This window comes from Arthrobacter sp. GAS37, from assembly GCF_044908325.1.
Classification (GTDB): Bacteria; Actinomycetota; Actinomycetes; order Actinomycetales; family Micrococcaceae; genus Arthrobacter; species Arthrobacter ramosus.
In genome coordinates this window covers 1-55,967 of record NZ_JBIYDB010000006.1, presented here as the reverse complement: position 1 = coordinate 55,967, position 55,967 = coordinate 1, and the positions used below count along the sequence as shown (strand labels likewise).

The following is a 55,967-nucleotide window of genomic DNA, read 5'->3' as shown; positions in this document are numbered from 1 at the left end:
ACCTGGGCGCGCACATAAAGGGCCAGGCGGTCCACCGGGTTCTGCAGTGCCGCGAGGGATTCGCGGAGATCGCCCAGGAATCGCTCGGTCTCGTCCAAGGCGTACGCGATGAGGAGCTGTTCCATGTCGGCGTAGTAGTTGTATACCGCCGTCCGGCCGACGCCAGCGTGCCGCGCGACGTCGGTCATGGTCAAGCCGGGCAGGCCGTGGGTGAAGAGCAGTTCGCCGAAAGCTGTCAGGACCCGGCGTCGGGTTTCAGCGCGTTGCGCCGCATTGGTGGCGGCCGTAATCCTAGGCATACAGACACTTTACAGGGATCTGTCAGTAAAGTTGGTTGGGTACGGCGCGAGCTGGCAGCAGATGACCACTCAGCGCGCTGTCGGGGTCATCTGCTGCCAGCTCGCGCAAAGGTTCTAGATCGCGCAGCCGTCGGGGCCGCAGGCTTCGGCGTCGGGGCTGCCGACGGCGACCAGCGGATTCGCTTCCTGCCATGCCTGTGTGAGGGCCTGGGTGAAGACCTCGGAGGGCTGCGCGCCGGAGAGCCCGTACTTGCGGTCGATGACAAAGAACGGCACGCCGGTGACGCCGAGCATCCGGGCTTCGGCGATGTCGCCGCGGACGTCCTCTGCGTACTTGTCGGTGCTGAACAACTCAGCGATTTCCGCTTCCGGCAGGCCCAAGTCGCTGCCGAGCCCGGTCAGGTATTCCTGGCTCCCGATGTCCTTGCCGTGTTCAAAATGGCCGCTCAGGAGCAACTCCTTGGCCTCGTCCTGCTTGCCGTGGGCGGCCGCGAGGTGGATGAGGCGGTGTGCCGTGAAGCTGTTGGCCACCACGACGTCGTCGAAACGGTAGTTGAGGCCCTCGCCCTTTGCCTGCAACGCCACGTGCTCGAACATCTGGCTGACCTGCGCGGGGTTCATGCCCTTGCGCTTGCTCAGGTAATCGAGCTCGGTTCCGTCGTAGTGTTCCGGGATGCCCGGGTCCAACTGGTAACTGCGCCACTGGATCTCGACCGAGTCGCGGTGTGGGAATTCGGCGAGGGCCGTTTCGAACCTGCGCTTTCCGATGTAGCACCACGGGCAAGCGACGTCTGACCAGATCTCAATCTTCATGACGGCGACAACCGGAAGTGGAGGCCCGGCATTCCCGGAATGGCCTGTTGGACTGGTCACAACCCGGCGTTCACGACACGCAAAATGGTGTGAGAGGCAGAAGCGGGCGGGCGCTACGCGTATCCGGGCGTCGTGGAACTGTTTGCGCGCCCTAGACCGCCCGCTCCATCACGAAATCGTGCTCCACGGCATTGCCCAGGCGGAACGACTTGGTGCCGACCTTCCTGAATCCACTCTTCTCGTAGAAGCGGATGGCCTTGGCGTTCTGGCTGTTGACGCCAAGCCACACCCCGGCAGCACCCGAGCCCGCAGCGCGGTCCAACGTGGCCTTCATGAGCTCCGCGGCAGCACCCAGGCCGTGGTGCTCGGGATGCACATAGCACTTGCTCAGTTCCGTGCAGGGGCTGAGCGTCAGGGCCGAAGCGACGTCGGAATCGCTCGTCGGTCGGGCCACGAGCATGCTGTAGCCGCGGAGTTCCCCGGCGGCGTCGATGGCCAGGATGGTGACGTCCGGATCGGCAAGGTATTCCGTGAACTTCTCCGCGCTGAGCGTCCTGCGCAGGTGCGCGGCGATGTCCTCGGGCGAGGAGTCCGGCGGGCAGGCGAGCGGAAAGGTGACGGCGGCAAGCTCCGCCAGCCGTCCGGCGTCGTCCGCTGTTGCTTCACGGATTGTCTGGCTCATGCGGTCCTCTCGGGAAATCGGGCACCGAAATGCCCCTCAAGACTGATCTTAAGGGGCATTTCAGGAAAGATTACGACGGCGGTGGCCCGCCGAAGCGTTCCGGTTCCGGGGCGCCGGGCTGCTTAGGCGCGGGCTTCCGCAAGGAGGCGAAGATCCTCGTCCGGCTCGGGATCCCGGCCTAAGGCGAGGCCGACGATGGTGACGACGGCCGTGGCGAGCAAGTATGCGGCGATCAGGAGCCAGCTTCCGGTGGCGGCGTAGAGGGCCGTGAAGATCAACGGTGCCACCGCTCCACCCACGACGCCCGCCACCGTGTACGCGAGGGAACTGCCGGCATAACGGAGCCTGGCCGGGAATTGTTCGGTGATGAAGGCCGCCTGCGGGCCGTACATGAAGGCGTGCAACCCGAGGCCGATCACGACGCCGACGGTCAGCACCAGGACGGAGCGGGACTGGATCATGAGGAAGAACAGCGGGATGTACACGGCTGTGGCCGCGGCGGTGATGCCATAGACCAGCCGGCGGTTGAACCGGTCCGTGACGGCTCCTGCGGCCGGGATCAGGAACAGCTGGAAGGCCGAGCCCACCAGGACTGCACCCAGGACGTTGCCCGTGGTCATCCCCAGTTCCTTGGTGGCGTAGACCGCGACAAAGACGGTGAACAAGGCGTACAAGACGTCGGGGCAAATCCGGCACAACGCGGCGGCGAGCAGGGGACGGAACTGGGTGGTGAGGACTTCCTTGATGGGAGCCTTGGGCCGTTCGCCGGTGGCCTCGATGGCCTTGAACACCGGGGTTTCCTCGAGCTTGAGCCGGATGACGAGCCCGAAGGCAACCAGGATGGCCGAGCTGAGGAAGGCCACGCGCCAACCCCAGGCGATGAAGGCATCGTTGCTCATGACGGCGGCGAGGACGGCCAGTGCGCCGTTTGCCATCAGGTTGCCTGCGGGCGGCCCGATCTGGGCTGCGGAAGACCAGAATCCGCGCTTGCTGGGATTGGCGTACTCGCTGGACAGCAACACGGCGCCGCCCCATTCGCCGCCTACGCCGATCCCCTGGGCCAGGCGAAGAAGGACCAGGATGATCGTGGCCCCAATGCCGATGGTGTGGTAATCCGGCAAGGCGCCGATGAGGACCGTGGCCGCGCCGATGAGGATGAGGGTGATGACCAGGACGTTCTTGCGTCCGATCTTGTCCCCGAGCCGGCCAAAGACAACGCCGCCGATAGGCCGGGCGAGGTAACCCACCGCGAAGGCCGAGAAGGACAACAGGAGACCGGTGGTTTCGTCGTTCGTGGGGAAGAAGATCTTGGGGAAGACGAGCGCGGAGGCGACCGAGTAGATGGCGAAGTCGTAGTACTCCAGGGAGGTTCCTGTGACGCTGGCAATGAAGGCTTTGACGGCGCCTGCCGAGGGTTTGCTGCGCCGTGTTGAACTTGGCGAAGTGGTCGCGGACATGGTTCCTCCATGGAACGTTGGGCGGGCTTTGTGATCCCGATCTCAATCGGGGCCTACACCCAATGATGCATCAACAGAAGGAATTGTTCAACAATTTTTTGGCGAGGGTTCTTGCTTAGGTGGTGAGATGTTGCCGGATCCCTTCGACAATGAGGTCATGATCCTCCTGCGATGAAAGGCCTGATGCCGTGACCGCGGCGACCACTCCAACGCCACGGACCCGCACGGGAAACGAGCCCCCTGTCACGGCATAGTCGGCGCCGAGCCACCCCGTGGCTATTGGATCGATACCGGCGGAGGACAGCCGGGCTTCGACAAGTGCGCTGCTTGCTTCCATCCGCAAGACGAGTGCGGATTTCCGCGCGATCCACGATTCCTGGTCCGGTGTGATTCCCGGCAACGCAGCGCGGAAAAGAATGAGCCCGGGGCGCCGGATGTCGATGCCGATCGCGTGACCGGCCTCCTGGGCCATGCTGGTCAACCGTGAGCCGAGCCTCCAGGCGTCCCCATGGTCGAAGGAGGTGAAAATCAGCTCCTCTTCCTGGCGTTTAAGCGTTTCCAATGCTTCAAGGGCGGCGATGTTAGCCATGGAGCCCCCTACCGTCCTTCCTGGCCGTAGGGTTCGAAATCGAACTCCTGGAAGTCGGACACTTCCTTCGCCCACCGGGTCTCCACGAATCCGACGTGGGCAGGATGGTCATTGTAGGAATTGAAGGCCTCCGCGCCGTCGAACTTCATTTCAAACTGAAAATTGAGCGGGCTCTTCTTTGAAACCTGGCGGGACACTCGGAAGTCCTGAACCACTGGTATTGCGGTCAACGCGGCGACTGCTGCGTCCAGGAATTCCCGCTCCCCGGAGGAACCGGGCTCGTGGAAGAGGGAGAATGTAACCGTGTGACGGATCATGGCATTCCAATCGAAGTGGGCAGCGTGGCTTCCGCAAAAGCCACTTTAGTTTTCCGGGTAGGCGACAAAAGCGAAACGGGTGGAGTCGGGTGACCAACTGTTGACGTTGAGGGTTCCCTGGCCGCCGAAGAGGGGCCACGTGTGGAGCGGGGTGGCCCAGTCGCTGGTGGAAACAAGTACGACGTCGACCCGCAAGTCCGCGGGGTGGCCGACGGTTCCGCTCGGAAAGCGGATGTAACTGGCGAGGCGTGCGTCTGGGGCGAGGTGCGGGAACCAATCGACGGTTTCGCTGTGGAGCAGCCGTTCAAAGCCCGTACCGTCAACCCGTGCCCGGGCAATCTGCGCATGCCCGGCCTGCGTGGTGAATGACTCGGTATTGAAGTAGAGCCATTTCCCGTCCGGAGAGTACTCGGGCCCGTCGCAGTGGCCAGGGCCGGTGTCCACGAGCGCCGGTGGGCCGCCGGCCGCGGGCATCGTCATGACTTGGCCCGGGTTGCTGAAATCGCCGCCGTCGATGCCTACGTAGGCGAGTTCAAGTCCGTCCGGACTGACGCCGTGCAGGAAATGGAAGGACCCGTCGTCGGAGGTGAGGCGGTCCGCCTCGCCGCCCCGAAGATCCGCGCGGTAGATGTGGCCGTCATTCGCCGAGAGGTAGATGGTGGAGCCGTCGGGCGCGAGGACGTGGTCGTTGTTGAGGTCCGGGACGCCGGTGATGGCTATCTTTTCGAGTCCTCCGGAAAGGTCCAGCCGCCAGAGAACACCGTCCCCGTTGAGGATGAGGGCCTGGCCATCGAGCGTCCAGTTCGGTGCCTCCAGCAGCAGCTCGTCCGTGGTGAAGGCCAGTTCGGAACTGCCGGTGGCGGAGGCGATCCAGACTTCGCAGCGCTGGCCTGGCCGAAGGGTTCGTATCACAGTGCGGGATGACCTTTCGTTGTGGGCGAATCGGGGCGCGAGTTGGCAGCAGATGCCCGCAAAATCGGATTTTGGGGTCATCTGTTGCCAACTCGCGCTAACCGGAGGGTTAGTCCTGGCTGAAGGCGGCGTCGAAGGAGGTTTGGGAGGGCGGGAAGTCGAACTTCTTGAGGGCGGCGAGGGCTTCGGGGGCGCCGTGGAGGCGGTCCATGCCGGCGTCTTCCCATTCCACGGAGATCGGACCGTTGTAGCCGATGGCGGTGAGTGCGCGGAAACTCGATTCCCAGGGCACGTCGCCGCGTCCGGCGGAGACGAAGTCCCAGCCCCGGCGGGGGTCGCCCCAGGGCAGGTGGGAGCCCAGGACGGTGTTCCGGCCGGTGGGGCGCAGCTTGGTGTCCTTGCAGTCCACGTGGTAGATCCGGTCCTTGAAGTCCCAGATGAAGGAGACGGGGTCGATGCCTTGCCACATGAAGTGGGAGGGGTCCCAGTTCAGCCCGAACGCTTCGCGGTGCCCGATCGCTTCGAGGGTCCGGACGGTGGTCCAGTAGTCGTAGGCGATTTCGGAGGGGTGGACTTCGTGGGCGAAGCGGACCCCGCAGTCGTCGAAGACGTCCAGGATGGGGTTCCAGCGGTCCGCGAAGTCCTGGTAGCCGGCCTCGATGACTTTTTCGGGGACGGGCGGGAACATGGCGACGTATTGCCAGATGGAGGAGCCGGTGAACCCGACGACGGTGTCCACGCCGAGCGCGCGGGCGAGGCGGGCGGTGTGTTTCATTTCCTCGGCTGCGCGGGCGCGGACGCCTTCGGGGTCGCCGTCGCCCCAGACCTTGGCCCCGACGATGGCTTGGTGGCGGAAGTCGATGGGGTCATCGCAGACGGCCTGGCCCTTGAGGTGGTTGGAAATGGCCCAGACCTTGAGGTTGTATTTGTCCAGGATGGCGAGTTTGGATTCGACGTAGCCGGGTTCGTCCCAGCGCCAGGCGTCCAGGTGGTCCCCGGACACGGCGATTTCCAGGCCGTCATAGCCCCAGCCGGAGGCGAGGCGGGCGACTTCCTCGAAGGGCAGGTCGGCCCACTGGCCGGTGAACAAGGTGTACGGGCGGGGCATTGGTTCTCCTTGGGAAAGATTGCGGGGGGAGGGGAAAACGGAAGGCCGGGGTGCTCAGTGGCCGGTTATGGTCGGTGGGCGGCGACCTGGATGATGGCGGACTTGGCGTCGGCGGATTCTTCGATGGCGGCCAGGACCTGCTGGACGGCGAGCCCGTCCTCGAAGGAGGGTGTGGGCGGGGTTCCGGTCGCCACAGCGGTCAGGAAGTCGCGGATTTCGTGGGTGAAGGTGTGCTCCCAGCCGATCACGTGGCCCTGGGGCCACCAGGCGTGCATGTAGGGGTGGTCGGGTTCGTTGACGAGGATTCGTCGGAAGCCCTGCTCCCTGACGGGCACCGTGGCGTCCATGAAACCCAGTTCGTTGATGGTTTCCAGGTCGAACAGGAGCGAGCCCTTGTCGCCGTAGATTTCCATCGTGAGCGAGTTCTTCTTGCCCGTGGCCATGCGGGAGACTTCCACCGAGGCGACCGCCCCGGAAGCAAGGGTCAGCGTGGCCCAGGCGGCGTCGTCGACCGTGACTTGTTCCGGACCGTCCGGCCCGGGACGGCTGTCCACGAAGGTGTGCAGCCGGCCGGAGACCTCGGTGACCGTGTCCCCGAGCAGGAAGAGGACCTGGTCGATCGCGTGCGAGGCGATGTCGCCCAGCGCACCGGATCCGGCGGTTTCCTTGTTCAGCCGCCAGGTCATGGGGGAGTCCGGGTCCACGAGCCAGTCCTGCAGGTAGGCGGCGCGGACGTGCCGGACCGTGCCCAGCCTGCCCTCGGCGATCAGCTCCTTCGCCAGGGCCAGGGCCGGCACCCGGCGGTAGTTGAAGCCGATCATGGACTGGACGCCGCGCGCCCGGGCGGCACGCGCGGCATCCGTCATGGTTTCGGCCTCGGCCAGGGTGTTCGCGAGGGGTTTCTCCACGAGCACGTGCTTGCCCGCCTCGAGCGCGGCGATGGCGATCTCGGCATGCATCCAGCCCGGGGCGCAGATATCCACGATATGGATGTCATCGCGCTCCAGGACCGAACGCCAGTCAGTGGCGGACTCGCTCCACCCGTACTTCGCCGCGGCCCGGGCAACCTGGTCCGTATCCCGGCCCACGAGCACTTTCTGCTCGAAGGCCGGAACGTCGAAGAAGCCGGCCACGTTCCGCCACGCGTTCGAATGGGCCTTGCCCATGAACGCGTAACCGATCGCGGCAACACCCAGGATTGTCTTACCCGCGCTGGGCCCCTCCGGGGAGGCGCCGTGGTGCGGGGTGGTGGGGGTGGGGGCGGAGCTGGTCATGAGTGATTCCTAGAGGGTGGCGGCCATCGGGTCCCAGTCCTCGGGGAGGGCCTGGGAGGTCACGGCGGAGCTGTCGACGCCTACAAAGGTGCCGGTTTCGGCGGACTCGGAAATGGAAACCAGGGTATCGACCACGTGGTAGGCGAGGGCTCCCTGGGCGCGGTGCGGGACACCGGCGCGCAGGGACCGGGCCATGTCCAGCACCCCCATGCCACGGCCGTTGGCCGGTCCCGTGGCGGGAATGATTTCCGCTTCTTCGGCTCCCGCGCGCCAGAGCTTGAGGTCGCCGTCGAAGTAGTTCGGATCAGGCAACTCCAGGGTGCCCTCGGTGCCGGTGATCTCCACGAAGCCCATCCGCAGGCGGGGGGATTCAAAGCTGAAGACGCTGTGCGAAGAGGCGCCGCCCTCGAACTGGAGCATCGCACTGACATGGGTGGGGACCTCGACGGGGAATTCCTCCCCGGCCTTGGGCCCGGAACCGACCACGCGGACGTCCTTGGCTTTGGAGCCGACGGCGGCGACCCTGCGGACCGAGCCGAAGGCCTGCACGAGCGCGGTGATGTAGTAAGGGCCCATGTCGAAGAGCGGACCCGCGCCGTGGGCGAAGAGGAACGCCGGGTTCGGGTGCCAGGACTCCGGGCCGGGGGTCTGGAACATGGTCAGGGCGGTCAGCGGGGTGCCGATGTCACCGCGTTCGATGATCCGGCGGGCAGTCTGCAGCCCCGCGCCCAGGAAGGTGTCAGGTGCGCAGCCCAGCCGGATGCCCGCGGCGTCGGCCGTCTTGAGCAGGGCCAGCCCGGATTCGCGGTCCAGGGAGAACGGCTTCTCGGTCCAGACGTGCTTGCCGGCGTTCACGGCGGCCGTGGCCACCTCGACGTGCGCTGCCGGGATGGTCAGGTTCACGATGATCTCGACGTCGGGATGGTTCAGCGCCGCGTCCACCCCGCCCCACCCGGGGACGCCGTATTCCTTGGCCCGCGCTTCCGCGGCGTCCTCGAACAGGTCGGCGATGACGTGGACCTTCAGGTCCGGGAAAACCGTCAGGTTGTCCAGGTAGGCCTTGCTGATGTTGCCCGCGCCGATCACCGCGACGCCCACGGGTCCCCGTCGGGTGGAAGGGGTGGTCTGGTGTGTTGCGGCGCTCATGCGTTCACTTCCTGTGCTGCGTTGAGGAAGGCGAGGCTTTCGGCGATGCCTTCGAAGATGTCGCCGGCGTAGTCGTCGAACTCAACGACGCCGACTTCGAGGGACTTTGCGGCAGCAACGACGTCGAGCACCGGAATGGTGCCCTGGCCCGCCGGAAGCTGGGCCTTGGTGTCCGTGGTGCCGGGGCCGTCCTTGATGTGGATGAACTTCACCCGGTCACCGAGGCGGGCGAGCAGTTCCACCGGGTTCTGGCCACCGACCGAGGCCCAGTAGGTGTCGACTTCCAGGACGAGTTCCGGGTCAAGGAGGCCTTCGAAGTACTCCAGGCCTGTCTGGCCCTCGATGGTGGACTCGAGTTCCCAGGCGTGGTTGTGGTAGCCGACGCGGATGCCGTATTCGGCGCCCTTCTTCGCGGCGGCGTTGAGCTTTTCCGCCGTGGCCTGGATGTCCTCGGCTGCCTGCCAGTGCTCGGCAGGCAGGTAGGGATCGATCACGGTCGCAATGCCCAGTTCCTTGGCGGCTGCGAAGATCTCATCCTGGTCCTGGCTCAGCAGCGGCGCGTGCCCGGACGGGGCGCTGAGCCCGTTCTCCTTCAATGCAGCGCCGAGCTCCTTCGCCGTGGCGACGAAGTTGTAGGGTTCAACTTGCGTGTAGCCGATCTCGGCAACCTTCTTGATGGTGCCCGGCAGGTCTTCCTGCATGGCATTGCGCAGGGTGTACAGCTGGATGGAGTAAGACATGGTTTTCCTTTGCGTTGTCAGTTGCGTGCGATGCGAGGCATATAGCGGCCGTTAGCGGCCGGCGAGGGATCCGCCGATGCCGCCGACGCTGAAGTATTTGTTCAGGGTGGCGAAGACGATGATCGGCGGGAGCATCATGATGACCGCGAGGGCCATGACGCCGGACCAGTCGGTCTGGTTTTGCTGGAAGAACGACTGGACGCCCATGGGGAGGGTGAAGATTTCGTTGGAGCGCAGGAACACGATGGCGACAAGGTAGTCGTTCCAGGCCAGGAGGAAGGCGAAGATGGCCGTGGACAGGATGCCGGGAAGGGAATTGCGCAGCACTACCTTCGTGAACGATCCGAACACTGAGCAGCCGTCGATCCACGAGGCCTCCTCGAGGCTGACCGGGATGGAATCGAAGTATGCCGCCATCATCCACGTGGCCACGGTCATTGTCGAGCCGACGTAGATGATGATCAGTCCCATGAGGTTGTCCACGAGTCCCAGGCCTGCGAACAGGATGAACAGCGGCACCACGGAGGTGATGATCGGCAGGGACTGCATGACGAACAGCAGCAGGGAGTAGCCGGAGACGGCCCTGGATCGGCCGCGGGAGAGGACATAGCCGGCGGGTGCGGCCACGGCGACGGCGACGATCACGGTGCTGACGGTGGTGATGAGACTGTTCTTGAGCCAGGTGGCGGCCAGGGTCTCGGAGAAGACGTTGCTGAGGTTCTCCAGGGTGAGGCCGGTCGCGGTGCTGTTGGGGCCCGGGGTGAGGGCCAGGACCACGGTGACCATGATGGGGACCAGGACGATGGCGGTGATGGCCAGGATCAGGACGAACCGCCACCAGCGTCCGCGCATGCCTGCTTCGGAGAGGACGCGGCGGGATTTTTCGGGTCCCGCGACACCGAGCGCGGGTCCGGATTCGGGGTGGGCGTGGAGTACTGCGCTCATTATTCGACGCTCGACTTTCGGATCTGGCGGTACAGGAAGACCGACACGACGACGAGGGTGAGGGTCATGAGGAAGGCGATGGCAACGCCGGGACCGGTCTGGAAGTCCTGGAAGACCGTGCGGTAGGCCAGGACGACGAGGGAGGTAGTGGCGTCAACGGGGCCGCCGCCGGTGAGGAGGTAGATGGTGGGGAAGTCGTTGACGCAGAAGATCGTCATCAGGATCCAGCTGATGTAGGTGGAGCGGGCGATCAGCGGGAGGGTGATCTGGGTGAACTGCTGCCATTTGCTGGCACCGTCCATGCTGGCGGCTTCATAGACGGTGGTGTCTACCGAGGCCAGTGCTGCCGAAATCATCATCATCATGAAGGGGAAGCTGACCCAGACCTTGAACACCATGACCATGACCGCGGCCAGATGGGGGTCCGCCAGGAACAGGGGCGTGCCCAGTCCGAGGTTCCGGAAGATGGAGGGGATGAGGCTGTCCGGGGTGGCGACGAGCCAGTTCCAGGCGGTCGAGGAGACCACGATCGGAACCACCCAGGGCAGGAGGAGGAGGACCTTGAAGGTCCCGCCCGCCGGGATTTTGGTGCGCAGCAGCAGGGCCAGGCCCAGGCCAACCAGCCAGGAGCCGAAGACGCCGACGATGGTGAACCACAGGGTGAACTGGGCGGCCTTCCAGAAAGCCGGGGATGTCAGGACATGGCCGAAGTTGTCGACTCCGACGAAGTTGCCCGTGTCGATCAGGGAGCCGTCGTGGGTGGCCTGGACGCCGGCGTAGACCAGCGGGTAGCCGTGGATCAGGACGAGCAGGATGACCGAGGGCAGCAGGAGCCAGAAGAACGTCCGCTTGGTCTGCCCCGAAAGTTTGCTCTTGCGGTTCAGGGACCCGCCGCCGGACCCGCCGGGAGCAAGCCCCCGACGGGCCCGGGCGAGGCCGGACTGTGTTGTGGTGGATGTCATGGCGACGGCTTTACTTCTTGATGACGGATTCGAGGCCGGTCTTGAAGGCCGTGAGTGCCGTCTTGGCGTCGGTCTTGCCGGTCAGGATGGTCTGGGTGAACTGGTTGAGTGCCTGACCGCCGTCGAGGACAGCGAGGTTGGCGTTGAGCGAGGTTCCCTGCGCGGCGAAGGTCTTCGCGATGGGCTGCCATTCCTTGACGATCTTGACGTTGTTGGCGTCGCTCGTGAATTCGGGCATCTCCGTGATGGATTTGAATACCGGCAGGGCGTTCATGAGCTTCTGGCGCCACAGCTCCTTGAGCTGTCCCATGTAGTAGGCCAGGAAGGCCTCGGAGGATTCCTGGGACGGGGTGTTCTTGTACATCATGATGTTGTTCGGGAACACCAATCCGTGCTTGTCGCCATGCGGGCCTGCAATCGGACTGGCCACCATGATGTCGCCGGAGGTGTCGCCGACGCGAGCCGGCACGCCCAGCACGTACGGGCCGAAGGCGGCTTTCTTGTCCTTCCACTGCGCGTTGAGGTTGTCCGTGGTGTAGCTGACTGCTGCGGGGTCGATGATGCCGTTGGAGACCAGTTCCAGGAGGTACTCCGTGGCTTCGACGTTCCGGTCGTTCATGACGTCCAACTGGCCGTCCTTGGTGAAGACGCCACCGCCGTTGTTGACCATCATCATGATCATCGAGTGGTTGCCGATGTTGTTGCCGGCGCCGGACCCGGTGGCGAAGCCGAAGGCGCCGATCTTCTTCAGCGCCTTGCCTGCGTCAAGCAGCGAGGCCCAGTCGGTGGGCAGTGCGACGCCGGCCTGGTCGAAGAGGGACTTGCGGTACCAGAAGACGCGCATGTCCAGCTGCCACGGAACGGCGACGTAGCCCTTGTCCGACTTGAACGGGTCCAGTACGCCGGGCAGGAAGTCGTCGAACTGGCCGTTCTTCTTCAGCGAGTCGATGACCTTGTCCGCGTAGGCGATCTGGCCCTGCTGGTCGAACTGGAACGCCTGGAAACCGCCACCAGTGGACACCGCAGGACCGGTCTTGGACGCAATGGCCGAGGAGAAGGTCTGGTAAAAGTTGTTCCACTGAATGATCTGGTAACCGGCCTTGCCGTTGCTGCCAGTCGGGGCGTAGGACTCGGTGATCTTCTTCGCGGCATCGTTATAGGCCGGGGTGGCCCACGGCATGTCCCAGAACTTGATGGCGCCGCCGGCGGAGCTCGAGCTGGAGCCGCCTCCGCAAGCCGCAACCAGAGGGACAGCCGCTGCTGCCGCCGTGAGGCCGAGGAAACCCCTGCGGGAGAAATTGCGGCTGGCTTCGGACTGAACATTCATGATGATTCCTTTCGGGACCGCTGCGTGGTCTGCGCTTTTGGTGCGGTCCGGCTCGTCGTCGAGAAGGCTAATGATTGCTTGGTGCTCTGTTTTGCTCGATGGTGCTGGTTGCGTAGTTGAGGAGCTCGGGTTCATGTCAGGTGCGCGATGGATTCCGTCAGCCGCGCAAAGCCGGCGAGGTCGGAGGGGAGAGTGCCGGCGTCGAGGTGTTCCTTGAGCCGGCGCCAGGTGGTGCGGTGCGCGGATTCGTAAAGCGTGGGCAGGAGGATTTCTCCTTGGGGTCCGGTGGCCCGGACCTCCGCCGGCCAGGCGGCAAGCGGTTCCGGGACCGCAATGCTGACACCGCCGTCGTCGGTGTAGAGGCGGAAGTCGACGCCGGCGGGCCGGGAGTTGCTCAGCACGCCTTGTAGTGAAACCGGAGCGCCGTTGGCGAGCCGCCCGGAAGCCGTGTAGCCGTGCGTGCCTCGGCGCAGGAGGCGAAGCGCGTCCAGTTGTCCGGTGACGCGCACGACGGCGGCGAGATGCTCGGTGAGCAGCCGTTCCGGATCCGTGCCTGCCGCGGCCGTCGCAACGGTGTCCAGCATGGCGGCACGTCCGGCTACCGAGCGGACAGCGTCTTCGGCTCCGGCGAGACCGGGGTTCGACGCCCAGCGCTGGTCCAGGACCACCGCGACGCCGGAGGCTGAAGCGGCGTTGAGCAGGGCGGCGGTGTTTTCCGGAACAGGATTGACGACGACGATGCCCGACGCTCCGCCGTCGATCGCTTTGATTGCCTCGGTGGTCCAGCCCGGGGCGCCGTCGAGGGCGGAAATCCGTGCGGCGTCTGCCGGCGTCTCGTCATTTCCGGGGCCGAAGCTCGCCGGAAGCGAAGCGACCGCGAGTGCCACGGCGCCGCTCTCTTCGGCCTGCGGGGTGGCGGTGACCGTGTACTGGGGGCTCATGAGCGGGCTCCTGCATGGCTGTTTGCGTGCTGGGTATGCTCGGCTGCCGCCTCATCGACTGTGGCGTCGGCAATGGCTATCGCGAACGTGAGGTCATTGATGAGGCTTTCGGCGGACGGCGGTTGCTTGGCTCCGAGGGCCAGTTGGGCGAGTTCGCGCCATTCGCCTTCATAGCCGTTGTGCTCGAACGGTCCGTACGTTGTGCTCGTGGTGCCGCGGGTGATGGTTGCGACGGCGGAACCCGCCTGCACGTAGGAAGGGGTGAAGTCCACGCGAAGGGCCGCGTCGTCAGAGATCGCTTCGAAGGCCCATTCGGGCTTCCACGTCTTGTTCATGGCTGCCCTGAGCTCGATAATCCGGTCACCTGCACCCTGTTTTCCGGAACGAAGGGAAATCACGTAACCGAAGGGGCGCACGTGGCGTGCCTGCAGCACTTCCAGGTCTTCGAAATCCGGGGTAAAGCGGCGCACGAGCGGAAGGTCGTGGATGGCGAGTCCCATGATTCCGCCGCGGAGGGCGTTCTTGATGACCTCGACGTCGCTGTAGTCAGTGGTGCCGCCTGCGGGCCGGGTGATGATTTCGGTGGCGAAGTCTTCGAAGCGGGCATTGGGCGGAAGGACGATGGAAGAGCGGATGGTGTGGACGTTCTCGGGGAGATCGCCCCAGTTGGCTTCGGCTGCGAGCCAGCCGGGATCGAACGTGTGCATGGCGCCTACGATGATCGGCACGCCGGTTTCCTCGCTGACCGCGGAAATCCGGGCCGCTTCCTCGCCGCTCATGGCGAAGGGCTTTTCGCAGAGGACGGCTTTCTTTCCTGCACGGCATGCGGCGATGACCTGGTCCGCGTGGAATTGGTGGGGGCTGCAGATGGCCACAATGTCGACGTCGGGATCGCCCAGGAGCGCGTCCATGCTGGTGCTGTAGTTGGCGCCAACGCGGGCTGCGACCGATTCGGCAACCGCTGCGTCGACGTCCATGATGTGGCGGACTTCCAGGATGTTCCGGAGCCGGGCGAGGGAAGGAAGGTGGATTGCTTGGGTGACCGGGCCGGCGCCAAGGATGCCGACGCCGAGGGGCTGTGGTGATCCTAAAGGTGCTGCCTGTGACTGGCTGGACAAGATCAGTTACCTCTTCGTAAACGGAGTCTCTGAGTGTCAGCGTGGCTTTGCGGGCTACGTGACCCTTCTCACAAACAACCTACGACGACTTTTGACGATGAGCAAGCAAAAGTTGAAAATCAGTCGACAATCTTTTGCTGCGTGACACGCATAAGCAATCGTGCTATCACTGATGCATGACCTCAGCACCCGGAAAAGAGCCCGGCAAGGACGGCTCCGTACAGGACGCCGGAAGCCTTTCGCGTGCGGGAGATCTGTTTCAGCTTCTTCGCGACGGCCAGGCACGAACCCGGGCCGAACTCGCCCTCACCACCGGGCTGGCCCGCTCCACGGTCGCCTCGCGCATCGACGCCCTCATGAACTCCGGACTCGTGGGCCCTGCCGGTGAGGCGAGCTCCAGTGGCGGCAGGCCGCCGTCGCGCTTTGCCTTCAACCCTGCGGCCCGCGTTGTCTTGGCGGTCGACGTCGGAGCGACGCACGTGATCGTCGCGGTCACCGATCTCGGTGGAACAGTCCTGGCCGAGCGCCGCCTCGCGCAGGAAGTCGCTGACGGTCCCGATGTGGTGCTCGGCAGGGTGGTGGCGGCAGGGCGGGAGCTTCTCGCCGAAGCCGGCCGCAACCTTGAGGACCTTGCCGGGATCGGCATCGGACTGCCCGGCCCCGTGGAACACGACACCGGCAGGCCCGTCAAACCGCCGATCATGCCCGGCTGGGACGGATTCGACGTGGTCCGTTACATGCAGCGCTCGCTGCCGGTCCCGGTCCTGGTGGACAACGACGTCAACATCATGGCCCTGGGCGAACGCACGGCGTATTGGCCGGACCACGACAATCTGCTCTTCATCAAAATCGCCACGGGCATCGGCGCCGGCATCATCAGCAGCGGTGAGCTGCAGCGCGGCGCCAACGGCACGGCCGGGGACCTCGGCCATGTCCGGGTTCCCCGCGGCGACGACGTCCTGTGCCGTTGCGGGAACTATGGCTGCCTTGAAGCACTCGCCTCCGGACCCGCCATCGCGCGCCAGCTGCAAGCCCAAGGCCTGGCGGCTACCAACGGCGGCGACGTGCTGCGACTCGTAGCCCAGGGAAACCTCCAGGCTATCCAGGCGCTTAGGCAGGCCGGACGCGACGTCGGCGACGTCCTGGCAACGGTAGTGAATCTGCTTAACCCTTCGATAATCGTCATCGGCGGCAGCGTGGGGGAGGCCGGCGAGCACCTCGTGGCCGGAATCCGCGAAGTTGTCTACCGGCGCTCCCTTCCCTTGGCCACCTCGCACCTGCGCATCGGCATCTCGATGGCTGGCGACCAGGCCGCGATCCTCGGTGCGAGCCAGATGGTCACCCAGCACGTTTTGTCTCCGGCCGTGATTGAAGCCACGCTCCAAGCCACGGGCTGACGGGGGACTTTTGGCGTTCCGGCGCGGCATGCCGTGATAGCAATGAAGGTGATGCCTACTTTCCCCGCCCTTCAGTGCGCCACATGACCGGCCAATTCCTCGCCAAGGTCCCACGCGGCTGGCTGATCCTCGCGTGCATCGGCCTCATCGCCCTCAACATGCGGGGACCCTTCGTCGCGGTGGCGCCAGTGGTGGATTCCCTGAAACGGGATCTTGGATTCTCGCCCGTGGAACTCGGGCTGCTGACGGGCATTCCCGTGCTCTGCTTCTCCCTCGCCGCGCCGCTGGCCTCAATGGCCGGACGCAGGTTCGGCGCCGAATTCGCGGTGATGCTCACGCTTGTGGGTGTGCTGGCCGGCGTCGTGATCCGCTCCAGCGGCGGCGGTGTTCCGGTCATGGTGGGCACCGTCCTCATCGGCCTCGCCATCACTATCGGCAACATCGCAGTGCCGCTCATCATCCGCCGGGACTTCGCGCCGCGACGCCAGGCAACCGCGATGGGTGTGTACACGGCGGCACTGAATATCGGGTCCTTCCTGACTTCGGTGGCCACTGCCCCGCTCGCCGAACTCGTGGGCTGGCGGCTTGCCCTCGCGGCAAGTGCCCTCCTGGCCCTGGCGGCCATCCTGTTCTGGATTCCCACCGTCGGCGCCCGCAGCGCGTTCGTTCCGGCTGCGGTGCCGGCCGTCGAGGGGTCGCGGGGCGGCAAGGCTTCCGGTGTTGGCTGGCTGACCGTTGGCCTGACGCTCGGCTTCGCCGGTCAGGCGTTTTCGTACTACGGCGTGACCGCGTGGCTCCCGAGCTTCCTGGCCGACGAGCTGGGCATGGGCACCGCACAAGCCGGCGCGGGATCGTCGCTCTTCCAGATTTTCGCGATTGTGGGTGGCCTCGGGGTGCCGCTTCTCGCCCGTTTCGCCAGTACGACGGCGGTGGCGGCCACCTTGGGTGCCTTGTGGCTCACTGTGCCCCTGGGTTTGTTGCTGGCCCCGGGCTGGTGGTGGCTCTGGTCGTCCCTGGGCGGAGTCGCACAGGGTGGTGGCATCACGGTCATCTTCATCGCCATCATCAAGTTCGCCCGCGACCAAGCTTCGGCAGGCAAGATGTCCGCCGTCGTGCAAGGGGTGGGTTACTGCTTCGCGGCCTTGGCTCCCACCATCATCGGCTACGTGCACAGCATCTCCGGCAGTTGGACCGTGCCGCTCCTGGTGATCCTCGGCTCAGTCGCCGCGTTCTGCGTCTGCACCACCCTCTCGGTGCGCTGGGTGGCCCGGCAACGCTAGGTGCGCGCCGCCGTCGTCGCACACCCAACTGACTCGCAGTTGTTGTCGTTACGAGGCTTCAAAACGACAACAACTGCGAGTCAGTTGGGTGGGGAGGGGATCCGTCGCTGGGCTGCCTCCCCGGCCATCGGGGTCACTTGTTGCGAAGAGTGCAGACAGCCCAGCGACGAGCCGGTGGGTGGGCCCACGCCGGCGAGGGACCCGAGCCGAGCGGAGCGAGGTTCGGGAGCCGGTGGGGACTAAGCGGCTACGAGTTCTTCCTTGGTCGCTTCTTCGCGGGCTTCGGTGAGGTAGCGGGCGTAGGCCGGGATGGTCAGGAAGGTGGGGAACTCCTCGGCGAGGGTGACTTCCTCGAAGATGCTGCGGGCATCGTTGAAGCGGTCGTCGTCGAACCGTTCCAGGCGTGCGAACTCTTCGTCCAGCAACTCGGTGACCCATTCGCGGCTGATGAGCTCGCCGGTGTCGGTGATGGCGTGGGAGTAGATCCATTGCCACAGCTGTGAACGGGAGATCTCCGCCGTTGCCGCGTCTTCCATCAGGTTGTGGATGGCCACAGCGCCGTTGCCGCGCAGCCAGGACTCGATGTAGCGGATGCCCACCTCGATGTTGTTTCGGATGCCGGTCTCGGTGATGGTGCCCTCGGTGGAGGCGATGTCGATCAGGGCACGGTCGTCCGGGGTGACATCCTCGCGCGAGCGGTCCAGTTGGTTCGGACGGTCGCCGAGTACGCCGTCGAACACTTCACGGCACACCGGAACCAGGTCCGGGTGCGCGACCCAGGAACCGTCGAAGCCGTCGCCGGCCTCGCGGGTCTTGTCGGCGCGGACCTTCTCGAACGCTGCCGTGTTGGCGGCCTCGTCCTTGCGGTTGGGAACGGCAGCGGCCATGCCGCCGATCGCCATGGCGCCGCGGCGGTGGCAGGCCCGGACCAGCTGCTCGGTGTAGGAGCGCATGAACGGCTGGGTCATGGAGACCTGGGCGCGGTCCGGCAACACGAAGCGGGGGCCGCGGGTGCGGAAGTTCTTGATCACGGAGAAGATGTAGTCCCAGCGGCCGGCGTTCAGGCCCGAGGCGTGATCGCGCAGCTCGTACAGGATCTCCTCCATCTCGAACGCCGCGGTGATGGTCTCGATCAGCACCGTGGCGCGGATGGTGCCCTGCGGGATGCCGAGCAGGTCCTGGGCGAGGATGAAGATGTCGTTCCAGAGCCGGGCCTCGAGGCGGTTCTCGATCTTGGGCAGGTAGAAGTACGGGCCCTTGCCCTGGGCGAGCAGGCGGCGTGCGTTGTGGAAGAAGAACAAGCCGAAGTCAACCACGCCGCCGGCAACGGGCTTCCCGTCGATGAGCATGTGCTTCTCCGGAAGGTGCCAGCCGCGGGGCCGGACCACGATGGTCGGCAGATCCTCGGCGGCACGGAGCTTGTACTCTTTGCCCTCCGGGGAGGTGAAGTCGATCCGGCGTTCCAGGGCATCGGTGAGGTTCAACTGGCCTTGGATGACGTTGCGCCAGGTGGGGGTGGAGGAGTCTTCCATGTCGGCCAGCCACACCTTGGCGCCGGAGTTCAGCGCATTGATGGTCATCTTCCGGTCAACCGGTCCGGTGATTTCCACGCGGCGGTCTTCCAGGCCGGGTGCCGGGGGAGCGACGCGCCAGTTCGGATCGTTGCGGATTTCTGCTGTCTCCGGAAGGAACCGCGGATCCTGTCCGCTGGCGATCTGGCCGCGGCGGGTGTGCCGCGCCTGCATCAGCTCCTGGCGGCGCTCCGCCGTCGCGCGGTGCAGGGTTGCCACGAACTCGAGGGCATCCGGGGTAAGAACCTCGTTCTGCCGGTGGATGGGCTGGGCGGTCAGCGTGATGCCGTTGATCGTGTAATTGTCAGTGAAGCTGTTCATTTCAATCTCTCCTCAGAGAAGCAAATGTTCGACGGCGGGTGCTGGGTTCGGTGCGTGGCTTTGGCTGGGTTCGGTGCGTGGCTTTGGCTGGGTGCTTGCGGTGGTTGCGTCCGGCCCTTCGGACCGGCACCGCTCTGCCTGCTATTCCCCACGTCCCCGTTTCGACCTCGCTGAGCGAGGACGGACCGGGACGCAGGGCCCCTTTTACGCAGGCTGCCGCGATACCGGCTCCTCCGGCCTGGTACGCCAGTCGCCGAGCGCAGAACGGCCGGGAAAGGTGATCCGGAAGCGTGCGTAAAAGGGGCCCTGTCTCCGTCCTCGGCCGAGCTTTGCGAGGCCATAGGACGGGGACGGGGAATAGCACGCGGAGGATTGCCTTTTTCGGCCCCCAACCGCTGGCTGCGCGGGTGCCGGTCCGTGAGCCGGACGGTTCGTAACGAATGCCCGCCCGCCGTCGGAATGGGCTAGTGGAACTGGCCTTCTTCGGTGGATCCCACCAGGGCCAGGGTGGATGCGTTCGGGTTGAGCGCGGTTGCAATGTCGTCGAAGTAGCCGGTGCCGACTTCGCGCTGGTGCTTGGTTGCGGTGTAGCCGCGGGACTCGGAGGCGAATTCCTTTTCCTGGAGTTCGACGTAGGCGCTCATGCCTTCACGGGCGTAGCCGTGGGCGAGGTCGAACATCGAGTAGTTCAGGGCGTGGAAGCCGGCCAGGGTGATGAACTGGAACGTGAAGCCCATGGCACCGAGTTCACGCTGGAACTTGGCGATCGTGGCGTCGTCCAGGTGCTTGCGCCAGTTGAACGACGGCGAGCAGTTGTAGGAGAGCATCTGGTCCGGGAACTCGGCCTTGACGGACTCGGCGAACTTGCGGGCCAGCTCGAGGTCCGGGGTGCCCGTTTCCATCCAGATGAGGTCCGAATACGGGGCGTAGGCCTTGGCGCGGGCGATGCAGGGTTCGATGCCGTTGCGGACCTTGTAGAAGCCCTCCGGGGTACGTTCGCCTGTGACGAATTCCTGGTCGCGCTCGTCGACGTCGGAGGTGATCAGGGTGGCTGCCTCGGCGTCGGTGCGGGCGATGATCACCGAAGGGGTGCCCGCGACGTCGGCCGCGAGACGGGCGGCGTTCAGGGTCCGGACGTGCTGCTGGGTGGGGATGAGCACCTTTCCGCCGAGGTGACCGCATTTCTTTTCGGAGGCGAGCTGGTCCTCCCAGTGCACGCCCGAGGCGCCGGCCTGGATCATGGATTTCATGAGTTCGTAGGCGTTCAGCGGGCCGCCGAAACCGGCTTCGGCGTCGGCGACGATCGGGACGAGCCAGTCCTCGACGGTCTGGATGCCTTCGGAGAATTCGATCTGGTCGGCGCGGAGCAGGGCGTTGTTGATGCGGCGGACCACGGTGGGGACCGAGTTGGCCGGGTAGAGCGACTGGTCCGGGTAGGTGTGGCCCGAGTTGTTGGCATCGGCGGCGACCTGCCAGCCGGACAGGTAGATGGCCCGCAGGCCGGCCTTGACCTGCTGCACGGCCTGGTTGCCGGTCAGCGCACCGAGGGCGTTGGTGTACTTGCCTTCCTTGTGCTCCTCGCTGAGCTGCTTCCACAGCTTCTCGGAGCCGCGCCTGGCCAGGGTGTGTTCTTCGGAGACGCGGCCACGGAGGCGGACGACGTCGGTGGCCGAGTAATCGCGGGTGACGCCTTCCCAACGCGGGTTGGCAGCCCATTCGAGCTCCAGTGCGGCGGCCTGCTGAGCGGAGGTGGGCTGCTCTGGTTCAAATGCTGCGGTCATTGTCTGTCTCCTTTGACGCTACTTTGGCGTGTTGCTGTGTATGTAGCCCCGGCCGATCTTCGCTGCGCCTTTGCAGTTCCGGTCGGCCGGGGTTTCCGTAGTTCTTACTTTTCAGTACTTCCAAGGGACTTGCTAGATAAAAAGCATGGAAAGAAATGCACTTCTTCGCGTATGCTCAAGAAATGTCACCTGTGAGCTGGAACCGCGAAGTACCGCCGTCGTCGTCGCCCGCCCCTGACGCCGAACTGGACGTCATCAGCCTCGGCCGCCGCGTGCGGTATCTGCGCAAGCAGGCCGGGCTGACCCTCGACGACGTGAGCGCCGCCGTCGGGACCGCCCCCAGCCAGCTGAGCCTCATTGAGAACGGCAAGCGGGAACCCAAACTGGGCTTGCTGAAGCAGCTCGCTGCGGCCCTGAATGTCGGCATCGACCAGTTGCTCGGAGCGGAACCGCCCAGCCGACGGGCCGCCCTGGAAATCGAGCTGGAACGGTACCAGCGAGGGCCCCTCTACGAGTCGCTGAACTTGCCGAAAATCCGCGTCAGCGCGCGGCTTCCGCTCGATGTTCTGGAGTCGCAGATAGGTCTCCTGCAGGAGCTTGAGCGCAGGCTCAATGAGCAAATCGCGACGCCGGAAGAGGCCCGCCGCGCGAACGGTGAACTACGTGCCATGATGCGCGAGCGCGGCAACTATTTTCCGGAGTACGAGGCCGAGGCGCAGAAGGTGCTCAAAGGCGTCGGGTACACCTCCGGTCCCTTGAGCCAGCACGTCATTGCGGACATCGCGGACCACCTCGGTTTCACGCTTCACCACGTGGGCGACCTGCCCCATTCCACCCGTTCGGTGACCGATCTTAAGAATCACCGAATTTATCTCACGCAGAGCCAACGGCAGGACCACGATCCCCGCTCGGTCCTCCTGCAGGCCCTGGGCCACTACGTCCTGGGCCACGAGACTCCCAAGAACTACGGCGATTTCCTGGCGCAGCGCGTCGCCACCAACTACTTCGCCGCGGCGCTCCTCCTGCCCGAACACGCCACCCTGGAGTTCCTGCAGAAGGCGAAGGCCGCCAAGGAGATCGCGGTCGAGGATATCCGGGACGCCTTTGCCGTCTCTTACGAAACCGCGGCTCACCGCTTTACCAACCTGGCCACGAAGCACCTGGGCATCACCACCCACTTCCAGAAGACCCACCAGAGCGGCATCATCTACAAGGCTTACGAGAACGACGGCGTGGCCTTCCCTCAGGACCATACCGGCGCCATCGAGGGCCAACCGGCGTGCAAGGCGTGGACTTCGCGGGCCGTGTTCGATGTTCCGGACAAGTTCAGCGCCTACAGCCAATACACCGACACCGTCTCCGGTACCTATTGGTGCACGGCCCGAACCGAGCGCTCGGCGGCGGGGGAGTTTTCGCTGAGTATCGGCGTGCCGTACCAGCACGTGAAGTGGTTCCGCGGGAGGGAGACGACGGCGCGGGCTACTTCGACGTGTCCGGACCCGAACTGCTGCAAGCGGCCGCCGGCGTCGTTGGCTTCATCCTGGGCAGGCAACGCCTGGCCGTCCGCCCGCGCCCACTCGCACCTGCTGGCCGCCATGCCGCCAGGTGCCTTCCCCGGCGTCGACGAGACCGAGGTGTACGCGTTCCTGGAGGCGCACTCGGGGTAATTTTTGCGCGGGGGCTTGGTGGGCGCGCCACGCCACGCAACTTTTTGGATTCCCGGAGGGTGAACCACCCCGGAATTCCGCGGCTTGGCTAATGATGCGGACCCAAAAACCTGTCCAGCGTGACGCCGACATCGCCAGGTGGCTAAGAGTTGAGGACCGGATAGCTCAAGTGAGTGACGCCCACGCCCTCGACGACGGTCGGGTTGCCCAAAGTGACCGGCGCGTTCTCAACGCGATCGAACAGCCGGATACCGGATCCGAGCAGCAGCGGAACCAGGTCGACGCGGATCTCGTCGAGCAGGCCGGCGTCGAGGCACTGCCGAATGGTGTCCGGCCGGTGCATGCCGACGATCTTGTTGCCGGCCGCTGCCTTTGCCTGCGCCACAGCGCTTTCCAGCCCGTCGGTGACGAAATGCACCGCGGAGTCGGAGCGGGGCCACCCCTCGGGCATCCGATGCGTCACGACGTACGCGGGCACGCCGAACGGGTGCTGGCCGCCCCAAGCGTCGGCGCGGTCTGAGGTCCGTCGCCCGGTGAGCATCGCACCTACCTCGCCCATCAAGGCACGTAGATGTTCGGCGCTGGCTTGGGAAACATGGAATGTGAAGCCCGGGTTGAAGGTCGGGACGTCGACGTCGCCCGCGAAGTACCAGTCGAAGACTTCGTCGACTCCGTCCGCGAAATCCGCCACGTATCCGTCCAGGGACATCGACATGAACGCCACTACCTTGGTCATTACCTTGCTCCTTCGCGTCAAACGGACATGGCCCAGGACAAAGCCGCATCCCGGCGAGGCTCGGATGGGTCGATCAGCCGGATTCTGTCCACGAGCCGGACGCGGTCGATGAGGGATGACTCGATGAGTGCCAGAACGAACGCATGGTCCTTGGGGCGTGCCGCAATGAGCTTCGCCGCGCAGAGATCGTAGGGATCCAGGCAAAGCCCGGTGCTGTTCCGGGTCCGCTCATTGCGCACACCGATAAGGCGGTACTCCCAGTCCTCCGGGAGCACCGCAGTCTCCCTTTCGGCCGCCTGGACAAAGAACCCGAACTCCTTGTGGAACGGCGACCACTCACCAAGCGCGGAATCGATGCTGTCCGCAAGCGTGCCGGCGTCGTCGTCGGAAAAAGGGGCTATGTCGACGGCATCCGACATGGTGATCGCCGCAGGTAGCTGGTCCTCCGTGAAGGATCCCAGAATTGACTGGCTGCCGATCACGATCACCCGGTCGCCGTGAATGATATCCGTAGCGGCCCGGATGGCGTGCTCAAGCTCATCGCGGCGCATGGCTGTACCGTACCCCCGAGCAGCCCGATTGTCAGTACCGGCCCCTTTCCCGCTCGCGTTCGGCCAGCAGCGTCGTCACTTTTTCGATGAGTTCGTAAGGCATCGGCTTCCCCAGAGGGAATTTCAACGTGCCCTTGGCCGCCCGGAAAGGAGCGATTTCCCGCTCGAAGTCCTCGTCGCCGTCGGGCACTGGGTAGACGGAAATATGGTGCTTCCAGGCCGCGAAGTACACCACGTAGTGGCCGTTGAGAGTGATCGTGGGGATGCCGTAACTGATCCGGTCCTCGGCTCCGGGCACCGCTGCCAGTGCCCGCCGTCGGATCTCCTGAAGAATGGGTTGCACCTCGTCTGGCTGCGACGCGATGTACTCGTCCACCGTGTCAAAGTGCCCCACCATGCGCTCTCCTCACTCCGTTCCGTGTCCCGCCGCGCAGCCGGTCCTGGACCAAGCTTGCCTTAGCCCGCGCCGCCTTGCCAGAGGGGGTCGAGCGGGTTCGGGGCGACTCCGACGCCCGCTCACTTATGTAGGGTTTTGGCGGGACGCCCGCTCACTTGACGTGATGGAGCGTTGTAGGCCGTGGCGAGTTTCCGGACAATTCTGGATTCCTCGATGCGAGAATGGGGGAGGCTCCGCGGTTTTGCAAGCGGGTCCACCACCAGTGCTAATACAGCGGGGCGCCGTGCTAACTCCGGCCGCCTGCGCGAACCACTACGAACGGACAAGCGATGACGTCAGCATCAGAATCCCAGACCCTGAGTAAACCCGCGCCGCGCTTCGCGTCAATAGGCTCCCCGTACTTTGGCATCATGCTGGCATGCATGGCTGTCGTGCTGATCCTGTCCAACATCGGCGCTGCCAAAGGGGTCGTCTTCGGTCCGATCATCACTGATGGCGGATTCTTCCTCTTCCCGCTTGCCTACATTCTTGGCGATGTGATGAGCGAGATCTATGGATTCAAGGTTGCCCGCAAAGCGATCATCACCTCGTTCGCATTGTCAGCATTCGCATCGCTCTGCTACTGGATCATCATCGCGCTTCCCGGCTTCAATGACGACTACGGTACTGCCAAGCAGGCAGCCATTGAGGGAGCGCTGGGGCCAGTTCCCCAAATCGTCCTTGCTTCACTCCTTGCTTTCCTGGCCGGCCAGACCATCAACTCCCTGATCCTGGTCAAGATGAAAGCCCGTTCGGGTGAGAGAACCCTCTGGGCTCGGCTCATGGGTTCATCCGGGGTGGGCGAATTCGTGGACACGCTCATCTTCTGCAGCATCGCGGCCTCGGTCATTGGCATCACGGACTTCGGCAGCTTCGTCAATTACGTGCTCGTTGGCTTTGTGTACAAGGTCGGTGTCCAATACATCCTCGTGCCCGTAACGTCCTTGGTCATTGGCTGGATCAAGAAGCGCGAGCCTAGCTACTGGGTGTGAGCGGGCGTCGGCCCGGGATGCCATATAAGTGAGCGGGCGTCGGCCCGGGATGCCATATATGTGAGCGGGCGTCGCGCCGAAACGCCATATAAGTGAGCGGGCGTCGGCCCGAGATGCCATATAAGTGAGCGCGCGTTGTCGGCTCAGGGGAACCGCCGGGAAGTCCGGTAGTTTCAGAGGATGAAGCTGGGAAATGCCGTGCTCACGGCCGAGAATCTTGTTGCAGGCTATGGCGACCATGCAGTGTGCGGGCCGCTCGACGTCGACGTTTTCTCCGGGCAGGTGCTCGGGATGGTGGGCGAAAACGGTGCCGGCAAATCCACTCTGCTGCGCACCATGATTGGCGCCCAGGCCGCCATTGAGGGGGATGCCCACGTTCTTGGCTTGATGCCGGACGACCGCTCGGCACTCTTTCGCAGCAAGGTTTCGGTGCTGCTGGATGAGGATGCCTACTTCGATTCACTCACGGTCCGCGAGCACCTTTCCTTGGTGGCCCGGGGGCATGGCCTCGCCAACCCCGAGGCTGCTGTGGAGGGAGAGATCGATTTCTTCGAACTCCAAACGGTGGCCGATGCCTTTCCCGATCAGCTTTCCTCGGGACAGCGCCGCAAGCTCCTCCTGGCCTCGGCGTTCATCCGACCCTTCGAATTGCTGGTCCTCGACGAACCCGAGCAGCGGCTCGATACCCGCATGCGCGGCCTGCTCGCGCAGCGGATCGCCCGGACTGCCAAGAAGAGTGCCGCCGTCGTCATGGTCACGCACGACGCGGACGTCGCCCAAGCAGCGTGTACGCGGGCGGTAATAGTCGACGACGGCGGTGCGCGCGTGGTTAGTACCGACGAGGCCGTGGCGAGGATTCGCCGGTGAGCATGTCCACTGCTGCCGTAGTGCATCCGGAGTTCGTGGACTTCGACCCCGAGCGTGCCACACGCAGGGTCATTCGCCCGCGCGGCCAGTCCTTGCTCTCCAGGCTCAACGAGCTGTACATCCAGTTCCTGACGTTCGGCGTCGGCCTGATCTACGCGACGGGCCTCCTCAACGGGCTCACAGCCGCAGCGGAGCATGGCTTCGGCGGCCACCTGATTTCGGCCGGCTACGGTGTCGTCCCGGTTGAATACGGTCTGGTGGCCGGGTTCGGGCTCCTGGGCCTCGCGGCCTATTGGGTGTCGGGCAGGCTCGGGCCACTGGCTATCACAGCGAATCAGCGGCACTGGTGGTACTCGCTTGCTATCGACCGCGAACCGCTCCTAGCCCGAGGCTTGCGGCGCGCAGTCTGGGCTGCCGCCGTCGTCGGGGCCCTCACCACCATTCCTGTGGCAGTCATCAGCGGCTCGAACGCGGTGGTGTTTGCGGGGCGGGTCCTGGCAGGGGCCTTGACCGGCGCGGCTATCCTCGTGCTGGCCGCGTTCGCCCAGACGCGCTTGGCAGCGCCGGGCCTGCCGCAGACGCCCGCCCGGCAGCAAGGCCGGGCAACCTCCTGGCTGTTGGCGACTGCATCGGCGGCACTCGGCGCGATGCTGTTCGGGACGCTGCAAGGCAACTGGATCTTCGCCGTCGCCCCTGCTTTCGCCGTGGTTGCCGCGGCGCTTGGCATGCGCAACAAGCTCTCCAGCGTCCGCACGACATCGCTGCTCAAGGCGGGGTCCGCGAGGGGACATGTCCAGGCTGCGCTGACGCTCATGGACACCGGGGAGCTCAGTGCCTCGCTTTCCAGCGGCGGCAAGCGGAGCCGGATCAAGCTCCCGGGCACGCCCCGCACCGCAGCGGGCGCGCTCTTCCACGCGGAAGCAACCGTGCTCGCCCGACAACCCGGCCGGCTGTGGCGCTGGGGGCTGGGTCTCGCCGTCGTCCCCTTGACCGGGCTGGTCCGGACGTTCGATTCACCGATCATCCTGCTTCCCGTCCTGCTGGCCGCCGCGATCTTCTCTTCCACAGCGGCTGCCGGGCCTCTTTGGCAATTACGCATGGCTCCCAGCCTCGACGCCCTCCTCCCGATTTCCAGGACGGCCTCGCGTTGGGTCCACGTCGCGCTGCCGGTCATGCTGATGGGGTTGTGGACGACGGCGGCTGCCGGATTCTTCGTGCTGGCGGGCGGTTTCCGGGTGGAGCTCCTCGTCCTGGGCGCGGCGGCGGGCGGCGGTTTGGGCGCGGGGATGCTGCGGCGAGCCTTCCGCCAGCAGGAAGACCTGACCAAATTGGTGTACCTGATGCAGCTTGGACGTAGCGGACCCGCCATGCTGGGAACCAGGATCCGGGGCTACGTACTGTGCCTCTTCGCCCTGGTGCCTTTGGCTTTGGGCATGCTGTTCAACGCCCCAGAAGTGCTGGTGGTGCCCGCCGTCGTGCTCAATGTGGTTCTCCTTGTGATCGGCGTGACGACGGCGGACCGCCCCTGAGGAGGCTCCGCGGCGTGAGCTCGCCGGAACGGTGCCGGCTCGCGGGAGAGTTCCGGCGACCTCGACGGCGGCGGGTTGGTTTGGCGGGGGCTAACGACGGAGGGCGCTCAGTATCCGGTTCTTGAATTCCTGCTCGCGAAACAGGTGCTTCCATTCCACGCGGACGAAACGCCAGCCGTCTTCGCTAAGGGCCTTCTCCCGGCGCCGCTCTTGGAAAATCACCTCGGCTGTTGGCTTGAAATCGAAGTACTTGACCTCGCCATCGAATTCCAATGCGACCTTGTCCTCCCGCCAGGCAAAGTCGAGCCGATGCCGCCCTGCCCGGCTCTGCACCTCAACCTGCGGTTCGGGCATCGGCAACTTCAGCCGCGAGATCAGTTCGCGGCACAACGTTTCGCCCGCCGACTCGGATCGTGGATCAGCGTTGAGCAGGGCCTTTCGAAGGTTCCTGACCCCGCGTCGGCCATCCAACGGATCGGCCATTGCCTGCAATTGGGCACGATCTGCGCCGAGCCTGAGTGCATGGTCCATGATCACCAGCGCCTGCTTGTAGCTAAGTAGCATGGCGCAATCCACCACTGTCCGCTCCAAAGACGTGACTCGCAAGTTCCCGATTGTCACAACGTCCGTCTCGTCGAAAGGCCGGGTGTGACCGCGGACGTCCTTGCCAAGGCGCTCGCTGGACGGCCGGACCCTCAGCAGGATGTGGATGAGGTCGTCGACATTCCAAAGGAAGAGGCGGTGCAGTCGCGCCGCCGAAGTGTGGCTATATACGAAGTCTCCCGCCGACGTCGTGAGCGTTCCATGCGCATGCGCGTAGATCAGTTGCGTGCTTCGGAGCCAAGCGGATTGCTTCTGCCAGAGCGCGGCCCGGATGTAGCATCCGTACCGTAGCCGGACAAGCTTGCCGTGACGCACCAGGACCTGGATTGCGCGGGAATTAAACCCATGTGCGTGGAGTTGATCGGTGCGCCAAAGGTTCCCCCTTTCCGGGAGCAAAGGCGGCTGAGAAGGCGTCATTGATCCAGCCTCGCTGGCCGTCTGGGCGCACGGAAGCCGCTTGGTCGGCTATGTGGAAAACGCCGGGTCGCCGGAACGGTGCCGGTTCGCCCGACCGCTCCGGCGACCCGGCACCGTTCCGGCGAGCCCGGCGATCTCGACGGGAGACGGCGGGAGACCTACGAGTAGTACCGGCCCAAGGTCTCGGCCTTGAACTCGAAGAAGTCCCCGGATTCGATGGCCAAGCGGGCGTCGTCCACCATCTTCACCACGAAGCGTTCGTTGTGGATGGAGATGAGCGTGGCCGAAACCATCTCGTGGGCCTTGTACAGGTGGTGGATGTACGCCCGCGAATAGTTGGCGCACGTGTAGCAATCGCAACCATCCTGCAGGGGTCCGAAATCCGATTTGTAGCGTGCCCCGGAGAGGTTGTACCGACCGGACGGAGTGTAAAAGGCCGAGTTGCGGGCCACTCGGGTGGGGGAGACGCAATCGAAGGTGTCGGCGCCGTTCTCGATGGCTGTGAAGATGTCGTCCGGCTCGGAGATGCCCAGGAGGTGGCGTGGCTTGTTCTCGGGAAGTTCCTCGTTGCACCAACGCACGATGGTGCCGAGGTTCTCCTTCTCCAAGGCGCCGCCGAGGCCGAAACCGTCAAACGGCATGCCGCCAAGGTCCCGGCAGGCCTTGCGGCGAAGGTCCTCGTACTGCGCCCCCTGGATGACGCCGAACAGGGCTTGGTAGGGTTTGCCCACCCGGGAAGCTGTCAACCGCTCATGCTCGACGACGCAGCGCTCGGCCCAGCGACGCGTGCGCTCCAAGGATTCCTCTTGGTAGCCACGGGAGTTCTGCAGGGTGGTCAGCTCGTCGAAGGCGAACATGATGTCGGCGCCGATCTGGTGCTGCACCCGCATGGAGATCTCCGGGGAGAAACGGTGCCGGTCCCCGTTCAGGTGCGACTTGAACCAGACGCCGTCCTCGTCAACATGGGCCAGCCGCTCCTTGCCCGGGGCCACGGCGTCGTCAGGCCCGGACGCATCCACGGAGGTCATGTCGATGACCTTCTTGAACCCCGAACCGAGGCTCATCACTTGGAATCCACCCGAGTCCGTGAACGTGGGCCCGTCCCAGTTCATGAACGCGCCGAGCCCTCCGGCCGCGTCCAGAATCTCCGGTCCCGGCTGCAGATAAAGGTGGTAGGCGTTGGCCAGCAAAGCCTGCGCGCCGAGCTCCTTCATGGATTCGGGCAGCACTGCTTTGACCGTGGCTTTGGTCCCGACGGCGATGAACGCGGGCGTCTGGATCTGGCCATGCGGTGTGGTGATGGTGCCGGTGCGGCCCAGGAACTCTCCGCGCTTGCCGCCGTCCCGGCGGCTGTCGCCGTCGGCGTTCAAAAGGCTCGACGACGGCGGGCGCGTTTCGCTGAGCCGCGCACCCACCTCGAAGGAAAACGCGGACTGCCGGGCAGCTGCGAGGACGGACGGATCGGACTCGGAGCTGGACCCGGAACGAGGTAGGGAAGAATCGGCTGGCACCGTTACAGTCTGCCAGCCCCGGAGCGTGAATCGTCAGTGCGAATGCACCTCTGTGGGGTAGTTCTCAGCCTTCCAGCCGTCCCAGTGGGAGCGGATCGAGTCCAGGCTGGCGGCACCCAGGTCGTAGGTCGCAGCGATCACGATAGTGCCGCCGTCGGGCCTTTTCTCCGGAATCACCGGCTGGTCAGCCACAATCAGGAGCCCGTCACCGTGTTCCGCATAACTGCGCACGGTGAGTCCCACCTGGTGGTTGCTCCGGAACCAGACCTTGCCGGAAATGGCCTCGCCTGTGGGAAGCGTGAGCGAGTACTCCTCCCCAGGAGCCGGGACGTCGGCCAGGCCGAGTTTCTGGATGCCGGAGCCGCTACCGCCTGGCAGGGAGACGAAATGCGTACGCCGGTGCCCGTGTGGATGGCGTTCCAGGGCGAATCGGAGCTGGTGCAGGAACGTCAGCCAGCCTTGGGTGATGTCCTCGTCCCACGCGGCCCATTCGGAATCGTGGTCCAATGCGGCCCGAGTTACGCGGACCTCGGTGCCTCCGCTGACGGGGGTGAGGTCGAAAACATCCCCGCCGTTCACGGTGAGGCTTGTGTGGTCGGGATTCTCGACCACGGCGGTGCTGAAGTAGATTTGGTTGATTTCGTCGCCAAGCTCATCGGCCTCCCAGCCGTGCCATTGAGCCACGAGCGACGGTTCGCGCAGCGAAGTCCAAACTTGCTGCGCGTCGGCATTAACAACAACGCTCAGATTGTTCGTCATGGCCCGAATCTACCGCCGTTGGAGCGAACGCGACAGGTCTTGCGAAATCCTCCGATAGCGCCTAAGCCCGCACGGCCTCGAGTTCGTTCGCGATCCGGTGATCGAGTTCACCTACGCCGAGGGTGTTCGAGCCGCCGTGCGAGCGCAGGAACAGCAGGGTTTCGAGCCGGAGCAGCCGCCATTCGCGCTCGGCATCGCGGTTGCCGTTGTCGATGGAACGGAAGATTTCCTTGTCGTACAGGTTCGGTTCGTTGAGCCCGCGCTGCCGGACTTTGGCGGCGATCCGGGCCTTGAATGGGTCTGTCTCGATGGTGTCCGGCGCTTGAAGGAGTTGATCGTAGACTTCCGCGCGTTCCGTTTGGCCGAGCTCGCGGCAAATGAAGCTGGAAAGTGCGAGGGAACGTTCAACGGACATCCACCGGTCGCGGTTTCCGTCGTAGGGGAGCACGTTGAGAATATCGGCCACCGCGAGGGCGTGGTCCGGATCCCGCAGTTCGATGAAAAGATCGTGGGCCAGGTCGCTCAGATCCCGCAGGCAGCTCCCCGACTTCGTATTGATGCCCTTCACGAGGCGTTCGCTCAGTACCGAGACGCCGTTCCTGCCGGGGTGCGCTTCGGCGGCGGCGGCCACGACGTCCTCGGGGGAGTCGGTCGGTTCAGGGATCAGGGCGAGCTGCGCGGGATCCGGCGCCGTCGAGGGCATAAGGGACCCGCTGACAGTCGGTTCCACCGCAGGCAAAGGAGGTACGACGACGGCGGGAACGGCTTCCGCGGGCGAGTCACCGGCGTCGGGCGTACCGCCGTCGGGCGCGTCGTCGGGTGTACCGCCTTCGGGCGCGTCGCCGGGCGTACCGCCGTCGGGCTCGGCGTCGGGCGTACCGCCTTCGGGCGCGTCGCCGGGAACCGGCTCCGCCGGCGAGGCCTGATCTTCCGTGGGCAGCGCGTCGTCGTCGGAAACGGCCGCTTCGCCTACCGGGACGCTGGACCCGATCGCGATCCGCACTTTCCCGCCGTCGAGCGTGGTCACCAGGATGAGCGCGGGCGCGCCAAAGTCGTCGTGTTCGAGCTCGATGTGCGTGATTTCCTCCGCGGGACCATCCCCAGGGAGGAACAAGTAGTCCCCGATTTGCAGGGCCCCAGCCTGCTTTTCACGGTACTGCTGGTCGGCCGGGCTGTGAGTCATCGGAAGTCCTTTGGTTCTCTTGGGGTCCGCCCAACAGTCTATAAAACGCACCCAGCAAATCGGGGAGGTGGCTACTACCCGCGCTGCCGCTACTGTCCGACGCCGGCGAAAGCCAAAGCCTGGCGGACCAGATTGCCTCGGCCGCCGCTGAATTCCTGCTGGACGTCGTCGCTGAGGATTTCCTGCGGAGTCATCCACGTCAGCTCAAGGGCGTCCTGGCGCGGTTCGCACTCGCCGGTCACGGGGATGACGTAGACGAGGGACACGGCGTGTTGGCGGTCGTCCGTGAAGCCGGTTTGCGACGGCGCAGGGAAGTACTCGGCCACCGTGAATGGCACGGGACTGACGGGCAACTGGGGGAAGGCCAGCGGCCCGAGGTCCTTTTCCATGTGCCGCAACAGCGCGGCCCGGATGGTTTCGCGGTATAGCACGCGGCCGGACACGAACGAACGGACCATGGCGCCGTCGGCGTCGCCCTGCAGCAGGGTACCTACCTCGTTGACGAATCCGAGTGGATCCAGACGCACGGGAACCGCCTCCACGTAAACCATGGGGAGGCGGCCGCGGGCTTCGAAGAGGTCTTCATCGGAAAGCCAGCCGGAGTACGGGTCAGGGGTACGAACACTCATGGTTAAGTTCTACCCCATCCCATGCCGTTCCATGCCGCACGAATCAGAGAGCAAGGATTGCGTCGAGCCCAAACCGGGAACGCTCGCTCACTTATGTGGCCAAAATCGGTGTCCCTTCTGCAGATGATCTGAGCGAGCGTTGGGGGAAATACCGGTATAGGTGAGCGAGCGTCGGGGAAAAGACCGATATTGGTGAGCGAGCGTCGGGTTAGAGGGACCCGGCCACGCTGATCGTTCCGCCGCGCGGGGCCTGGATCGTGAGAAGCGAGCCGGCCAGGGCGAAGGCTGCCCTGAGTCCGGCGGCGGTGAGCCGGGCTTCCAGAGCTGCGAGGTCGCCGTCGTACTCGAAAGCCAGGCTTCCCGCAGCCGTCGCCGAAGACTCCCGGACCAAAAGGACGCCGCCATTCTTCGTGCTGAAATCCGCGAAGTCCGCAGCCGCCCGCCGCGGCCGTGCGCCGATGTTGCGCAACTCCTGCGCAGGCCCCGGCAGATCAGGCGTGAGCCAAGTCCCGACGACGGCGAGCCCCGGATCCGCTTCCGGGCTGGTCGTGCGGCTGGTTGCCTTATCGGCAAAGAACGTGAAGCCGTCCCGGGCGGTGACGCGGACGGCCTGCCCGCGATCGGCGTCGAACAGTTCGGCGCGGGTTCCGTCCGCAGCGGTGCGTCGGGCGAACTCGGCCAGATCTCCGACCTCAACGCCGAATACGGTTGTGCCGTCGTCGGGCGAGCCAGGGGAAACACGGTGCAAGGCCACCCGGCCGGAGCCGGCGTCGAACTCCACCCAATCGCCGTGGTCCTCGACGCACACGAGGCCCAGCGCCACAAGGAGGTGCTTCCAGCCGGCGACGTCGGACGTGAACTGGACGGGTCGGACACGCAGCATGGATCCTCCGCAGAAGTCAGTGGGCTTTCGCCACAGCCTAGCTGGCACCAGAATGGGGCCATGGCTGTTGAACTTGAAGAATTGATCGTCAAAGACGCTGCCGAATGGCGGTCCTGGCTCGAAGAGAACGGCGGCGATAGCCCCGGCGTGTGGCTCGTGCTGCACAAGAAGGGCGGCAACGTGACGGAACTCGATTACGCCGCTGCCTTGGATGAGGCCCTTTGTTTCGGTTGGATCGACGGCCAAGGCAGAAGGCGCGACGACGAAAGCGTCTTCCAGCGCATGACCCGTCGCGGCCCCAAAAGCCCATGGTCCAAACGGAACGTCGGGCACATTGCCCGTTTGGAAGCTGAAGGCAAGATGACCCCGGCCGGATGGGCCGCCGTCGACAGCGCAAAGGCGGACGGGCGTTGGGAAGCGGCCTACGTGGGCCAAGCGGACGCGGAAGTCCCGGAGGACCTCGCTGCCGCCATCGCCGCAGTTCCCGAAGCCCAGGCGATGTTCGATGTGCTGACCGCGGTCAACCGCTATTCCCTGATCTACCGCACCAACTCGGTGAAGAAGGCGGAAACTCGGGCCAGGAAGATCGCTGGTTTTGTCGAGATGTTGGCGCGACAGGAGACTCTGTATCCGCAGAAGAAAAAGCCCGCGGTGGCAGAGTAGCGGCGGGGACTTACTCGGGCTTCCCGGGCTACTCGGGCTTCTCCCGGGACAGGGCGGCGATCCAGCCTGGGGTGTCTTCCCCGAGTCGCCGGTCCAGCAAGACCCTCGCCTTGGCGGCGGCGACCTGGACTTTGCGGTCTTCAGCGCTCACCGAGGCGGGACGCTGCGAGGGGGCGAGGGCTCGGGTTTCGGATGCCTTGGCGGCCGCCAGGAGCTCATCCTCCGTGCCGACTTTGAGGAGCGCGAGTTCCTCCCGCGAGGCGAGTTCGCTTTGGCCCAGAATCTCGATGGCCTTCTGGCCCATTTCGGCCTCGGAGCGGCTGCGGGACAGGGACGCATCCAGCGCCCATTGAGCACGGCGCCACCACTCGGACCTGTTATCCGCCCGCGCCTTCTGCCGCAGGGACAGGAGGCCCACGATTGCGGCAACGATCGCCGCGACAAGGACAGCGAGCGGACTGAGCGCTCCAAGGATCTGCCACCATTCCGCCGACGGAGCGACCACGGTGACAGGCAACGGACTCGGGGACGGGTTCACAGCTCCAGACTAGGCCCCGGCACTGACAATAACTGGACGCGCGCGGCGGCTTCCAGCACCATCCACGCCTGCAGTTGGGTGGAAAGCTCGACGGCGGTGCCCGCCGGATACGTCTCGGCGGCCGGACGCTGTGGTTCCGCCGAGAAGATGAGCCAGCCGTCGTCGTCGTACTTTCCGGAATTCCCGTTGGCAGCGTCGGCGCGGGTAGTCCGCCCCGCCCACAGCGCCTCCGCGGTGTCGAGCACGAGTCGCCCGGCGGTAGCGCGGGTGGGCGCGGGCAACCGCACGTCCCCGGCGGCGAGGGCCAGGTAGCGCACGAGGATTCCGGTGAAGAGTCCGCCGTCGCCGGCGCCTTCACCGCGAAGAACGAGTTTCCCCTGAGTGCCAGGCGGACCGGGGACGGTCAGATGTTCGGCCACCGAGCCCACCAAGGCGGCCGCGCGTGCCAGGTTCGCATCCCCACCCAGCTCCAACAAGGCGCCGAGCACCGGGCCCTGGTTGTAGGTGTAGACCTCTTCCGCGAGGACGAGCTTGCCTTTCTTGATCCAAGCCCCGTCGAGGTACAGGCCGCGGGTGGGTTCGAAGAGCGTCGCGTCGAGCCAGTCCAGGAGCCCTTGGGCCCGCTCCGGCTTGCCGGTCCGGGCGAAGTGCAGCGCCACCGGCGCCGTCGCCGGGGTGTTCTTGAAGTCGCGTTTGGTGCTCCAGAAGGTGCCGCCGCCCATGTCGTCTGTGGAGGCCGACTCGAACTGCGGAGAGAGACTTTTCTGCAAGCGGGCGTTGCGTCGACGGCCGGGCTGGTGCGCCTTTTCGGCCAGAGCGTCCAAGCGCAGCACGGCGAGGGCGAGCCATGCCATGTCGTCGAAGTAGCTGTTGACGTAGCGAAGGAAATTGCGCAAGCGGACAGTGGTGACCAGGCGTGAAGCGAGCCGGCCAGCGCTAGGGCGATCACCGCCGTCGAACCTTGATCCCGAGGCCATTTCGCGCAACCCGGCGTCCACGAGGCAGTCGACGTAGTGCGCCTGCCACCAGTAGTTCCACGGCTGACCCGGAAAACGCGTGGACGGCCGGACCGACGCCGCAAGGTGCGTTCCGGGAAGGGAAAGGAGGCGCCGCCCGAAATGCCGGGTGACCGAACGTGCGCCGTGGTCGGCTCGCGCGGCCCAATCCGGTGTTCCGGTGGTGCCCTGCGGGGCGTCGGGGGCGGACATGGTGACAGCCTAACGCCGCGCGCTTGGCCGCAGGCCCCTCCGCAGTGCACAATCAAAGTGATTCAGTTAACATTCATTAACGGATTTTGGTTCTGCATCAAGGAGGATGGATGGACATCAAGGGCGCAGTTGCGTTGATAACCGGCGGGGCTTCGGGACTGGGGGCCGCAACCGCAAGGCGATTGCTCGACGCCGGAGCATCGGTAGTGCTGCTTGACCTCCATTCCTCTCCCGGAGAGGCTCTCGCTGCCGAACTCAATGCCTCGGGGGCCGAGGGCAGGGCCTTGTTCGTCCCCGCCGACGTCACCAATGAGGAGCAAGTGCAAGCCGCCGTCGACGCTGCCGTCGCGCGGGGTGCGCTCCGGATCCTAGTCAACTGCGCCGGCGTAGCAACCCCGGGCAAGGTGCTCGGCAAGGACGGCGTGCTGCCGCTCGAGAACTTCAACAGGGTCATCCAGATCAACCTCGTGGGCACCTTCAACGTGATCCGCCTGGCCGCCGCCGCAATGGTCCAAAACGAGCCTGCGTCCACCGAGCTCGGTGGCGAGGAACGCGGCGTCATCATCAACACAGCCTCCGTGGCGGCTTTCGATGGACAGATCGGGCAGCCTGCGTATGCCGCGTCCAAGGGAGCCGTGGCCGCGATGACGTTGCCCCTGGCCCGTGAATTTGCGCGCTCGCTGGTACGGGTCATGGCCATCGCGCCCGGCATCTTCGAAACCCCCATGTTGGCCGGCCTGCCACAGGACGCCCAGCTCTCCCTGGGCCAGCAGGTACCGCACCCCGCACGTCTTGGCCGTCCCGCCGAGTACGCCAACCTCGTGGCGCACATCGTGGAAAACGCCATGCTCAACGGCGAAACCATCCGCCTCGACGGCGCCATCCGGATGGCACCGAAATGAGCCAGGCGCACAAGCTGGCGGCCGCCGTGGAACACTCGGCTGGTTCTTTGCCCTCCTTGCCTGGGGCGGACTTTTTCGATTTCGAATCGCTGCTCAGCGTCCAGGAACAGCGCAAACTCAATGAGCTCCGGGAATTCCTCGCCACCGAAATCGCGCCGTATGCCAAGGATTGGTGGGACAAGGCCGAGTTCCCGGCGCACATCCTGCCCAAGCTCGCGGCCCTTCGCCTAAGCACCCCCACGCACCGAGGCTACAGCAACCTGTTCGCCGGGCTCGTGATCGCGGAAATGACCCGCGTGGACACCTCTATTGCCACGTTCTTCATGGTCCACCACGACCTCTTCATCGAGGCGCTCTACGAGTTCGGCTCCAAGGACCAGCAGGACCGGTACCTCGACGACGCCTCAAACCTCCGGACCACCGGAGCGTTTGCGCTCACGGAACCGGATCACGGTTCCGACGTGGCCGGCGGCCTGCAGACGGTGGCCCGCCGAGTCGCCGGGGGAGCCGACGACGGCGGCGACTACTGGGTGCTGAACGGCGCCAAGCGCTGGATCGGCAACGGGACGTTCTGCGATCACATGCTGGTCTGGGCTCGGGACGAAGCTGACGGCGCCGTCCGAGGCTTCATCGTGGACGCCACGCTGCCCGGGGTGACGCGCACCAAGATCGAGAACAAGATCGCCCTGCGCACCGTGCAAAACGCCGACATTATCCTCAAAGACGTCCGGATTGCCGAGGCGGATCGTTTCGCCGGTATCAACAGCTTCGCCGACACGAACCACCTGCTGCGCGGATCCAGGCTCATGGTGGCCTGGCAGGCCGTGGGCCAGCAGTTGGCTGCGTTCGACGTCGCCCGGAAGTACGCGCTTGAACGCCGGCAGTTCGGCCGACCGCTGGCGAAGTTCCAGCTCATCCAGCAGCAATTGGTGGACATGCTCGGAAATGCCGTGGCCAGCATGGGCATGATGGTGCGGATCGCCCAGCTGCAGGAGGACATCTACACGGACAGCAAGGGAGTGCGGCACGGCGGAGCCCAAATGGCACAGGTGGCCCTGGCCAAGGCGTACTGCAGCGCCCGGATGCGCGAAACCGTGGCGATGGGCCGGTCCATCCTGGGCGGGAACGGCATCGTGACCGATTACCGGATGGCCAAGATCTTTGCCGATGCCGAGGCGATCTACACCTACGAAGGATCGTTCGAGATCAACTCGCTCATCGTGGGCCGGGCCGTGACAGGGGTTTCCGCGATCGTTTGAGGGCTTTTTTGGCGGGGCGGGCTCGCGGTGGGGCTCGATTCCGGCGCCGGGGTCGCAAAACCGGGGCTTGTTTCCCAGGCAGGAGCTTGAAGCGCGGCGATGGGAAACAAGCCCCGGTTTGAGGCCGACGCCTCAACCTCCGGACAATTGGTCCTCGAGATTGAAGATTTCCGTGAGTTGGACGAAGCCTTGGTCCGGCGTCCGTTGGTCGTCTTCGAACAGCAGTGCCATTTCCGTCTGCCAGCGGGCATTCACATCAGTCAAGGCCATGCGGGCACGTGCCGCGTCGAAATCGTCGCATTCCACGTATCCCACCAGCAGCCCGTCGTCGGCGAGGAACAACGAATAGTTGTTCCAGCCGGCCGCCTTGAGTTCACGGAGCATCTCCGGCCACACGGCCGCGTGCCGGCGTCGATATTCGGGAATCTGGCTGGGTTTGACCGAGGAACGAAAGCAGATGCGCATATGGATTCTCCTCTTCTGTGAATCGTTTCATTCAAAGGCTGCGATTCGCCCTCGTAATCGCTTGGGTTACCGGGCGCCGCTCCGAAGCTGGCGGTACTCCTCGCTGGCAACGGGCGTCGCGTTCGCCGTCCCCAGTTGGTTGAGCGGGATACGGTAGGTTTCACGGGCCGACCAGGCAGCCACGGCGCCGATGACACAGATTCCGAAACAGATGGACCCGATGATGAGCGGGACATTCGCCGATCCCGGCGGGGCGATTGCCGCGAAGATGCTCGGAAGGAACGCGGTGATGACGAGGCCGATGTTCTGCGAGATGGCGAATCCCGTGACGCGGGTGCGGGCGGGGAAGAGCTCCTGGAAGAAGCTGGCGAAGGTTGCATTCCAGACCTGGTACAGCGTGCCCCACATGATGATCGAGAGGACGATCGTGAGCAGTACGTTGTTCTGGCTCACCGCGTACAGGTAGGCGTAGGCCAGCACGCCGGAGCTCAACGAGCCGAAGATCATCAACGGCCGGCGGCCGAACCGATCCGACAGATCTCCGAACAAGGGGATAAGGGCGAGTGCGACGACGTTGGCCAGGACCGGGATCCAGAGGTAGACAGTAGTACTCATCCCGACGCCGTAACCCGGCTGGGTGGCGTACGCCGCACCGAAGACCGCGACGGTGACGCCGACGACGTTGACCAAGGTCATGCAGATTGCCCGGACCACGTCCAGGCCGCTTTCCCGCAGAACGCGGACGATCGGCATCTTCGGGATCTCCTGGTGCGCCTTTTCCTCAGTAAAGATGGGTGTTTCTTCGACCCGGCGGCGGATCATGTACCCGGCGAACACCACGAGGGCGCTGAGGAGGAACGGAATGCGCCAGCCCCAGGATTTGAACGCTTCATTGGAGAGTACGGCGGAGAGCGGGAGGAAGACAGCCGCGGCAATGATCTGTCCGGCCTGGGTGCCTTGGAGCGCGAAGCTTGCGTAGAAGCCCCGACGACCGAACGGCGCGTGCTCCACGATCATGGCGCTGGCGCCGCTCAGCTCGCCGGCCACCGCGAAGCCCTGGATGAGCCGGACGGCAACCAGGAGGACGGGTGCCAGAAGCCCGACCTGGCCATAAGTCGGCAACAATGCGACGGCGAAGGTCGACGCGCCCATCATCAACATGGCGAGGACCAGGACGTTCTTCCGGCCGTGCTTGTCGCCCCATTGTCCGAGGACGAAGGCACCAATCGGGCGAGCCACATAGCCCACGGCGTATGTGCCGAGCGAAGCGATCAGCGCAACGGTCGGGTTTCCCGCAGGGAAGAAGACGCCCGGGAAGACGAGCGCAGCGGCCTGCGCGTAGATGAACCAGTCGTAGTACTCAAGGGCGCTGCCGATCCAGCCGCTGGCTGCCGCTTTCCTCGTGGTGCTGGACGGTCGCGGTCCGGTTGAACTTCGCTGCCTGCTCGCGTCGATCTTCATATTGTCCTCCTTTGGACAAGTCGTTTTGGGCCACTGGAAGGGGCTTCCCGTCTTTGGGTCTGGTTTCCAGCAGGAGGGCGGCGCCATCGCAAGAATCGGTCTGAATCTCCGCTTGGTATGCGCTTTCCCACTGGTAAGCGCTTTCCATGAGACACCCGCGCGGCCCCGCTGTCAAGGGGAAATTGTTGTGCCGGTCACACTCAGCCCTCGGGAATTGTCCTTACGCCGAGGGTGACGTTTCGGTGCTGCGTCGCAGCACAACCGCGCCCGTGACGGCGGAATGGGTGCTGAGCTCTTCGCCCGCCTCACGCTCGTTGGAGCTTCCGAGGGTGGCGAGCTTGCCGATCTCTTCAAGCGGCAGGCTCACGGTGGTGAGGGCCGGGCGGAAGTCGCGCAAGGTTTCAATGTCATCGAATCCTGCAATCAGTGCGTCGCGGGGGATCCTCAAGCCCTGGGAGCGAAGCGCGGCCACTGCGCCGATGGCCATCACGTCGTTCGCGGCAAAAATGCAGAGCCGGGCCCCGGCGCTGCCGGTCGATCGCTCAGCCCCCGCTGTTTGTCCGGCTTTGATCCGGGCAGCGAGCTGGAGTCCGGCTTCATAGCCGCCCTCGCGGTCGAATCGGCTGCGGATCACCTCGGCCTTCGGCCGTCCGGCGTCAGCCAGACCTCGCTGGAATCCGCGGATGCGGTCATCTGATGTCAGCCGTCCTTCCGGGCCGCCGATGATGACGAAGCCGCCGTGGTTGCCGGCGGCGAGTTTGGCGGCGAGCTCCGCAGCCAGTTCTTCGTTCGGAACGGAAACGACGTGGTAGCCGTCCGTTTGGGAGGCTCCGATGATGCCGTGGCCCACGACGCCGACCTTGCCGCCATTGCGGCAGTACCGGTCGAGTTCAGCGGCCAATTCGGCATTACTGCCCTTGTCGCCAGGCTGGGTCGATCGCGATCCCGCTATCACGATGGAGTCCGCCCTGCGCGCGGCGAAGGCGGCGACGGCGGCCCGTTCGTCAGTGGGTGTGCCCTCGGTGGTGGCCAGGAGAACCATCTTGTGTTGTTCCCGTGCGGCAGCCTGGACGCCGCGGGCTATGGCCGAGAAGTAGGGATCGGCGATGTCGTGCACAATCAGCCCGATCAGCCCGGAGCGCGCTTTTGCGAGGCCCTGGGCCTGGGCATTCGCGATGTAGCCGAGGGCGTCGGCCGCCTGCCGGACGCGCTCGGCGATCTCCGGTGCGGGCGTCCTGGCGGAGCCATTGAGCACCCGGGAGGCCGTGGCGGGGGAGACGCCGGCCAGTTTGGCCACTTCGGACAGCGTGCTTGCAGTCACGGACAACTCCTCTTCAAAAGCCTCGGTCTCGGGCACTTTCAGCAACATCCGATTATTGCAGTCCTGACCAGCCTCGGGAAAGCGATTGCCAGACCCGGAGCCGCGTGTCATCATGAATGCAGTGGGAATGCGCTTTCCCACTTCATTCACTTTCCATTGAAGAGGACTCATGGGCTACGAAACAAAGACGATCCGCATCGCCATGAACGGCATCACCGGCCGGATGGGCTACCGCCAGCACCTGCTGCGTTCCATCCTCCCCATCCGGGACGCCGGGGGCTTTACCTTGGCGGACGGCACCCGCGTCCAGGTTGAACCGATCCTGGTGGGCCGCAACGAAGCGAAAATCCGCGAACTCGCCGAACTCCACAAAGTCTCCGAGTGGTCCACCGACCTCGACGCAGTCATCAACGACCCCACGGTCGACGTCGTTTTCGATGCGTCGATGACCAGCCTCCGCGCGGCGACCCTGAAAAAGGCAATGCGCGCCGGGAAACACATTTTCACCGAGAAGCCGACGGCCGAGACGCTGGAAGAAGCCATCGAACTGGCCCGGATCGGCAAGGAATCCGGCGTCACGGCCGGCGTGGTGCATGACAAGCTTTACCTGCCGGGCCTGGTCAAGCTGCGCCGCCTCGTGGATGAGGGTTTCTTCGGCCGCATCCTCTCCATCCGCGGCGAGTTCGGCTACTGGGTCTTCGAAGGCGACATCCAGGCAGCGCAGCGCCCGTCCTGGAACTACCGCAAGGAAGACGGCGGCGGAATGACAACGGACATGTTCTGCCACTGGAACTACGTCCTGGAAGGCATCATCGGCAAGGTCAAGAGCGTCAGCGCCAAGACCGCCACCCACATCCCGACCCGCTGGGATGAACAGGGCAAGGAATACAAGGCCACGGCCGACGACGCGTCCTACGGCATCTTCGAGCTCGAGACCCCTGGCGGAGACGACGTCGTCGGCCAGATCAACTCTTCCTGGGCCGTCCGCGTCTACCGCGACGAACTCGTGGAGTTCCAGATCGACGGCACGCACGGCTCCGCCGTCGCGGGCTTGAACAAGTGCGTCGCGCAGCAGCGCGCCCACACCCCCAAGCCCGTCTGGAATCCGGACTTGCCCGTCACGGAGTCCTTCCGCAGCCAGTGGCAGGAAGTCCCCGCCAACGCCGATCTGGACAACGGCTTCAAGCTGCAGTGGGAAGAATTCCTGCGCGACGTCGTTGCCGGCCGCGAGCACCGCTTCGGCCTGCTTTCTGCTGCCCGCGGCGTGCAGCTCGCCGAGCTCGGCCTGCGGTCCAACGACGAGCGCCGCACCATCGACATCCCGGAGATCGAGCTCTGATGACTTCCCTTCTCCTCCCAAACCACGACGGCGGGACCCGCCTCTACAGGTTGCAGCCGGCCACGTCGTGGGCCAGGCCGACGGCGCCGCTGACGTCCCGGCGCGCCTATGCCGCTGCGCACGTGATTCCGGAAGCGACAGCCGACAATACCCCGGGCGCCCCGGCGCACTTGGACTGGGACGCCACGATGGCGTACCGGCACGAGCTGTGGTCCTACGGCCTGGGCGTTGCTGATGCCATGGACACCGCCCAGCGCGGCATGGGCCTGGACTGGGCCGCGACGCAGCAGCTCATCAAGCGAACCGGCGTCGAAGCGGCCTCCGTGGTGGCGTCCGGCAACGCCGCCACTGCTGGCAAGAGCGTCCGGGATCTCGTCTCCTGCGGCGCCGGAACGGACCAGCTGGACCCGGACTCTGTTCCCGAGGGTCCCTCCGGTATCAAAGCGGTGTTGGACGCGTACCGCGAGCAGATCGCCGTCGTGAGCGAAGCCGGACCGAAAGTCATCATCATGGCGTCCCGGGCGCTGGCCAAAGTGGCTGCAAGCCCCGGGGACTACCTGCACGTTTACTCCACGCTCCTCAGCGAAGTGGACCAGCCGGTCATCCTGCACTGGCTCGGGACCATGTTCGACCCCGCGCTGGCCGGCTATTGGGGCTCTAACGACGTCGCCGAAGCAACTGAAACCTTCCTTGGCCTGATCCGCGATCACGCGGACAAGGTGGACGGCGTGAAGGTCTCGCTGCTGGACGCTTCGCATGAAGTTGCCCTGCGCTCAGCCCTTCCGGCGGGCGTCCGCCTCTACACCGGCGACGATTTCAACTACCCGGAACTGATCGACGGCGACGGCGCCCACCACTCGGACGCGCTGCTGGGCATCTTCGCCGCGATCTACCCTGCCGCTTCGGTGGCGCTGCAGAAGTACGACGCCGGCGACGCTGCGGACGCGCGCGCCATCCTGGACTCCACCCGCGAACTGGGCAAGCACATCTTCAGCGCCCCCACGTTTTACTACAAGACCGGGATCGCGTTCATGTCCTGGCTCAACGGCAAGCAGCCCGGATTCCAGATGGTCGGCGGACTGCATTCCGGCCGCTCGGTGGTCCACCTGGCGCGCACCTTCGAACTCGCCGACCAGGCCGGGCTCCTGCGCGATCCAGCGCTGGCCGCCTTCCGGATGTCCGATTACCTTCGCATCAACGGAGTGGGCGCATGAGCGACTTTTCGCGACTGTCGGACTTTTCAAGATTGTCACTGAACAGCGCCACCACCAAGAAATGGACGCTCGCCGAAGCCGTGGACGGTTGCGTCCGGGCCGGAATTCCGGCGATCGGACCGTGGCGGGACATCGTCGCCGACACCGGCTTGGACAAGGCCGCCAAGCTGATCAAGGACGCCGGACTTCGCGTCTCGTCCCTCTGCCGGGGCGGTTTCCTCACAGCGGCCGACGCCGAAGGGCAGGCGGCCGCGCTGGCGGACAACCGGGCGGCCATCCTGGAAGCCGTGGCGCTGGATACGCAGGAGCTGTTCCTGGTGGTCGGCGGGCTCGCGCCGGGCGAGAAAGACGTCGTCGCAGCCCGCCAGCACGTGGCCGATCGCCTAGAGGACCTGGTGCCCTTCGCCGTCGAGCACGGGGTCCGGCTGGTGCTTGAACCCCTGCACCCGATGTACGCGGCGGACCGAGCCCTCATCTCGACCCTGGGCCAGGCACTCGACCTCGCTGCGCCCTACGACGCGAAGGCGGTCGGCGTCGCCGTCGACACCTTCCACGTCTGGTGGGACCCCGAACTGAAGCAGCAGATCCAGCGGGCCGGCCGGGAGAACCGGATCGCGTCCTACCAAGTGTGCGACTTCAACCTCCCCATCGCCGCCGACGCGCTGCTCTCGCGCGGCATGATGGGAGACGGCGTGATCGACTTCGCGACGATCGGCAGCTGGGTGCGCGACGCCGGCTACGCTGGCGACATCGAAGTGGAAATCTTCAACCAGGACATCTGGGACGCCGACGGCGACGCGGTCCTGGCAGCCATGAAACAGCGCTACGCGGAGCTCGTGCTGCCGTACGCCTAACGGCGCGGCGCGATTTGGGAAAGGCGGGGCACATTGCGTGCCCCGCCTTTCCGCGTGCCTATCCTGCAGCGGAAGCCCTACCTGCCGTCAGCTCGGCGACCTTGGCCGGAGACAACTTGGCGTCGACGATCCACACGATGAACGTGCGGACCAAGGATTCACCTGCGCCGAGCTCCACTGGCCGGTCCCAGGCCACGGCCGAACCCACTGCCGGGTAATCCGCCATCCGGACGAACCAAGGATCCTGCACCTCAGCCGGGGCGGCGAACACCAGAGTGGCGGGGCCTTCAGGGAAGTCCGCGGCCCAGGCCAGCCACGGCGCCACCGAGCCGTGGACTTGGGGTTCACCGGCCCTCTCCGCTGTGAAGACTTCTGCCGCGGCGCACGCAGGCAAGCGCCAGAAGAAGCCGCCGTAGCCGCTTCCGAGGGCGCCGTTGGAGCCGGGGCTGCCGAGCGAGGAGTCGACGACGGCGGTCAGTTCTGTTCGTAGCTCCAGTTGCCACGTGCGGTGGTCAAGCAGCCTGGACCGGGTGGTGCGGCGTTCGCGGAGAAGTTCGGCGCCGTCCGGTGCCTGCCAGCTCAATTCCTGCTCCAGCAGGCCTGCCGCGTACATTGTGGAGCGTTCGATGATGCGGCCGTGGTCTTGCCGTTCTTCGTAACGGCCGGCAGCGCGGGTGTACGTCTTGCCGCCCCAGAAATTGCTGCCGTTCACATCCTGCAAGGCGAATCCCGCGCCAAGATGCCAGGGGTGGTCGGCGGGCAGATGGTCGGTGACCTTGACTCCGGCGAGTGTTCGGACCGGGTGCAGATAGGGCCGCGGGGAGAGCCGGGCGGCCAGGCCGGCACCGCTCTGCAGGGTTGCCAAGACGACAGAGGCCTGGCCGGTTTTTATCGCAGGGGCGCCGGGCTCACCGCCGTCGGGCAGGCTCAAGAGCGGCCTTCCGGCGTCGACGGCTGGCCGCGCCCAAGGCAAGCCAAGTTCGCTGAAGGTGGCGTGCGCCGCCGTCGCGCGTTCCAGAGCGTCTTCGATTCCGTCGATCACCGCGCGGGCTGCATCACCCTCGCCCTCCCAGGTGACGTACTGCTCCGGGATCAGTGCGGGAGATTCTGCGGTGCGGATGGCCTCCAGGACCTGCATGAAGGCGCCGCTGTCCGCGAGCGGGCTGATGAGCGGCGCGCCGGTTGCGGGACCCGGCGTCGAGCGCTCCAGGCGACGATGCTCCAGCAGGTCCTCGGTGAGGTCCACCCGGCTGTACACGGTTTCGCGCTTCCCGGCGGCAGAGCTGACAGTGAGGCGGTCTTCGGTGTAGTGGAACACCGCCATGCCTTCGCTGCCCTGCAGGGTGATGTACGGTTCCAACGATTCGGAGGCGCAGAGCGTGAGTGCGCACGTGATGGGCAGGCCCGTGGCTGTGCCGATCCGGATCACGGAGGTGTCGTCGGATTCGATGTCATTGGCGCGGTACAGGTCTGTTTCCACGGAGGCAAGATCGTCCACTGTCCGCGCCCCGGCGATCCTCAGCGCGGTGGCGATGGCGTGTGCCAACGGGTTGGTCGCCACCCCGTCAACAACGTCGATGCCGTCCAGGCTGCGTTTGCCCGCCCAGCGGGAGCGCTTGTAATAGGCGCGGTCACGCACCCAACGCCCGGTGGCCGAGATGCCCAGAAGCGTGCCGATTTCTCCCCCCGCAAGCAGTTCTTCAATGGCCTGGAGGCCGCGGGATCCGAGGCTCTGGAAGCCGACCTGGACGCTCCTGCCGGCCGCAGCGGCGGCTTCCTGCAAACGATTGAAGTCGGCGAGCGAAGCGACCGGAGGCTTCTCGAGGTACAGATCGGCATGGGGAAGCGTTGTGAGGGCGAGCTGTGCGTGCGTTTGGATAGGTGTGGCCACAATGACCAGGTCCAGCGCGGGGGTTCCCGCCAGGAGTTCGTCCAAGTTGCTGAAGACAGCAGTTCCGGGCGGGAGCGCCCCGGGGGTAGGCGGATTCGGGTCGGCTACGGCAACAAGGCGCACGACGCCGTTGGCCTGGAGCCTTTCGAGGTTCTGCAGGTGGTGCGCGCCGAAGCCGTGGACCCCCACGAGGGCCACTCTGCTCGCCTCATGGCTGGGCTGTTTGCGTTCTGCCGGGACGGGCGTGGACAGGGTGCCCATAGCTCTCCTCATCTATCCCCGGGGATCGGGGTGCTGACGTCGGTGTCGTTCCAAAGCTCTTGGTAAGCGCTTTCCAAGAAGAGTGTACCGTGCCTTATGGGAGATGTAACGCCCTTTGGTTTCAGACGATCCGGCCTGCCGGCAGCTTTTCCCCAGCTTCTACCGCCACGTCGATCGAATTTCCCGCCACGGGCATAGGGCACGTTCCGTACGGAGTGAAGGCACTGGGGTAGTTGATGGCGCGGTTGAAGTCCAGCACGACTGAGCCATCGTGCCGGGGGCGCGAGACGGCCAGCTTGCGCCATTCGTCCGTGGTGTTGCCGTTCGTTTCGTCATGGAAGGTGACGGTGAGGGCTCCGAGCTTCTCAGCCTCGGCGTGCAGGCGGATCTCGTGGGGAAGGCCGGGCGCCCGGAATACGACCTCGCCTACGGATCGATGGACCCCGTCCACCAAGGGGTTGGCTGTCCCGATCGGAACATCCACAGGCTCCGGGTAGGCCTCGAAATGGCCTTCAAGCACCCAGTCCGGGTTGTATTCATAGGTGGGAACGGCGTCGAACTCCGTCAACACCGGCGAGGAGTCGTCCCTGGTGCGGATGGCGTACTTGTCCGCGCGCATGGCCAGTTCGACCACCACCTCCGTGCCATCCGCGCCGCCGAACTGCACCCACATGAGCGATTCCTCGTCCTGGAGGGTAGCCGAAATCGTGCCGTCCACCGGAGCTCCCGTCTCCACGACCGTGAGTCCGTCCGCCGCGCTCGCGGTGAGTGTCGCCGTCGTGCCGTCCGTTGACCAGAGCCCCGGGACGAGCTCGACGGCGGCGGGTGCGGATTCGAGCCACTGGAAGGAGGTGAGGGTCAGCCAGCCGTGGTCCGCTGCGAGGGCGGCGTTGCGGCCGTTGCGGAAACGCTGCCAGCGTTCCAGCTGGGCGTTGCTTGCGGGGGCTGTTGCGCTCATGGTTCCTCCAGCGGCTTGGGCGGTGTTCGTTGGCTTAACCATGCACCCGTCACCACCATTCCCTGAACCCAAGTAGTCCCCACCGCCACCCTCGCCTCGCAAGTCCCCACCGGCTCCCAGCCTTCGCAAGCTCAGTCAGGGACCCTCGCCGGTGGGGCCCCACGGCCAGGGAACCCTGGCGGCGTGGGCCCACGCATTAGATGCCGTTTTGAGCGCTGAAAACGACATCTACTGCGAGTCAGTTGGGGCAGGCAGGGCGGACGTGCAGAGTGAGCATGACAACATTTGAGACGGATTGCCACCCCCGCAAGAGCTGCGGGTAAGATTCCGTAGGAATATTAGTAATCCGGCTCACAGTATCCAGCGCAGTGTACGGGCCACACCCAACGCCAGAAGGTATTTTTCATGGTTGACACTGCACATCTCAGCACCGACCTTGCCGCGGAACTGCGGGCCGATGTCCGCCGCGTCTCCACGCTTCTCGGAGAGTCGTTGGTCCGCCAGCACGGGCCCGAGTTGCTTCGGCTCGTCGAGCAGGTGCGCCTGCTCACCAAGGAATCCAAAGAAGCCGCCCGCGGCGGCGCCGACGCCACAGGTCCGTGGAGCGCGCACGACGTCGTCGCCCAGGTCCGGGAGTTGCTCGCCTCATTGCCCCTTGAGGAAGCCACCGAGCTGGTCCGCGCCTTCGCCTTCTATTTCCACCTCGCCAACGCCGCCGAGCAAGTGCACCGAGTCCGCGGACTGCGCACCCGCCAGGAAAAGGACGGCTGGTTGGCCAAAGCCGTGGCCGAGATCGCCGATGAAGCCGGAACCCAGGCCCTGCAGGACGTCGTCAATGAGCTGGACGTTCGTCCTATTTTCACCGCGCACCCCACCGAAGCCTCCCGCCGTTCGGTACTGGACAAGATCCGAAAGCTCTCGGACGTGCTGGCAGAATCCACTGTTGAGGGCACGGCCGCCCGTCGTCGACAGGACCGCCAGCTCGCCGAGATCATCGACCAAATGTGGCAGACCGACGAACTGCGCCAAGTCCGCCCCACACCGGTAGATGAGGCCCGCAACGCCATCTACTACCTGAGCAGCATCCTGACCGATGCCATGCCGGAAATGCTCACGGACCTTTCCGAGCTGCTGGGCGAGCACGGCGTGGTGCTGCCGGCGCACAACGCCCCCATCCGCTTCGGTTCCTGGATCGGCGGAGACCGCGACGGCAACCCGAACGTCACCGCTTCCGTCACGCGCGAGATCCTGCAACTGCAGAACCAGCACGCCGTGCGGATCAGTATCTCGATGATCGACGAACTGATCTCCATCCTCTCCAACTCGACGGCCCTGGTGGACGCGGAAGAGGACCTCCTGGACTCGATCGCCGTCGACCTCAAGAACCTGCCTGGCCTCGACAAGCGCATCCTGGAGCTGAACGCGCAGGAGCCCTACCGCCTCAAACTGACCTGCATCAAAGCCAAGCTCATCAACACGGGCCGCCGCGTGTCTGCATCCAGCCACCACGAACCCGGCCGTGACTACGCCTGCACCTCGGAACTCCTGGCAGAGCTCGAGCTGGTGGAAACTTCGCTGCGCAAGCACTCTGCCGTGCTCGTGGCCGACGGCGCGCTGGCCCGCGTCCGCCGTGCGATCGCCTCCTTCGGGCTGCACTTGGCGACCCTCGACATCCGCGAGCATGCCGACTACCACCACGACGCTGTCGGGCAGCTGATGGATCGGATCGGCGTCGGAACTCCCTACGGCGAGTTGAGCCGCGCCGAGCGCTTCGAGCGGCTGAGCGCGGAGCTGGCTTCGCGCCGTCCGCTGTCCGGCCACCCCATCAAGCTCGACGGCGACGGCGACCGCACCTACGACGTCTTCCGCAGCATCCGGCACGCCCTCCAGACGTACGGGCCCGACGTCGTCGAAACCTACATCATCTCCATGACGCGCGGCGCGGACGACGTCCTGGCCGCCGCGGTGCTGGCCCGCGAAGCCGGACTGATCGACCTGTTCGGCGCGGCTCCGTATGCCAAGATCGGCTTCGCCCCGCTCCTGGAGACCGTGGAGGAGCTGCGTGCCTCGGCCGAAATCGTGGACCTACTGCTCTCCGATCCGTCCTATCGCTCGCTGGTTCGGCTGCGTGGGGATGTCCAGGAGATCATGCTGGGATACTCGGATTCGAACAAGGAATCCGGCGTCATGACCAGCCAGTGGGAGATCCACAAGACTCAGCGGAAGTTGCGCGACGTCGCCGCCAAGCACGGCGTGAACGTCCGGTTGTTCCATGGCCGCGGCGGTTCTGTGGGCCGTGGCGGCGGACCGACCTACGACGCCATCATGGCCCAGCCGAACGGCGTGCTCGAAGGCGCGATTAAGTTCACGGAACAAGGCGAAGTCATCTCGGACAAGTACTCCCTGCCGGAGCTCGCCCGCGAAAACCTGGAGCTCTCGCTGGCCGCCGTGATGCAGGGTTCCGCGCTGCACCGCGCCCCGCGCACTTCAGACGACGAGCGCGAACGTTACGGCCAGGTCATGGAGATCATTTCCGACGCCGCGTTCGCCCAATACCGCACCCTGATCGACGATCCTGACCTGCCCGCGTACTTCCTGGCCTCGACTCCGGTGGAGCAGCTCGGATCCCTGAACATCGGCTCACGACCCTCCAAGCGCCCCGATTCCGGCGCCGGACTGGGCGGTCTTCGTGCCATCCCGTGGGTGTTCGGATGGACCCAGTCGCGGCAGATCGTTCCAGGCTGGTTCGGCGTGGGCTCAGGTTTGAAGGCTGCCCGCGAGGCAGGCAACACCGCCGAGCTTGCGGAGATGATGGAACGCTGGCACTTCTTCCAGTCCGTGATTTCCAACGTCGAGATGACCCTCGCCAAGACGGACATGGACATCGCCGGGCACTACGTGTCTTCGCTGGTTCCGGAAGAGCTGCACCACCTGTTCAAGGCCATCCGCACTGAGTACGATCTCACGGTTGCCGAAGTGGAACTCCTGAGCGGGGAAACCGAGCTCCTGGAAGCGCAGCCGACGCTCAAGCGTTCCCTCGAAATCCGCGACCAATACCTCGATCCCATCAGTTACCTGCAGGTGGAGTTGTTGCGCCGCGTCCGCGAAGCTTCCATTTCCGGCGCCGAGATCGACGAACGCCTCCAGCGGGCCATGCTCATCACCGTCAACGGCGTGGCCGCCGGCCTCCGCAACACGGGATAGCCTCACCCCCTTCCGACGCTCGCTCACTTATGTCGGGTTTTTTGGAAACGCCCGCTCACATCATGTGAGCGAGGGTGCGGCCGGAAGGGCTTGTTTGTGAGCGAGGGTTGGGTCCTTGAGACGCTCGCTCACTTATGTGGGCGTTTTTCGGAACGCCCGAGAATTGTCAAGCTGTGTGGAGTCACTGGGCTATTTTTTGGGGTGTTTGGTCTGGGGGAGGTTGATCCCGACGTATGTGGCGGGGGCCGGTGTGGTGGGTCGTTGGCGGAACCTTCCTGGGTGTCGTTCGTAGTAGTCCTGGTGGACTTTGTCGCGTTTGTCCCAGAGCTCTTTCCACGAGCCGTCGTGGACTTGTGATGGTGAGAACAGTGCGATACCGGAGTGTTTGTGATCGGTGCTGTACCAGTGCACATAGCCGGTGAGGTATTCCCTGGCGGTATCGAGATCGTCAAAGATCCGGGGGTAGCGGGGCCGGTATTTCATCGTGCAAAAGCCTGACTCCGAGAAGGGATTGTCGTTGGATTATCCGGCTAATAGCCCTGTATGCCGGGGATTGGCCGGTTAAGGATTCAGCTTTTTCGGGTGGTCAGTTTCCGGAGTTGTTCTTCGTGGCGCCGCACGCTCGTGGCGAGGGTATCGAGTGCGGCGCGGAGGGTGGCGATCTCGTCGGTGAGGCCGGTGAGGGTGCCGCTGGCGGCGGCGCGGTGACGGTTTTCCTCGATGATGGCCCGGATCATTGGGTCCCGATAGAGGGTGGTCCGGCCCAGGCCGGTGTGGGCGGCAACGGCGGTGAAGGTGACTGCCTGTCCGTTCCGAAGGAGATCGGCGCAGGCGCGCTCGACGGTGTTGAGGGTGCTCGTGTTGGTCATCCTGTGGTGGCCTCGCTGTTCAGCCTGTCGAGTCGTGTGATGAGCTGTTTGTGACGGTCGGCCTCGGCGATCCAGCCTCGTTGTTCGGCGTCGCGGGCGAGTGCGTCCGCGTCAACGCGTTGCGCGGCGAGGATCGGCAGTGAGCTGGGCTCGGCGTGGAAGCTGGGGCAGTGCTCACAAATATTTGCGTAAGCGCATGCCCCCTGGGCGGGGGCCCGCAGGCAGAACCCTCCGGCCATGCGGGACTTCAGCAAAGGGGTGTCCTTCCAGTCTTTTCCGCCGGTGATGTCTCTGAGCGGCAGGCTGGTCCTGCCGCTGTGAGGTGTGAGTGCCTGTTGTTTGGCCAGATCAAGGGCCCGTTCGTACTCGGTGCGCACGGTGGCGTCGAACAGCCGTCCGTAGCGCAGGCTCATCTCTGCGGACATGTGGCCCAGCAGCGCCATCAGGGCCTGCAGCGAGACACCGGCGTTGACCAGGGCGGTGGCGTAGGTATGCCGTAGCTGGTGCGGGGTGATGTGTTCGAGCCCGGCGAGCCCGGCGGCGCGGTCGAGTTCGGCGCGGACCGCTTGTTGCCCGAGCCGGCGTCCGTGGTGGGTGAACAGGAACTGGGCCGGGCGTCGGTAACGAGGGTGTGGCAGCGGCCGGCCGTGCGATCTGGTGCTGGTTATGTGGTCGATCAACTCCAGGATCTCTCCATCGAGAGGGATCATCCGCTCGGTGTCCAGCTTACCGAGGGGGACCTTCAGCCAGCTGCCGTGGCCGGGGACTTCGTGGACGCAGTCCAGTTCAAGATCGAGCAGTTCCCCGATCCGCAACCCGCAGGCGCGTTGGAGCCGCAGGGCGGCAGCGGCCAGCTCATTTCCCGGGGACTCGGTCAGGACCTGGGTGAGGCGCCGGTCGATATCGACGGGCAAATAACGCGGCAGTGTTTGCGGGAGCTTGGGAATGTCGTCACGGAACAACAGCCTGCGCGGCGGCGCTTCGGGCCAGTCCCACTCGGTGATGTCGGTCAGGAACCCCATCAGCGCGAGCACCCGCCGGGACCGGTCAGCGACGGTGATCACCTCACCGTTCTTGGTGTTGACGGCATCGACCATGCTGCTCAGGTAAGGCTCGATGTGCTTGCGTCGGTTGAGGGCAGCGACGGAGTCCAGATCCGGGTCGATACCGGCCAGGAACTCACCGAAGTGCTTGAGCCGGGTCGCGATCGTTGACACGGTCTTCGGCCGGCAGGTCGCGCGCTTGCGGTCCAGATAGGCGATCATCGCTGTCCGGATCGGCGGACGCACCTGGGCCAGCCGTTCGGCGAACGGGACCGGGCCGCCGGCGCGGGGAAGTTCATCAAGGACTCCGAGGTGGAACAGTACCCGTTGGGCGTTGCTTGCCGCCGCCAGGTAGTGGCTGTGGCCCTTGCCGGTGCGCCCCTGCCTGTCCCGGCAGGCCTCGGTGAACTCGGCCAGATCGGTCAGGGTGAGCTGTTCCAGGCGTCGTCCGGTTTGGATGAGGAGCCTGACCGGCACCTGGGAGCCGGTGGCGAACCGGACCCGTTCGGTGAATCCCAGGTCGGCGGCTGCGGTCATGAACCGGTCCAGGTCCGTTGCCAGCGGGGAGTCTTGGATCTCGCGCCAGATGGTGGAGAGCTTGCGTTCCAGCAGGTAGTCATAGCCTGGCCGCAGGCCTTGGTGCAGCATCAGGAAGGTGATGATCGGCCGGGTAGCTGACCCGGCGGACAAGCGCACCTGCAGCGGCTCGGCTGCCCATTGCTGCGGTTCCGGCCACCGCTGGAAGAACGTCGTGGCCGCTGATGAGTACGCGGTGTTTCCCCGGCCGGTCCGCCTCAGGTAGTCCAGATACGCGGTGTGCGGGTCACTGCTGGGAACGGATGCGATCGCGAGCGGCATCGAACTCTGCTTTCACGTGGGCCGGAGCCAGATGGATGTAGCGGGCAGTGGTATCGACGTGCGCATGGCCGAGCAAAGCCTGCATCACCGCCAGATCGACGCCCGCCTCGGCCAGTGCTGTCCCGAACGTGTGCCGCAAGGCGTGCGGGTGACCGCCAACGATTCCGGTCACGCCGCGGTGATAACGGAACACCGTGCGCAGCCCGGCCGCGGTCAACGGCTGGCCCCGGTTCGGCCCCTTGGCCACGAGAAACAGGGGTGCGCTGACTGATTCGGGCCGCTCGGCCAGCAGATACACCTGGATGACGGAAGCCACGTCCGCGTCAAGGGGCACCCGTCGCTCCCGCTGTCCCTTGCCGAGCACCTGCAGCCACCGGCCGCCGATATCGACGTCCGTGACGTCCAGGGCCAGCACCTCGGCCGAACGCAACCCGCAATAAAGCATCAAACCCGCGATCGCCCGGTCCCGCCAGGTGTGAAAACTGGCCAGCAGCTCGGCCGCATCAGGCTGAGACAACGCCTTGGGCAGCCGACGTGGTTCGCGCAGCCGAAGCGAGGAACGGTTCTTTGGCCGCCGGACCGTATGCGCCAGCATCCCGCTCCGCTCACCGGACGCGACCCAACGCGCTTCCCGGCCCTTGGGAACCGGGTTCTTCATCTCCGGGTCCCGCATCGCGGCGAAGGCGAACAAACCTGAGATCGCGGCCAGCCGACGGTTGATCGTCGTCGCGGCGTACTGATCCAACCGGCGCCCCGACAGCCTGATCACGTTCGGTCCCGCCCTGCCCGGAACCCGGGCATCGCGGCAGGCACGCAGGAACCGAAGCAGCACCTCCGTGCTCACCTCCGCCAGCGGATGCCCGGCAATCAGAAGCCACCGGCAAAACGCCAGCAGGTCATACCCGTAGGAACGCACCGTCTTCGGCGAGTAGTTCCTGTCCGCCAGATACCCAAGGTACTCATCCACGAGCTTGAACTGGGGTGCGTCCTGACCGGCCAACGCCCAGCCGCCGTCACGCTTCTCAAGCGAAAGACCGCAATCGCTGTTCATGAAGAACAGGTGTACCAGCAGTGATCCAGATCACAAGGCAGGTCCCGTGGCGTGGCGTGTCGTTGGCCTGCAGAGACAACGGCATTAGCCGGTTAAGAGGGAGACGTAGGGGCGGTTATGGCTGAGTTCCACGCCGTGGACGGTGAGGGTGTCACGGAGCAGGTTTGATCTCATGGCCGGGCCTGAATCGGCATGCACGATGAGCGGGGCGCCGTGCCGGGCGATGGCTGTCGTGAACATCTCCGCGGCGAGGTGGTCGGACTCGCGTTCCTCCGCCCGCCAGCCGACGATCTCCCGGGAGAAGATGTCCATGATGGAGTACACCTTGAAAACCTTCCCCTGCCACTTTGAATAGATGTCCGTGATGTCCCAGGACCAGACCTGGCAGGGTCCGGTGGCCTTGACCACCGGCATCTCAGAGGAGCCGCGCTTGACCCCACGCTTGCGCGGGATGATGGGGCGGGCCTGCTGATCCTCGTGCCCTGCCGCGATCCGCCACCACGTGCGGTTGGAGGCGAGCAGCACGCCGTTGTCCCAGGCGGTGGCGAAGGCATGGTCGACGGAGTTGCCCTTCTCCCAACCGGCCAGGATGAGCCCCAGGATCCGGTCGTGATGCGCGGTGCTGATCCGGCATTCGTAGGCCCGGTCGGCCTGGTGGATCGGGTCCTGCACCGCCGGACGGGGATTGGACCGGTAATGCCAGGTCCCGCGCGACACGCCCGCCAGCTCGAGCGCTGTCCGCTGGGAGCCGATGATCACACGCAGCTCCTGGACCAGGTTGTTCTCGGCCGCTACGAACCGTTCTGAGCGCTCGTCGGGGTTGTATCGGGCTCTGGCACGCTCAAGTCGTGCAAGAGCCCGATAG

51 protein-coding genes and 1 pseudogene (1 of these 52 running past the window's edge) are annotated in these 55,967 nt (G+C 65.2%); 13 read left to right on the top strand and 39 right to left on the bottom strand.

What is annotated here, in order from left to right:
• The 16 genes from ABH924_RS07505 to ABH924_RS07430 form a co-directional block, all read right to left on the bottom strand.
• On the bottom strand, nt 1–299 hold the beginning of the coding sequence (locus ABH924_RS07505; protein ID WP_404497894.1) for a TetR/AcrR family transcriptional regulator. It extends 343 nt beyond the left edge of the window; 299 of the gene's 642 nt are visible here — the first part of the coding sequence; it begins with the start codon at nt 297–299; the stop codon falls past the left edge of the window.
• Between the two features lie 114 nt (nt 300–413).
• The gene (locus ABH924_RS07500; protein ID WP_234752820.1) at nt 414–1,112 is read right to left on the bottom strand and encodes a DsbA family protein; all 699 of its coding nucleotides are present in this window, start codon (nt 1,110–1,112) and stop codon (nt 414–416) included.
• Nucleotides 1,113–1,263: 151 nt separating this feature from the next.
• On the bottom strand, nt 1,264–1,794 hold the full coding sequence (locus ABH924_RS07495; RefSeq protein ID WP_404497893.1) for a GNAT family N-acetyltransferase: 531 nt from the start codon (nt 1,792–1,794) through the stop codon (nt 1,264–1,266).
• Between the two features lie 122 nt (nt 1,795–1,916).
• Entirely contained in the window at nt 1,917–3,251 is a 1,335-nt protein-coding gene (locus tag ABH924_RS07490) for an MFS transporter (protein ID WP_404497892.1), read from the bottom strand.
• 115 nt (nt 3,252–3,366) lie between these two features.
• The gene (locus tag ABH924_RS07485; RefSeq protein ID WP_404497891.1) at nt 3,367–3,840 is read right to left on the bottom strand and encodes a heme-degrading domain-containing protein; all 474 of its coding nucleotides are present in this window, start codon (nt 3,838–3,840) and stop codon (nt 3,367–3,369) included.
• Between the two features lie 8 nt (nt 3,841–3,848).
• Entirely contained in the window at nt 3,849–4,157 is a 309-nt protein-coding gene (locus ABH924_RS07480; protein ID WP_404497890.1) for a Dabb family protein, read from the bottom strand.
• A 45-nt stretch (nt 4,158–4,202) separates the two neighbouring features.
• Nucleotides 4,203–5,069 (bottom strand): TolB family protein, encoded by an 867-nt coding sequence (locus ABH924_RS07475; RefSeq protein WP_404497889.1) that lies wholly within the window; start codon nt 5,067–5,069, stop codon nt 4,203–4,205.
• Between the two features lie 109 nt (nt 5,070–5,178).
• On the bottom strand, nt 5,179–6,177 hold the full coding sequence (locus ABH924_RS07470) for a sugar phosphate isomerase/epimerase family protein (RefSeq protein ID WP_404497888.1): 999 nt from the start codon (nt 6,175–6,177) through the stop codon (nt 5,179–5,181).
• Nucleotides 6,178–6,242: 65 nt separating this feature from the next.
• Nucleotides 6,243–7,451, bottom strand: coding sequence for a Gfo/Idh/MocA family protein (locus tag ABH924_RS07465; protein WP_404497887.1), 1,209 nt, complete (start codon nt 7,449–7,451; stop codon nt 6,243–6,245).
• 9 nt (nt 7,452–7,460) lie between these two features.
• On the bottom strand, nt 7,461–8,597 hold the full coding sequence (locus ABH924_RS07460; protein ID WP_404497886.1) for a Gfo/Idh/MocA family protein: 1,137 nt from the start codon (nt 8,595–8,597) through the stop codon (nt 7,461–7,463).
• Complete coding sequence (locus ABH924_RS07455; protein ID WP_404497885.1) at nt 8,594–9,337, bottom strand: sugar phosphate isomerase/epimerase family protein; 744 nt, start codon at nt 9,335–9,337, stop codon at nt 8,594–8,596. Before ABH924_RS07455 ends, ABH924_RS07460 begins: the two co-directional genes overlap by 4 nt.
• Nucleotides 9,338–9,388: 51 nt before the next feature.
• Nucleotides 9,389–10,282: a carbohydrate ABC transporter permease gene (locus tag ABH924_RS07450; RefSeq protein ID WP_234752586.1), complete on the bottom strand. Its 894-nt coding sequence runs from the start codon at nt 10,280–10,282 to the stop codon at nt 9,389–9,391.
• Entirely contained in the window at nt 10,282–11,244 is a 963-nt protein-coding gene (locus ABH924_RS07445; protein ID WP_234752584.1) for a carbohydrate ABC transporter permease, read from the bottom strand. The genes ABH924_RS07450 and ABH924_RS07445 overlap by 1 nt, the downstream gene beginning before the upstream one ends.
• A gap of 10 nt (nt 11,245–11,254) precedes the next feature.
• The gene (locus ABH924_RS07440; protein ID WP_404497884.1) at nt 11,255–12,571 is read right to left on the bottom strand and encodes an ABC transporter substrate-binding protein; all 1,317 of its coding nucleotides are present in this window, start codon (nt 12,569–12,571) and stop codon (nt 11,255–11,257) included.
• 131 nt (nt 12,572–12,702) lie between these two features.
• Nucleotides 12,703–13,512, bottom strand: a complete 810-nt coding sequence (locus tag ABH924_RS07435) for a hypothetical protein (protein WP_404497883.1) — start codon at nt 13,510–13,512, stop codon at nt 12,703–12,705.
• Nucleotides 13,509–14,630: a Gfo/Idh/MocA family protein gene (locus ABH924_RS07430; RefSeq protein ID WP_404497882.1), complete on the bottom strand. Its 1,122-nt coding sequence runs from the start codon at nt 14,628–14,630 to the stop codon at nt 13,509–13,511. Before ABH924_RS07430 ends, ABH924_RS07435 begins: the two co-directional genes overlap by 4 nt.
• A 176-nt stretch (nt 14,631–14,806) precedes the next feature.
• On the opposite strand from ABH924_RS07430, the gene ABH924_RS07425 reads away from it, so the two are divergent.
• Nucleotides 14,807–16,027: an ROK family transcriptional regulator gene (locus tag ABH924_RS07425; RefSeq protein ID WP_404497881.1), complete on the top strand. Its 1,221-nt coding sequence runs from the start codon at nt 14,807–14,809 to the stop codon at nt 16,025–16,027.
• 83 nt (nt 16,028–16,110) lie between these two features.
• Nucleotides 16,111–17,307, top strand: a complete 1,197-nt coding sequence (locus ABH924_RS07420) for a CynX/NimT family MFS transporter (RefSeq protein WP_404497880.1) — start codon at nt 16,111–16,113, stop codon at nt 17,305–17,307.
• A 239-nt stretch (nt 17,308–17,546) separates the two neighbouring features.
• Here ABH924_RS07420 and aceB read toward each other — a convergent pair whose 3' ends face one another.
• Both aceB and aceA read right to left on the bottom strand, forming a co-directional pair.
• Nucleotides 17,547–19,199: a malate synthase A gene (gene aceB, locus ABH924_RS07415; protein WP_404497879.1), complete on the bottom strand. Its 1,653-nt coding sequence runs from the start codon at nt 19,197–19,199 to the stop codon at nt 17,547–17,549.
• Between the two features lie 464 nt (nt 19,200–19,663).
• Entirely contained in the window at nt 19,664–20,980 is a 1,317-nt protein-coding gene (gene aceA / locus ABH924_RS07410; RefSeq protein ID WP_404497878.1) for an isocitrate lyase, read from the bottom strand.
• A gap of 155 nt (nt 20,981–21,135) precedes the next feature.
• Here aceA and ABH924_RS07405 point away from each other — a divergent pair, with 155 nt between their 5' ends.
• Nucleotides 21,136–22,647, top strand: a complete 1,512-nt coding sequence (locus tag ABH924_RS07405) for a helix-turn-helix domain-containing protein (protein WP_404497877.1) — start codon at nt 21,136–21,138, stop codon at nt 22,645–22,647.
• 142 nt (nt 22,648–22,789) lie between these two features.
• Here ABH924_RS07405 and ABH924_RS07400 read toward each other — a convergent pair whose 3' ends face one another.
• The 3 genes from ABH924_RS07400 to ABH924_RS07390 are packed head-to-tail and all read right to left on the bottom strand — an operon-like array spanning nt 22,790 to nt 24,331.
• Entirely contained in the window at nt 22,790–23,383 is a 594-nt protein-coding gene (locus ABH924_RS07400) for a dihydrofolate reductase family protein (RefSeq protein WP_404497876.1), read from the bottom strand.
• A gap of 17 nt (nt 23,384–23,400) precedes the next feature.
• On the bottom strand, nt 23,401–23,934 hold the full coding sequence (locus ABH924_RS07395) for a DUF6036 family nucleotidyltransferase (RefSeq protein ID WP_404497875.1): 534 nt from the start codon (nt 23,932–23,934) through the stop codon (nt 23,401–23,403).
• 31 nt (nt 23,935–23,965) lie between these two features.
• Nucleotides 23,966–24,331, bottom strand: coding sequence for an iron chaperone (locus ABH924_RS07390; RefSeq protein WP_404497874.1), 366 nt, complete (start codon nt 24,329–24,331; stop codon nt 23,966–23,968).
• Between the two features lie 329 nt (nt 24,332–24,660).
• Between ABH924_RS07390 and ABH924_RS07385 the strand changes: the two genes are divergently transcribed.
• The 3 genes from ABH924_RS07385 (at nt 24,661) to ABH924_RS07375 (ending at nt 27,758) form a co-directional block, all read left to right on the top strand.
• Nucleotides 24,661–25,362, top strand: a complete 702-nt coding sequence (locus ABH924_RS07385; protein WP_404497873.1) for a queuosine precursor transporter — start codon at nt 24,661–24,663, stop codon at nt 25,360–25,362.
• Nucleotides 25,363–25,542: 180 nt separating this feature from the next.
• Nucleotides 25,543–26,229: an ATP-binding cassette domain-containing protein gene (locus ABH924_RS07380; protein WP_404497872.1), complete on the top strand. Its 687-nt coding sequence runs from the start codon at nt 25,543–25,545 to the stop codon at nt 26,227–26,229.
• A 2-nt stretch (nt 26,230–26,231) separates the two neighbouring features.
• Nucleotides 26,232–27,758 carry a DUF6297 family protein gene (locus ABH924_RS07375; protein ID WP_404497971.1) on the top strand — a complete coding sequence of 509 codons (1,527 nt, stop codon included), beginning with the start codon at nt 26,232–26,234 and terminating at the stop codon, nt 27,756–27,758.
• 90 nt (nt 27,759–27,848) lie between these two features.
• On the opposite strand, the gene ABH924_RS07370 is transcribed toward ABH924_RS07375, so the two are convergent.
• The 6 genes from ABH924_RS07370 to ABH924_RS07345 form a co-directional block, all read right to left on the bottom strand.
• Nucleotides 27,849–28,778, bottom strand: coding sequence for a hypothetical protein (locus tag ABH924_RS07370; RefSeq protein WP_404497871.1), 930 nt, complete (start codon nt 28,776–28,778; stop codon nt 27,849–27,851).
• Nucleotides 28,779–28,936: 158 nt separating this feature from the next.
• Nucleotides 28,937–30,193: a tRNA guanosine(34) transglycosylase Tgt gene (gene tgt / locus ABH924_RS07365; protein ID WP_404497970.1), complete on the bottom strand. Its 1,257-nt coding sequence runs from the start codon at nt 30,191–30,193 to the stop codon at nt 28,937–28,939.
• A gap of 129 nt (nt 30,194–30,322) precedes the next feature.
• Nucleotides 30,323–31,048, bottom strand: coding sequence for an SRPBCC domain-containing protein (locus tag ABH924_RS07360; protein WP_404497870.1), 726 nt, complete (start codon nt 31,046–31,048; stop codon nt 30,323–30,325).
• Between the two features lie 61 nt (nt 31,049–31,109).
• A complete protein-coding gene (locus tag ABH924_RS07355; RefSeq protein WP_404497869.1) occupies nt 31,110–32,231 on the bottom strand; it encodes a DUF6707 family protein in 1,122 nt (373 codons plus the stop codon).
• 89 nt (nt 32,232–32,320) lie between these two features.
• Entirely contained in the window at nt 32,321–32,860 is a 540-nt protein-coding gene (locus ABH924_RS07350; protein ID WP_234754938.1) for an NUDIX hydrolase family protein, read from the bottom strand.
• Between the two features lie 208 nt (nt 32,861–33,068).
• Entirely contained in the window at nt 33,069–33,743 is a 675-nt protein-coding gene (locus ABH924_RS07345) for a VOC family protein (protein WP_404497868.1), read from the bottom strand.
• A 60-nt stretch (nt 33,744–33,803) separates the two neighbouring features.
• On the opposite strand from ABH924_RS07345, the gene ABH924_RS07340 reads away from it, so the two are divergent.
• Nucleotides 33,804–34,406, top strand: a complete 603-nt coding sequence (locus ABH924_RS07340; protein ID WP_404497867.1) for a YdeI family protein — start codon at nt 33,804–33,806, stop codon at nt 34,404–34,406.
• A gap of 28 nt (nt 34,407–34,434) precedes the next feature.
• On the opposite strand, the gene ABH924_RS07335 is transcribed toward ABH924_RS07340, so the two are convergent.
• Together ABH924_RS07335 and ABH924_RS07330 are read right to left on the bottom strand one after the other, a co-directional pair.
• On the bottom strand, nt 34,435–34,944 hold the full coding sequence (locus ABH924_RS07335; RefSeq protein ID WP_404497866.1) for a hypothetical protein: 510 nt from the start codon (nt 34,942–34,944) through the stop codon (nt 34,435–34,437).
• Entirely contained in the window at nt 34,941–36,152 is a 1,212-nt protein-coding gene (locus tag ABH924_RS07330; RefSeq protein WP_404497865.1) for a glycoside hydrolase family 76 protein, read from the bottom strand. Before ABH924_RS07330 ends, ABH924_RS07335 begins: the two co-directional genes overlap by 4 nt.
• Nucleotides 36,153–36,262: 110 nt before the next feature.
• Here ABH924_RS07330 and ABH924_RS07325 point away from each other — a divergent pair, with 110 nt between their 5' ends.
• Nucleotides 36,263–37,054, top strand: coding sequence for an SDR family NAD(P)-dependent oxidoreductase (locus ABH924_RS07325; RefSeq protein ID WP_404497864.1), 792 nt, complete (start codon nt 36,263–36,265; stop codon nt 37,052–37,054).
• Entirely contained in the window at nt 37,051–38,313 is a 1,263-nt protein-coding gene (locus ABH924_RS07320) for an acyl-CoA dehydrogenase family protein (protein ID WP_404497863.1), read from the top strand. The genes ABH924_RS07325 and ABH924_RS07320 overlap by 4 nt, the downstream gene beginning before the upstream one ends.
• 132 nt (nt 38,314–38,445) lie before the next feature.
• Here the strand turns inward: ABH924_RS07320 and ABH924_RS07315 are convergent, their stop codons facing one another.
• The 3 genes from ABH924_RS07315 to ABH924_RS07305 all read right to left on the bottom strand — a co-directional run bounded on the left by ABH924_RS07315 (nt 38,446) and on the right by ABH924_RS07305 (nt 41,560).
• Nucleotides 38,446–38,778 carry an L-rhamnose mutarotase gene (locus ABH924_RS07315; RefSeq protein WP_404497862.1) on the bottom strand — a complete coding sequence of 111 codons (333 nt, stop codon included), beginning with the start codon at nt 38,776–38,778 and terminating at the stop codon, nt 38,446–38,448.
• A gap of 66 nt (nt 38,779–38,844) precedes the next feature.
• A complete protein-coding gene (locus ABH924_RS07310; protein ID WP_404497861.1) occupies nt 38,845–40,239 on the bottom strand; it encodes an MFS transporter in 1,395 nt (464 codons plus the stop codon).
• Nucleotides 40,240–40,459: 220 nt separating this feature from the next.
• Nucleotides 40,460–41,560 carry a LacI family DNA-binding transcriptional regulator gene (locus ABH924_RS07305; protein ID WP_404497860.1) on the bottom strand — a complete coding sequence of 367 codons (1,101 nt, stop codon included), beginning with the start codon at nt 41,558–41,560 and terminating at the stop codon, nt 40,460–40,462.
• A gap of 169 nt (nt 41,561–41,729) precedes the next feature.
• Here ABH924_RS07305 and ABH924_RS07300 point away from each other — a divergent pair, with 169 nt between their 5' ends.
• From ABH924_RS07300 to ABH924_RS07290, 3 genes are read left to right on the top strand one after another with little or no spacing between them, the layout of a single operon-like run.
• Complete coding sequence (locus ABH924_RS07300; protein WP_404497859.1) at nt 41,730–42,899, top strand: Gfo/Idh/MocA family protein; 1,170 nt, start codon at nt 41,730–41,732, stop codon at nt 42,897–42,899.
• On the top strand, nt 42,899–44,113 hold the full coding sequence (locus ABH924_RS07295; protein ID WP_404497858.1) for a dihydrodipicolinate synthase family protein: 1,215 nt from the start codon (nt 42,899–42,901) through the stop codon (nt 44,111–44,113). Before ABH924_RS07300 ends, ABH924_RS07295 begins: the two co-directional genes overlap by 1 nt.
• A gap of 14 nt (nt 44,114–44,127) precedes the next feature.
• A complete protein-coding gene (locus tag ABH924_RS07290) occupies nt 44,128–44,967 on the top strand; it encodes a sugar phosphate isomerase/epimerase family protein (protein ID WP_404497969.1) in 840 nt (279 codons plus the stop codon).
• A 58-nt stretch (nt 44,968–45,025) separates the two neighbouring features.
• Here the strand turns inward: ABH924_RS07290 and ABH924_RS07285 are convergent, their stop codons facing one another.
• The gene (locus ABH924_RS07285; RefSeq protein WP_404497857.1) at nt 45,026–47,119 is read right to left on the bottom strand and encodes a DUF6807 family protein; all 2,094 of its coding nucleotides are present in this window, start codon (nt 47,117–47,119) and stop codon (nt 45,026–45,028) included.
• A 121-nt stretch (nt 47,120–47,240) separates the two neighbouring features.
• The gene (locus ABH924_RS07280) at nt 47,241–48,077 is read right to left on the bottom strand and encodes a DUF1684 domain-containing protein (protein WP_404497856.1); all 837 of its coding nucleotides are present in this window, start codon (nt 48,075–48,077) and stop codon (nt 47,241–47,243) included.
• 405 nt (nt 48,078–48,482) lie between these two features.
• On the opposite strand from ABH924_RS07280, the gene ppc reads away from it, so the two are divergent.
• On the top strand, nt 48,483–51,281 hold the full coding sequence (gene ppc, locus ABH924_RS07275; protein WP_404497855.1) for a phosphoenolpyruvate carboxylase: 2,799 nt from the start codon (nt 48,483–48,485) through the stop codon (nt 51,279–51,281).
• A 189-nt stretch (nt 51,282–51,470) separates the two neighbouring features.
• Here ppc and ABH924_RS07270 read toward each other — a convergent pair.
• The 5 genes and pseudogenes from ABH924_RS07270 to ABH924_RS07250 form a co-directional block, all read right to left on the bottom strand.
• Nucleotides 51,471–51,788, bottom strand: a pseudogene (locus ABH924_RS07270) (integrase core domain-containing protein); the annotation flags it as partial.
• A 62-nt stretch (nt 51,789–51,850) separates the two neighbouring features.
• On the bottom strand, nt 51,851–52,150 hold the full coding sequence (locus ABH924_RS07265) for a DUF6262 family protein (protein WP_404497854.1): 300 nt from the start codon (nt 52,148–52,150) through the stop codon (nt 51,851–51,853).
• Nucleotides 52,147–54,051: a tyrosine-type recombinase/integrase gene (locus tag ABH924_RS07260; RefSeq protein ID WP_404497853.1), complete on the bottom strand. Its 1,905-nt coding sequence runs from the start codon at nt 54,049–54,051 to the stop codon at nt 52,147–52,149. Before ABH924_RS07260 ends, ABH924_RS07265 begins: the two co-directional genes overlap by 4 nt.
• Nucleotides 54,017–55,102 carry a tyrosine-type recombinase/integrase gene (locus ABH924_RS07255; RefSeq protein ID WP_404497852.1) on the bottom strand — a complete coding sequence of 362 codons (1,086 nt, stop codon included), beginning with the start codon at nt 55,100–55,102 and terminating at the stop codon, nt 54,017–54,019. Before ABH924_RS07255 ends, ABH924_RS07260 begins: the two co-directional genes overlap by 35 nt.
• Nucleotides 55,103–55,186: 84 nt before the next feature.
• The coding region (locus tag ABH924_RS07250) for a DDE-type integrase/transposase/recombinase (RefSeq protein WP_404497851.1) at nt 55,187–55,967 on the bottom strand (781 nt) is incomplete at its 5' end.

Excerpts from the sequence above, each read along its gene's own strand:
- ABH924_RS07455 (WP_404497885.1), bottom strand. The coding sequence starts at position 9,337 with ATGTCTTACTCCATCCAGCTGTACACCCTGCGCAATGCCATGCAGGAA.
- aceB (WP_404497879.1), bottom strand. The coding sequence starts at position 19,199 with ATGAACAGCTTCACTGACAATTACACGATCAACGGCATCACGCTGACC.
- ppc (WP_404497855.1), top strand. The coding sequence starts at position 48,483 with ATGGTTGACACTGCACATCTCAGCACCGACCTTGCCGCGGAACTGCGG.
- ABH924_RS07395 (WP_404497875.1), bottom strand. The coding sequence starts at position 23,934 with ATGCGCCGCGATGAGCTTGAGCACGCCATCCGGGCCGCTACGGATATC.
- ABH924_RS07445 (WP_234752584.1), bottom strand. The coding sequence starts at position 11,244 with ATGACATCCACCACAACACAGTCCGGCCTCGCCCGGGCCCGTCGGGGG.
- ABH924_RS07360 (WP_404497870.1), bottom strand. The coding sequence starts at position 31,048 with ATGACGAACAATCTGAGCGTTGTTGTTAATGCCGACGCGCAGCAAGTT.
- ABH924_RS07325 (WP_404497864.1), top strand. The coding sequence starts at position 36,263 with ATGGACATCAAGGGCGCAGTTGCGTTGATAACCGGCGGGGCTTCGGGA.
- ABH924_RS07485 (WP_404497891.1), bottom strand. The coding sequence starts at position 3,840 with ATGGCTAACATCGCCGCCCTTGAAGCATTGGAAACGCTTAAACGCCAG.
- ABH924_RS07295 (WP_404497858.1), top strand. The coding sequence starts at position 42,899 with ATGACTTCCCTTCTCCTCCCAAACCACGACGGCGGGACCCGCCTCTAC.
- ABH924_RS07310 (WP_404497861.1), bottom strand. The coding sequence starts at position 40,239 with ATGAAGATCGACGCGAGCAGGCAGCGAAGTTCAACCGGACCGCGACCG.
- ABH924_RS07495 (WP_404497893.1), bottom strand. The coding sequence starts at position 1,794 with ATGAGCCAGACAATCCGTGAAGCAACAGCGGACGACGCCGGACGGCTG.
- ABH924_RS07265 (WP_404497854.1), bottom strand. The coding sequence starts at position 52,150 with ATGACCAACACGAGCACCCTCAACACCGTCGAGCGCGCCTGCGCCGAT.
- ABH924_RS07470 (WP_404497888.1), bottom strand. The coding sequence starts at position 6,177 with ATGCCCCGCCCGTACACCTTGTTCACCGGCCAGTGGGCCGACCTGCCC.
- ABH924_RS07300 (WP_404497859.1), top strand. The coding sequence starts at position 41,730 with ATGGGCTACGAAACAAAGACGATCCGCATCGCCATGAACGGCATCACC.
- ABH924_RS07425 (WP_404497881.1), top strand. The coding sequence starts at position 14,807 with ATGACCTCAGCACCCGGAAAAGAGCCCGGCAAGGACGGCTCCGTACAG.
- ABH924_RS07465 (WP_404497887.1), bottom strand. The coding sequence starts at position 7,451 with ATGACCAGCTCCGCCCCCACCCCCACCACCCCGCACCACGGCGCCTCC.
- ABH924_RS07405 (WP_404497877.1), top strand. The coding sequence starts at position 21,136 with ATGCACTTCTTCGCGTATGCTCAAGAAATGTCACCTGTGAGCTGGAAC.
- ABH924_RS07390 (WP_404497874.1), bottom strand. The coding sequence starts at position 24,331 with ATGGTGGGGCACTTTGACACGGTGGACGAGTACATCGCGTCGCAGCCA.
- aceA (WP_404497878.1), bottom strand. The coding sequence starts at position 20,980 with ATGACCGCAGCATTTGAACCAGAGCAGCCCACCTCCGCTCAGCAGGCC.
- ABH924_RS07420 (WP_404497880.1), top strand. The coding sequence starts at position 16,111 with ATGACCGGCCAATTCCTCGCCAAGGTCCCACGCGGCTGGCTGATCCTC.
- ABH924_RS07435 (WP_404497883.1), bottom strand. The coding sequence starts at position 13,512 with ATGAGCCCCCAGTACACGGTCACCGCCACCCCGCAGGCCGAAGAGAGC.
- ABH924_RS07355 (WP_404497869.1), bottom strand. The coding sequence starts at position 32,231 with ATGACTCACAGCCCGGCCGACCAGCAGTACCGTGAAAAGCAGGCTGGG.
- ABH924_RS07350 (WP_234754938.1), bottom strand. The coding sequence starts at position 32,860 with ATGAGTGTTCGTACCCCTGACCCGTACTCCGGCTGGCTTTCCGATGAA.
- ABH924_RS07320 (WP_404497863.1), top strand. The coding sequence starts at position 37,051 with ATGAGCCAGGCGCACAAGCTGGCGGCCGCCGTGGAACACTCGGCTGGT.
- ABH924_RS07480 (WP_404497890.1), bottom strand. The coding sequence starts at position 4,157 with ATGATCCGTCACACGGTTACATTCTCCCTCTTCCACGAGCCCGGTTCC.
- ABH924_RS07380 (WP_404497872.1), top strand. The coding sequence starts at position 25,543 with ATGAAGCTGGGAAATGCCGTGCTCACGGCCGAGAATCTTGTTGCAGGC.
- ABH924_RS07500 (WP_234752820.1), bottom strand. The coding sequence starts at position 1,112 with ATGAAGATTGAGATCTGGTCAGACGTCGCTTGCCCGTGGTGCTACATC.
- ABH924_RS07280 (WP_404497856.1), bottom strand. The coding sequence starts at position 48,077 with ATGAGCGCAACAGCCCCCGCAAGCAACGCCCAGCTGGAACGCTGGCAG.
- ABH924_RS07370 (WP_404497871.1), bottom strand. The coding sequence starts at position 28,778 with ATGACGCCTTCTCAGCCGCCTTTGCTCCCGGAAAGGGGGAACCTTTGG.
- ABH924_RS07440 (WP_404497884.1), bottom strand. The coding sequence starts at position 12,571 with ATGAATGTTCAGTCCGAAGCCAGCCGCAATTTCTCCCGCAGGGGTTTC.
- ABH924_RS07400 (WP_404497876.1), bottom strand. The coding sequence starts at position 23,383 with ATGACCAAGGTAGTGGCGTTCATGTCGATGTCCCTGGACGGATACGTG.
- ABH924_RS07460 (WP_404497886.1), bottom strand. The coding sequence starts at position 8,597 with ATGAGCGCCGCAACACACCAGACCACCCCTTCCACCCGACGGGGACCC.
- ABH924_RS07375 (WP_404497971.1), top strand. The coding sequence starts at position 26,232 with ATGTCCACTGCTGCCGTAGTGCATCCGGAGTTCGTGGACTTCGACCCC.
- ABH924_RS07490 (WP_404497892.1), bottom strand. The coding sequence starts at position 3,251 with ATGTCCGCGACCACTTCGCCAAGTTCAACACGGCGCAGCAAACCCTCG.
- ABH924_RS07255 (WP_404497852.1), bottom strand. The coding sequence starts at position 55,102 with ATGAACAGCGATTGCGGTCTTTCGCTTGAGAAGCGTGACGGCGGCTGG.
- ABH924_RS07345 (WP_404497868.1), bottom strand. The coding sequence starts at position 33,743 with ATGCTGCGTGTCCGACCCGTCCAGTTCACGTCCGACGTCGCCGGCTGG.
- ABH924_RS07315 (WP_404497862.1), bottom strand. The coding sequence starts at position 38,778 with ATGCGCATCTGCTTTCGTTCCTCGGTCAAACCCAGCCAGATTCCCGAA.
- ABH924_RS07340 (WP_404497867.1), top strand. The coding sequence starts at position 33,804 with ATGGCTGTTGAACTTGAAGAATTGATCGTCAAAGACGCTGCCGAATGG.
- ABH924_RS07450 (WP_234752586.1), bottom strand. The coding sequence starts at position 10,282 with ATGAGCGCAGTACTCCACGCCCACCCCGAATCCGGACCCGCGCTCGGT.
- ABH924_RS07285 (WP_404497857.1), bottom strand. The coding sequence starts at position 47,119 with ATGGGCACCCTGTCCACGCCCGTCCCGGCAGAACGCAAACAGCCCAGC.
- ABH924_RS07260 (WP_404497853.1), bottom strand. The coding sequence starts at position 54,051 with ATGCCGCTCGCGATCGCATCCGTTCCCAGCAGTGACCCGCACACCGCG.
- ABH924_RS07330 (WP_404497865.1), bottom strand. The coding sequence starts at position 36,152 with ATGTCCGCCCCCGACGCCCCGCAGGGCACCACCGGAACACCGGATTGG.
- ABH924_RS07385 (WP_404497873.1), top strand. The coding sequence starts at position 24,661 with ATGACGTCAGCATCAGAATCCCAGACCCTGAGTAAACCCGCGCCGCGC.